The following is a 55,169-nucleotide window of genomic DNA, read 5'->3' on the forward strand; positions in this document are numbered from 1 at the left end:
TGTGATCTGCGGATAACGGAAGCCGTACCGCCGTCCGGGCGTCCGCCGCCTGGTTGGGAGCCGGGCATTCGGGGGATCGGAAGAGCATGCGGCGCGGCGAGGTGACCTCCGGGAGCACGGCCACCCGTCCGGCCTGCCGATCGCTGGGGCGACGATGATGGCGAAGGCGCGTCGCCTGCTCGGCGGCGTTCCCGGCGGCGCGGACGCGAAGTGGCCGGTGCCGCTGGCCTCGGCGTCGGCACGGTGGCTGCTGGCGGTCGCCGTGCTCGGCTCGGGCATCGCGTTCCTGGACGGCACCGTGGTCAACGTGGCGCTGCCGACGATCGGCCGGGACCTCGGCGGCGGGCTCAGGGAGCAGCAGTGGGTGCTGGACGGCTACCTGCTGACGTTGAGCGCCCTGCTGCTGGCGGGCGGCGCCGCGGGGGACCGTTACGGGCGGCGGCTGGTGTTCGTCGCCGGGCTCGTGGTGTTCACCCTCGCCTCGCTGGCCTGCGGGCTCGCGCCGAACGGCGGCGCGCTGATCATCGCCCGGCTGGTGCAGGGCGTCGGCGCCGCCGCGCTCGTACCGGGCAGCCTCGCGTTGATCGACGCCGGGATCCGCGGTGAGGACCGGGGCCGGGCGGTCGGGCTGTGGGCGGGCATGTCCGGGGTGACCTCGGCGCTCGGCCCGTTCGTCGGGGGCTGGCTGGTGGACGCGGCGTCCTGGCGGTGGGTGTTCTGGATCAACGTGCCGCTGGCCGCGGCGGCCGTCCTCATGGCCCTGCGCCACCTGCCCGAGAGCCGCGACCCCTCCGCCCGCGAGCATGGTCGCTTCGACGCGGCCGGCGCGGTCCTGGTCACGCTCGGCCTCGCCGGAGTGATCTACGCGCTCATCGAGGGACCCGGCCACGGGTGGCGGCCGTTCACGATCGCCGCCGCCGTCCTGGGCCTGCTGGCCCTGGTGGCGTTCCCGCTGGCCGAGGCGCGGGTGAGGGCACCGCTGCTGCCGCCCGAGCTGTTCCGCTCCCGGCAGTTCACCGGCGCGAACCTCGCCACCCTGGCGGTGTACGCGGCGCTCGGCGGGGCGCTGTTCCTCCTCACCCTGCAACTACAGCAGAGCCTGGGCTACTCGGCGCTGGTGGCGGGGCTGGCCACGCTGCCGATCACCGTCATCATGCTGCTCGCCTCCCCGCGCATGGGCGCGGTGGCACAGCACACGGGTCCCCGGCTGCCGATGACCGTCGGCCCGTTGGTGGCCGCCGCCGGGCTGGCGTTGATGGCCCGCATCACCCCCGGCGCCGCGTACCCGAGCGTGGTGCTCCCCGCGGTGGTCGTCTTCGGAGCCGGGCTGGCGCTCACGGTGACGCCCCTGACCACCACGGTGCTCGCCGCGGTCACCGAACGGCACGTCGGCGTCGCCTCCGGCGCCAACAACGCCATCTCCCGGATGGCCGGGCTCCTGGCGGTCGCCGTGCTGCCGTTCGCCGCGGGGATCAAGGCCGGTCCCGAGGAGGCCCTCGGCCCCGGCTTCTCCCGCGCCATGCTCATCACCGCGGCGGTATGCGCCGCCGGAGGCGTCATCGCCCTCCTCACCGTCCGCAACGCCACCACCGTACGCACCCATCCCGTACCGAGCGTCAACCACGCGTGCCAGCACCCCTGCACCCGAGTCCCCGACGAACCCGCAACAGACCAACCCTCGACCTGACCCACTCTGCCGGGCCGTATTGGGACTGGGCAGAGGCTTCCGCTGAAGGAAGGATCAGGTCATGTGGTGGCTCATCCCGGTCGGGTTCGTGGCGATTCTGCTGGCCTACGGTGTTGTCGTGGACGTGCGGGCCAGACGGCGCGGCCGCCGCATCCGCATCAAGGGGAACACGGTGCCCAAGGAGGCGCGCCAGGACGTGCGTGCGTGGCTACGGGGCTCGTTCGGGCACAGCGGAGAGGGCGTGTCCTGGATGAGGTCCTCCCGCCGCCGCAAGGGCGCCCCCTGAGCGGGCCGGTCACCGTTCCCGGATCTCGTAGGTCAGGTGGGTCGCCCGCTCCGTCGGTTCCGAGCGCACCTGCCGCAGGGCGAAGCGGCGCGCGTCCACACCCTCGAACAACCTGACTCCGGAGCCGAACAGCACGGGTGAGAGGGCGATCGAGAACTCGTCGACCAGACCGGCGTTCACGTACTGAAGGATCGTCTCGCCGCCGCCCGCGATGCGGACGTCCCGGTCCCCGGCCGCCTGACGGGCCAGGCCGAGCGCGGTCTCGATGCCGTCGTTCACGAAGTGGAAGGTGGTCCCGCCCGGCCGTTCCCATGGGTCACGCTTCTCGTGCGTCACGACGAAGACCGGCGTGTGGAACGGCGCCTCCTCCGGCCACGCCCGCTCGCCCGCGTCGAACATGCGCTTGCCCATCACGCTCGCACCGGTACGCTCGAACGTCTCCCGCGCGATGTCGTTGTCGCGCCCTTCCTCACCGCCCTCGCCGAGCTTGAGATTCTCCCGGAAGAACCGCTGGGGGAAGATCCACGCCTGTAGTTCCATCCATTGCCGGCCCATCAGCTCCTCGGCGGATTCGGGCGCGATGAACCCGTCCAGCGACATCGACACGCTGAAGAACACCTTTCCGGCCATCGGACCTCATCCCCCGTTCCGGATGACCTCGGCGACGTAGGCGGCCAGCTTGCCCAGCGTCTGCCGTCCGCCCTCGACCGCGTGGTACTTCTCGACCGCCTCGTCCCGCAGCTCCTTGGTGGGGAACACCGTGCGCATCACGATCCGGGTCGCCGGGCCGTCGGGCTCGAACGTCAGGACCGACTCGAAGGCGTTCGGGTCGCCGCGGGACTCGCCGTGCAGCAGCGCGATCCGCTCCGGAGGGGCGATCTCGGTCCAGGAGATCCACTCCTGGTAGTCCGTCCCGTCCGGTCCGCGCATCACGAAGTCCCACTCCCCGCCGACGCGGAACTCGAACGCCCGCGTGCTGGTGGTGAACCCCTCCGGCCCCCACCACCGCGACAGGTGCCGGACGTCGGTGAACGCCTCGAACACCAGCTCCCGCGGGGCGTCGATGACCCGGGAGATCACGATCTCCCGATCCGTAGCCGCGTCCTGTCCTGTCGATGCCATAGGTCACTCCCCCTGTCTTCCCTGTTTGAGGTCCTGCACGTACGCGTCCAACCGGTCGAAGCTCTCGTTCCAGAACCGCTCGAACCCGCCGGTCCACTCGTGGACCGGCCGCAACCCGCGGGCGTCGAGGCCGTACAGGCGCTGCTTGCCCACCTTGCGGTCCCGTACCAGCCCGACCTCCCGAAGCACCCTCAGGTGCTTGGACACCCCCGGCTGGGCCATACCCAGCTCCCGGGCCAGCTCGGTCACCGGCCGCTCACCCTCCCGCAGCAGCACCAGGATCCGGCGCCGCTGCGGCTCGGCGATCGCGTTGAAGACATCCGACGTCGTCGCTGCTCGTGCCACGCGCGCCATCATATGCCCATATAGGCATACGTCAAACCTGGGTGCCTGTCAGGATCCGCTGTGTTGATGCTGTTCGGGCAGGTGGCTTCGCGGGTGTACCCACAGCAGGATGTTGTCCGGTCGCCCGCCCTTCGCCTCCCACTCGCGGTGGAAGAACGCCAGGATCTCCCGGTCCGAATAGCGCAGGCTGAAGTGGGTCAGGACGAACAGGGTCTCTGGATGAGCCTCGATCACGGGCCTGAGCCGGCTCCACACCGTGTGCCCGATCCGGTTCGCGCGGTCCAGCTCGGCGTCGTCCAGGAAGGTGCACTCGGTGATGACGACCGGATAGCCGAAAAGCCATGGATTGCGGTCGAACACATTGACATGCGTGTCGCCGAGGAACGCGAACAGCGGCCGGTCGACCGGCCGGTCGACCTCGACGCCGTCCTCCCGCCGCCGGGCCATGATCCGGCCGAATTCCGCGCCCCGTCCCTCTTCGGCGAGGGACCGTCGTAACTCCTCGAATTCCGGGAGCAGCGCCTTGCGCCGCTCCGAGAACGCGTAGCCCACACAGGGCACCTTGTGTTCACACTCCACCACCCGGACGTGGTGTCCGCGGCGCCCGAAGACGAACTCATCGCCCTGCCGCACACCATGCAGGCGGTGACCCGCCGCCAACGCCGGGTCGAATCCCGGCCCATGGTTCAGTTCGGCGGACGCACGCAGGTAGGACTCCGCGTAAGGCACCGCCTCGGCGGGCAGGTAGATGTCCGTGCCGGACGCCTTGGACGCCAGGAAATCGAGGTCCTTGGAGTGATCGTGGTGGGTGTGGGTCAGGAAGACCGTGTCCACCTGCCGCCCTTCACAAAGTCCCGCGTCAAGGCTGCACCGCAGCTCGGGAATGTGAAAGAAGGTCTTGTCGTTCGCGCGCGAGTAGCCGATGAGCGTCAGCTCGGCACCGGGGATCCGCCATGTCTTCCACTGCCGGAAGGGATGCCCCCGCTCCAGCAACTCGGGGTGCTCAGACCGTTGCCGCCGCGTCATCGAAGGGCGCCCTTCCTTGAGCGGTCATGGACGCCGCTCACCTGCCGTGATCCAAGACCCTAGTGGCCGGCCCGGCCCCGGGCGTACCGAATTCCACGCGGCCCTCATCGGTTGCCCGTCTCTACCAAATACCACTCAAAGGTGGTCTTGCCGTGTCGGGGCGCGCTTCGTCGGAGTCGACGAGTTCCCGGCCGACCTGGGGACGAAGCCGTGTTTGGGAACGTAGACCCACCGGCCGTGATCCCAGGGCATCGCCGTCCTGCCTCCGGCCGAGGCGGTCGGGGACGCGGGGGGTTCGCTGACGCATTCCTGGTGCGGAGGAACTGGGCTGGGCGCCGGATGCGCCGTTCGGCTCGCGGGTCGCGCAGCGGTCTCCGTGGCCGACGTGCCGGCGATCATCAAAGGGGGCCGTTAGGCATGGATGTTCCCGGACAGGGCGCGGGAAAGGCTGGGCTAATCTTGACGCACCGGCTCGCGTGACGTTCGGCCCGAGCAGCCGATGAGGACAGAGGAATCATGCAGGAAACCCCACGCAAAGTGTCACTGACCGGCATAAAGCCCACCGGTGAGCCCCATTTGGGCAACCTGGTCGGCGCGATCCGGCCGGCGCTCGAGCTCGCCGAGCGGTACGACGCGATGTACTTCATCGCCGACTATCACGCGTTGACGACCATTCGCGATCCGGAACTGCTGCGCCACTACTCGCGCTCGGTCGCCGCGACCTGGATCGCGGCGGGTCTCGACACCGACCGTGTCACCATGTACCGGCAGTCCGAAGTGCCGGAGACCTTCGAGCTGGCCTGGGCTTTGTCGTGCGTGTCGGCGAAGGGGCTGATGAACCGGGCGCACGCGTACAAGGCGGCCCGCGACAAGAACGCGGAAGCGGGCAAGGCCGATCTCGACGCCGGCATCAATATGGGCCTGTACAACTATCCCGTGCTGATGGCCGCCGATATTCTGCTCATGGACGCGGACGTGGTTCCGGTCGGCAAGGACCAGGCACAACATGTCGAGTATGCGGCCGACATCGCCGGTTCGTTCAACCACCTGTTCGGCCGGGGCTACAAACTGAGAATTCCTGAGCTGGTCCTGCCGGAGGCACAGGCGGGCAAGACGCTGCCCGGACTGGACGGCCGGAAGATGAGCAAGAGCTATGCGAACACGATTCCGTTGTTCGTCAAGGAATCGCGGCTGAAGAAGCTGGTGCGGCGTATCGCCACCGACAGCACCCCGGTCGAGGCGCCCAAGGACCCGGATGCCTCGCATGCGTTCCAGATCTTCGAGCAGTTCGCCACGGAGGCCGAGGCGGCCGCCGTCCGCAAGCGGCTCGAGGCGGGCGGCATGGGCTGGGGCGAGCTGAAGGACCGGCTGTTCGAGGTGCTGAACGAGCTGCTCACCCCGCTGCGTGCCCGTTACGACGAGCTGATGGAACCGGACAGCGAGCTGGACGCACTCCTCGCCGCCGGCGCCGAACGGGCGCGGGCACGGGCGCGCGTGGTCCTGTCCAACGTGCGTACTGCCATCGGCATCGACTGAACGCGACTGAGGGAAGTACGTCGGCACCATCGCGACAGGGGATGACCGTCGCCGCTCGCGACGGACGCCGACTGCCGCTAGCCCGGCTCGCCCTCGACGTGCTGGGGCGTGCCGGCGGCACCGACGAGGTCCAGCGCAACATTCTCGCTGAACGCGCCCTGGGCCTGCCCCGGGGACCCCGCCCGATCGGGGCGTCCAGGTTGATCCGAGCTCGCCCGGACACAGCGGCATCACACGCTCGTGCGCGTGGTACGGCAATGCCACGGCACTTGAGCTGCCGACTCGGGACGGTCATCCCGGGCTGGCAATACACCGATAGAGATCGAGTCCGCCGCTGTTCACGGGATCGGCCGGCTCGCGCCATGCGTCCCGGCTGAGCGGCAGCTCGTACCTGTTTGGGTTCTTGGTCCTGGGCGGATTGATCGCGAGTACCGGCGGGCAGCGTCACAGCCATCGGCCGACCGTGACGCCGTAGGTCAGACACCGCGACAAGGTTAGGGAACCCCACAACACGTTGTTGATGCCCGGGCTCTGAAGTAATATCAATGGACCAACCATTGGGAGGTCCGTCATGGTCGAGGGTTCCGCCACCCGCCACCGGTTGTTGTCCGACGTTCTGGTCGTTGACCTGTCCCGGGCGCTGGCAGGGCCGCATGCGACGATGATGTTGGCGGACCTCGGTGCTCAGGTCATCAAGGTGGAGCAGCCGGGTTCCGGTGACGACTCGCGCGGTTGGGGGCCGCCGTTCGTGGGGCCCGCCGATGCTCCGCTGGCGACTTACTTCTTGGCTTGTAATCGCAACAAGCGATCCATGGTGCTCGACCTGAAGCGGCGTGAGGACGTTGAGACGCTGCTCGCGCTCGTCGACCGGGCCGATGTGCTGGTGGAGAACTTCCGGTCAGGGGTCCTCGATCGGCTCGGGCTGGCGATACCGGTCCTCCGTCGTCGGAATCCCCGTCTCGTCGTGCTCTCGATGACCGGCTTCGGGCATGACGGCCCCATGGCGGAGCGGCCCGGCTATGACCAGATCGTGCAGGGCGAGTCTGGTCTGATGTCCCTCACAGGCGCCGGTCCCGGCGAACCGCTCAAGGCCGGGATCCCGATATCGGACCTGTTCACTGGGATGTACGGTGCGTTCGGCGTCGTCGCCGCTCTCCACGAGCGTGACCGAACCGGTCAAGGCACGGTGGTGCGTACATCCCTCCTGGCGGCGTCGATCGGAGCGCACACCTTCCAGGGCAGCCGATGGACGGTCGGGCGCGAGGTTCCGGCTCCGACGGGTAACCATCATGCCGCGATCGCACCGTACGGGATGTTCCGCTGTGGGGACGGACACGTCCAGATCGCCGTCGCCACCGAAGCGCAGTGGAGAGCCTTCGCCGCCGCGATCGGCCTGGATGCCTCCGATGAACGGTGGCGGACCAACGGTGATCGGCTGACCCATCGCGACGAACTGGTGGCGGTGATCGAGGAAGCCTTCGCGGGGCGGTCGCGGACGGAACTGCTCAAAACGCTGAACGACCTCGGCATTCCGGCGGGCCAGGTCGCCACTCTCGACGAGGTCTACGCCTCCGAGGTCGTCCGGTCACAGGGTCTGCTCATCGAGGTGGAACATCCTGTACTGGGTCGTCTTGAACTGCCTGGCCCCCCATTGCGGTTCGATGACAGGGACGGTGACCCGCACGAGCCGCCGCCGCTGCTGGGCGAGCACACCGAGGAGATACGCGCATGGATCGGCCGCGGGACATGAAGGTCGCGGTCGTGACCGGTGCGGGGCGGGGGATAGGCCAGGCCACGGCGGTGCGCCTCGCCGAGGACGGGTACATGGTCATCGCCGCCGACCGGGTCGCGACCATGGCGCGCCGGACCGAGGAGATGATCTCCGGAGGCGCCTGCCGCGCCGCCGAGCTCGACGTGACGGACCGGGACGCCGTCAACACGTTGGTCCGCCGGGTGGTCGAGGAGTTGGGCGGCGTGCACGTGGTCGTCAACAACGCGATGTGGTTCCGGTACGTTCCGCTGGCCGACGTCACGGCCAAGGACACCGACCGCATGCTCGAGGTCGGTGTGAAGGGCCCACTGTGGATGGCGCAGGCGGTCGCCGGGCCGATGCGGGCCGGAGGCGGCGGGGCCATCGTGAACATTGCCTCTGTGGCGGCCATGCTGGGGACGCCGAATGCCGCCGTGTACTCCGCTGTGAAGGGTGCTGTGGTCGGCATGACACGTCAGCTCGCCACCGACCTCGGGCCCGCGGGCATCAGGGTGAACGCGATCGCGCCGGGAACCATCGAGACGCCGGGATCGGTGGCGGCGATGACGGACGCGGCGCGGGCTTACCGGCGTCAGCGGTCGCCGCTGGGGCGGTTGGGCACTCCGCAGGACGTTGCGGAGGCGGTCGCCTACCTCGCCTCCGACCGGGCCGCTTTCGTCACCGGCCAGCTTCTGGTGGTCGACGGCGGCATCACCGCGGCGATGTGACCCGCCGCCGGCCGGGCCAGCCCGACCACCGGCGGCGCGTTGCCGAGGTCAGGCCCTGGTGGGCAGCGGGGCGGACGTGGCTATGGCCGCGCGATGGCGCATCAGTTGGGCGGCGGCGTTGTAGCCGACCGCGCCGATGACGGTGCCGGACCGTCCGTACAGGACGACGAAGGAGTCCCCGTCGAGCGAGCCGTGCACGACGTGTGACTCGTCGGCGAGCTCAGGGTGACCGAGGGACTGGATGCGGCGGCCGTGCTGGTCCGACCAGAAGTAGGGGACGCCCCCTGTCGGGGAGGGCGCCGGTTCCAGCCCGAGTACGTGGGCGGCGGCGATCCGTGCCTGCTCTCGGGCGCTGGTCCAGTGCTCGTGCCTGATGTGACGGCCCAGCTTTGGGTCGTGCCAGGACGCCACATCCCCGATGGCGTAGACGCCTGGCAGGCCGGTGGCTCCGGTGGCGTCGCAGCGGACGCCGTTGCCGATGTCCAGGCCCGAGTCCGCCAGCCACTCGGTGTTGGGGATCGCGCCCAGGCCGACCACGACCAGGTCGCCGTCCACCTGGCGGCCGTCAGCGAGGATGATGCGTTCACGGTCGCCGGCCCATTCGATACCCTCCACCGGTGTTCCGCACAGAACGCGGATGCCCGCCTCGACGTGGGCCCGCAGGATGGCGGCCGCGGCGTCTTCTCCCGCGAGCTGGGCGAGGGGAAGCGGAGCCGCCTCGACCAGGGTGACCTTCAACCCGAGCTCGCGCAGCGACGCGGCGACCTCACCGCCGATGAAGCCGGCGCCGACGACCACCACGGCGGTACCGGGGGTCAGCCGCCTCTGTAACCTGCGCGCGTCGTCCAGCCCGCGCAGAGTCACCACCGTGTCCCGCGCGGCACCACCGGGAAAGGGACGGGCGCGGGCCCCCGTCGCGATGATCACGGCGTCGGGGGACAGGATCCGGCCGTCGGCCAGCTTGACCCGCCGCCCGTCCAGCCGCACGGCCGGTGTCCCGAGCCGCAACGTGATTCCCTGCCTGTCATAGTGCTCCCGCTCGCGCAAGTAGACACTGCCCGGTTCGATCGTCCCGGTGAGCAGCCCCTTGGAAAGAGGAGGCCGGTCGTAAGGCAGGTGCGGTTCGTCACCCACCAGGAGGATGTCGCCGGTGTGTCCCAGGCGGCGCAGCTCGTCCGCCGCCGCGACCCCGGCCACCGAGGCGCCGATCACCGCTATCTCCCCATGCATCGGGCTCGGCATCGGCTACTCCTGCTCCGCGATGGTGATCGCGGAGGTCGGGCAGGCGGCGGCCGCCGCGCGGGCCTGGTCGCGCAGCTCTCCGTCCGGATGTTCCACCAGGACGGTCGCGATGTTGTCCGAGGCCAGGTCGAAGATCTCTGCGGCCACGCTCAGGCAGGCCGCGTAGCCGCAGCACTTGTCCTCGTCTATGGTCACGCGCACAGGGCCTCCCCTCAGCCGACTCAGATGATGATCGACAGCACGCCGCCGCTGTCCCGGAGCGTTTCGTGGTCCAGCACGGTCTGCTTCAGCACGATCCGGAAGCCGTCGTTCTCACGCCGCAGCCGGTAGGTGAGGCGCGCGGCGTAGGTGGTGGTTCCGGACACCCGTGAGCGGTAGACGATCGCGTTGCAGTGGGCGAGGATCTCGCCGTCGTCCGCCGCCGCGACCCGCACGTTCCCGATGACCCGCCGCGTCCGGGAGCGCGGGTTCTCGATGTGGGCCCATGTGCTCAGCAGGCGCTGGACGCGTCCGCGAACACCTTCCTTGGTGTCGCTGATGAGGGCGAGGTCCAGATCGGGGTCCCCGAGCGGGTTGTCGGTGGCGGGCACGTGGTAGCGGCCGTCCTCGGTGAACAGGTCCCGCCACTCCTCCAGCCGCCACTCGTCCAGCAGATCGGCCTCATAGAAGAGGAAGTCCTCGATATCGGCCCTGCTCACGGTCGGGTTCGGCGCGCTCATCAGTATTCGACCATCCCCTCGACGAGGTCGCTCCAGCGGCGCCAGAACGTGCGCATCTGGAGTTCGTCCCAATTGCGCGGCTCAGGAAAGTCCATTCCGCGGGAGACATCGGACCAGCCCTCACCGGGATCCGAGGCGTAGCCTCGATGGCAGGACTCAAGCGCCTCGTTGTCATCGGGCGTTGCCAGGCCGGCCGGGCCCAGGAACGACAGAAACGACTCGTTGCGGACCCGCCGCGCCGCCGGGCTCTCTTCCGGGGGCGCGAGCGACCAGGCGTTCACATGCAACAGCCCCGGGGTCAGCGGATAGAAGGTCCGGATGATCACGGCCATGATGTTGTTGACCACCAGGTTGGGAAAGATGTGCATGTTGAAGTCGAGATTGGCGATCTCGGCGGCGCGTTCCTCGCCGTGCACCTCGACCAGGCGCCGGTAGGACTCCTCGATGATCGGCTTGGTGTCGGCCCCCATCGACGGCTTCCACCGGGCGATGGGCCGCCCCCACGGTGCCTCCTTCACGGTCACGGCGTGTCCGTTGCCGAGGTCGTAGGCGTGCGACTGCTTCCAGTCGGTCGAGGTGTTGCCCGCGATCTCGTCGCCGCGGGCGCGCTGCACGTCCAGGTAGGTCTTGTGGACGGGAATCGCGTGGTAGCCGTCGAAGCTGTTCTCGACCAGCAGCTTCCAGTTGGCCTTGATCGAGTACTCGTGCGCGCCCGGGGTGACGACCATCCCCGTGGCCGACTGGTCCGCGGTGAGGTCCAGGTAGTACTTGGCGCCGGCGAGGTACTCGTCGAGCGGCTCGGCGTCGGCGTGCACGTTCATGAAGCAGAAGCCGCGGTAGGACTCGACGCGCGCGGGGCCGCGCAGCCGGTGCGCCTCCCGGTCGAAGCCCTCGGGATAGCCCTCCTCGTCCGGCATGGCCACGAGCCGTCCGTCGGTCGAGAACGACCACGAATGGTAGAAGCAGCGGAACCGGCGGGTGTTTCCGCGGCGCTCCCGGCACACCTCCGCGCCCCGGTGCGTGCACGCGTTGTACAGGACGTGGACGTGCCCTTCCTTGTCCCGGGTGAACAACACCGGGCGTCCGGCGACGGTCCTGGCGACGAAGTCGTTGGGGTTAGGGATCTCCGACTCGTGCCCGACATAGATCCAGCACCGGTTGAAGATCGCTTCGCGTTCGCGGGCGAGCACGGCGTCGTCGACGAAGACCGAGCGTTGCACGAGAAACGCGTTGGGGTCGCGTTCGTCGCGGATGTACCGGGTGCGGCGCGGGGGTATCCGCTGAGTCTCCGGGAGACGGACCGTCATCCCACCCTCCTCCGTGGATATCATTGGTTGGACCATTGTCAGTAGGGGGTGAGTGATTGTCAAGCGCCCTCACCCCCACCCTTGACGATGATCTGGTCCCATGTATCAATGGTTCAACATTAGCTGGGCGCCATCGAGCGGGGTGAAAGGGGGCCGGCCATGACCTTGTCCACCGGTGGAGGACCACTTGCGGGAGTCCGGGTCATCGACTTCTCGATCATGATCGCGGGCCCGTACTGCACCCGGCTGCTCGCCGACATGGGGGCCGAGGTCATCAAGATCGAGCCCCCAGAGGGCGATCCGATGCGGTCGCGGGCTCCGCTGCGGGACGGGTACAGCGCCTACTTCGGCCACCTCAACACCGGGAAGCGCAGCGTCCGGCTCGACCTGCGCACGGAGCCGGGGCTGCGCGCGGCCCACGATCTGGTGGCCGCCGCGGACGTGGTCGTGGAGAACTTCCGGCCCGGGGTGATGGCCCGGTACGGCTTGGACGAGAAGTCCTGCCGCGCCCGAGACCCGAGGCTGGTGTACTGCTCGGTGTCCGGCTACGGGCAGTCGGGGCCATCGGCGGAGCTGCCCGCTTTCGCGCAGATCGTCCATGCCATGTCCGGCTATGACATGGCCAACTTCCGCTACCAGAAGGATGCGGTCGGCCCCGCGAGCTGCGGGATCTTCATCGCCGACATCCTCGGCGCCGCGCTGGCCTATGGCGCGGTCGTCACCGGCCTGGTCGCCCGCGAGCGGACCGGGCTGGGCGAGGGCCTGGACGTGTCGCTGCTGGAGGCGATGCTGTCGATGCTCGTCTTCGAGATACAGGCCGCGCAGGTCGCCGACAGGCCCAAGAAGACCGTGTACCGGCCGGTGCGCGCCAAGGACGGGTTCCTGATGATCTCACCGGTCACCGAGCGGAACTTCCGCGCGCTGGCCGCCGGGATGGACCGGCCCGGCCTCCTCACCGACGCGCGGTTCGCCCACATCGCCGACCGCGAGCGCAACTGGGACGAGCTGTACGACGAGATCGAGGGGTGGGCCGCTCACCGCACCGCCGACCAGGTGGAGGAGCGCATGTCCGCCGCGGGCGTCCCGTGCGGCCGGTATCGGGAGGTCGCCGAGGTGTTCGAGGACCCGCAGACGGTGAGCCGCGGCACCCTGAGAAAGATCCGGGACGGTGCCGGAGAATATCTGGCCACCGCGCCGCCGTTCATGGTCGCGTCCCGGCCACGCGCGGCGATGCCCGACACGGTCGCGGAGCTCGGTGCGGACACCGCGTTCGTGTTGCGCGAGGTCGCAGGCTACGGCGAGGCCGAGATCTCCGCGGTGTCATGAAGGCGACGCGAGATCGAGGCGCCGTCGTCCTGCCGTTCCCAGACCGGCGGTGCGTGGATCCGTCGCTGTTCGTCCCGGCCCATCCGGTGCGGCTGCTCGATGACGTGATCGCCCAGCTCCGCGCCGCGATGGTCGATGGAAGGCTGCCGCCGGGCAGCCGGCTCCCCGATGAGGCGGAGCTGGCCAGGCAGTTCATGGTGGACAAGGGCATCGTCAGGGACGCGCTGCGCGCCGTCCGCCGTGCGGGCCTGGTGCGGGCGCGCGCCGACGAGACGGGAGGCATCTTCTATATCGTCATCGTCCCGGCCGGATGGTGACGACGACCTTCCCGGGTGGGCGCTCGCCGCGCAGCAGGTCCTGTGCGGTGAGGGCCTGGTCCATCGGAAACGTGCGAGCGATCACCGGACGGATCCTCCCCGCCCGGACCGCGTCCCCCAGAGCCGTCCAGGCGTCGGCCGCGATCTTCGCGCACTCGGCTCTGCTACGGGTCCGGAACGTGACGCCGATGAGCCGCAACCGGTTCTTGGCCAGCAGATTGAGATCGAGCTCGGTGGCCCGCCCGCCCAGCCTTCCGACGCTCACCAGCCTGCCTTCGGGAGTGAGACACGCCATCAGCTCGGCGAAGGCGGGCCCCCCGACGTGGTCGATCACGACATCGGCGGCGGGCGGCTTGCCGCTCGTCAGGACCTTGTCCGCGCCTTGATCGAGGACGGTGGCACGGCTCGCCTCCGAGCGGACGGTCGCGAGCACCCGGCCCGCGCCGAGCGCCTTGGCGATCTGGACGCCCATGAGGCCGACGCCCGACGAGGCCCCGCTGATCAGCACCGTCTCGCCGGGACGCAGACCGGCGGCATTGACCAGGGCGTCGTACTCGGTCATGAGCCCGAGCGGCGTGGCCCCGGCGGCGACCCAGCCGAGCTCGTCCGGGATGGGCATGGCGAGCCGATGGTCCAGCAAGGCGAGCTCGGCACAGCCGCCTGCGCAGATCCCCATCACCCGGTCGCCCGGTGCGAACCCGGTGACCCCCGCGCCGACGGCCACCACTTCGCCCGCCGCCTCCATCCCCGCCACCGGGGTCTCGCCCTGGGGGAACGCCGCCTGTTGGTAGGTGCCCTCGCGCTGGAGCAGGTCGGCCCGGTTGATCCCGCTGGTGACCACTGAGACGAGGAGCTCCCCTTTGCCTGGGACGGGGTCGGGGAGTTCGCGTTGGACGAGGGTCTGCCGGTTCACGTCGATCGCGACTGCGCGCATGAGCCTGCTCCTTCACCGGTCCCGGACGACAGGACCGAGATTAGCAATGGTTCTAACTTTGAGACGCAGACGCAACCGCTGGATGTGAGGACGCTTACGCCGCCCCGTGACTGCGTGGCAACGATTCATTGGAAGAATGGTTCATGCATAGAGAGTCGATGGGGCAAGGGAGCGCCGTGGGAGCGGTGGACGAGCGGAAGGGCGGGGCCCTTTTCGGACCCGCACGGCCGAAGCGTGCCGTGGACCAGATCGTCGACCAGATCGAGGGTTTGCTGCGGGCGGGCGTGTTGCGCCCGGGTGACCGGCTGCCCTCCGAACGGGTGCTGGCCGAGCAGTTCGACGTGAGCCGCAACACCGTCCGCGAGGCCCTGCGGATTCTTGAGTTCACCGGCGTGCTGGTCCTGCGGCGGGGCTCCTCCGGGGGCGCCTTCATCGCCCGCGACGGCCAGGACTCGGTGGTCGCGGGTATGGTCCGGGCCCTCGGCGCCGGTGCGTTCGGCCGCGCGGACCTGGCGCGAGCCCAGGACATGATCGCTGCGATCGATACGGCCAACCCGGTGCTCCGCGTCTTCTCGCGGGCCCTTGAGGAGCTCGGCGAGACCACCGGGAGGAGCGGGGCGCGGCCTGGCCGCGGGGCCGCCTGACCAAAGCCTTCTCGACAGGGGCGTACCGGAATCCGGTGCGCCCCTGTGTCATGCCTGCTTCCAGATCATTGACAGGTAAAGGGTTCTACTTAACAATGGTCCAACCAAAGGAGGTATGCATGAGTGCAGGGAGCCCGTGGCAGGATCTGCGGGGCGTGGCGTTCCGGCAGCGCTGGGTGGACGCGGGGGGCGTGGCCACGCGCGTGCTGGAGGCGGGGGCCGACGACGCGCCCGCGCTGGTCTTCATCCATGGCACTGGGGGTCATGCCGAGGCATACACCCGGAACCTGGGCCCGCACGCCGAGCACTTCCGGACCTACTGCATCGACATGGTGGGGCACGGTTTCAGCGACAAGCCCGAACAGACCTATGGGTTCCTGGACTACGTCGCGCACCTGCGGGACTTCCTGGACGCCGAGAACATCGACAAGGTCTCCTTCAGCGGCGAGTCGATGGGCGCGGGCATCGCGGCGTGGTTCGCCCTCACCTACCCCGACCGGGTCGACCGGCTGTGCCTGAACACCGGCGCCGCGCTGTACCTGGCCCCCGAGGTGATCGAACGGCTGACGCGGCTGTCGATGGAGGCCGTCCAGAACCCCACGCGCGAGAGCGTCCGGCGCCGGCTGGAGTTCCTTTTCCACGACCCGTCCCAGGTGACCGACGACCTGGTCGAGACCAGGCTGGCCATCTACCGGCAGCCCGAGTTCGCCAAGGCGATGCCGGCCATCCTCGCCCGGCACACCGACCCCGAGACGCAGCGCACCAACGTGATCACCGAGGAGCAGTGGCGGTCTTTGCGGACCCCCACCCTCGTCCTGTGGACCACCCACGACCCGACGGCGCCGGTCGAGGCGGGACGCCAGGTGGCCGACTGGATCCCCGAGTCGCGCTTCGAGGTGATGGAGAACTGCGGTCACTGGCCACAGTTCGAGGACGCCCCGACCTTCAACCGCATCCATCTCGACTTCATGCTCGGCCGATGACGGAACGGTTCCGCAGCCGGGTGGCGGTGGTGACCGGCGCGGCCGGTGGGATCGGCACCGGCATCGTCCGCGCACTCGCCGCCGAGGGAGCGCACGTCGTGGCGACCGATCGCGTGGCCGGCCTGGACGAGCATGTCGCCCGAGAGATCGGCGCGGACGCCCCCGAGTGGACGGCCGTCTCCGCCGACCTGGCGGTGGAGGGCGGCGCCGACCGGGTGACGGATGTCGCCGTCGAACGCTTCGGGCGGCTGGACATTCTGGTCAACAACGCCGGCGGCGGCATCATCCGTCCCTTCCTCGACCACACCGTCGAGACGATGCGGGAGACGGTGGACCGCAATCTCTGGACGACCGTGTTCTGCTGTCGCGCCGCCCTGCCGCACATGCGGGACGCGGGCTACGGGCGGATCGTCAACGTCGGCGCCGACTCCGTGCGCAACGGCCTGTTCGAGCACGCCATGTACAACGCCGCCAAGGGCGGGGTGCACGGGCTCACCACCGGCCTGGCCCGCGAGTTCGCCCCCTATGGCATCACCGTCAACACGGTCGCGCCGACCGGGACCGACACGCCCACGGTGCTGTCCCGCCCACCGGACGCGGTCGAGCGGTACCGCAAGACCGTCGGGCTCATCCCGATCGGGCGGTTCGCCACCGTCGACGAGGTCGCCTCGGCCGTGGCCTACCTGGCGTCCGCCGAGGCCGGGTTCATCACCGGCCAGGTGATCAGCGTCAACGGCGGCACGTCGATGCTCTGACACGAACAGGGAGAACGACACATGGCAGATCTCATCCCCTGGCGTCTCGGCTACGTCGCCCTCGACGTGACCGACCTGGACGAGGCGGTGCGGTTCTGGACGGTGATCGGAGGGCTCGCCGTCAGCGAGCGCTCGGAGGACACCGTCCACCTGCGCGCCGGAACCGACCATCACTGGATCGTCCTGCACCGCTCCGGCAGGGCGGGGATCCGGCGGCTCGCCTTCGAACTGGCGGCGTACGAGGACCTGGAGCGCTACGCCGAGCGGCTGGACGAGGAGAAGATCGAGTTCACCCGGCACGAGGGTGAGCGGAGCGGGCCGGCGCTGCGCCTGCGCGACCCTTCGGGCTATGAGATCGAGCTGGTGACCGGGCTCGGGCACATCCCGAACCCGCCGGTCGGCGGGTGGTTCTCCCCGAAGGAGCTACTGCACGCGGTGGTCGCCGTCACCGACCTGGAGGCGTCGTTCGACTTCTACACCCGGGTCCTCGGCTTCAAGGAGTCCGACCGTGTGATCGGGCGGACGGTGTTCCTGCGCGGCGGCATCGGCTACCACCACGCGCTCGTCCTGGGTGGCGGGCGTGGCGAGCCGCATCTGGACCATGTCTGCTTCCTCATGCCGGACCTCGACGACCTCATGCGCGCCCGGGCGTCCCTGATGGAGAACGGCGGGGAGCTCGACCGTGACCTGCTCCGGCATCCCACCTCGGGCTCGATGGGCTTCTATGTCAAGGCCGTCCCCTCCCCATCGACGCTGGAGATGTGCGTCGACCATGCGCGCATCACCGATCCGGACCACCGTCCGCGCGCTCTGACACCAGGTCGGTGGACGTCGAACGTGTGGGTGCCTCCTAGGCGGAAGGCATGATCGACGTCCACACCCACATGCTTCCCGAGGCGGTTCCCGATGCGCCTTCGGACGCCGCGGAGCGTGCGGGTTGGCCCGTGGTGGAGCGCGAGGGCGAGCGGCGCCGTGTCATGCAGGCCGGGACGGTCGTCCGGGTGCTGACCCCGCCGGCCTGGGACGTTTCGGCGCGGCTGGCGGAGATGGACGCGGTCGGCGTCGATGTGCAGGTGCTGATGCCGATCCCGTTCACGTTCCTCTACGACACCGACGCGAAGATCACCGGTGCGCTGGCGCGGGCGCAGAACGACGCGCTCGCCGCCATCCGGGCCGCTCATCCGGGCCGTTTCGCCGCGCTCGGCACGGTTCCGCTCCAGAACCCGGCCCTCGCGGTCGCGGAGCTGCGCCGGATCGTGGGTGAGCTGGGCCTGGCCGGGGTGGAGATCGGCACGCATGTGCGCGATGTGCCGCTGCACGACCCGCGGTTCGAGCCGTTCTTCGCCGCCGCCGAGGAGCTGTCCGCGGCGGTCTTCATCCATCCGGGGCGAACGCTCGAACCCACCCGCACCGCTCACAACGGTCTCGCCTTCGGCCTGGCCAGGCCCGTCGAGACGGCCCTGGCGGCGGGCTCCCTGGTACACGGCGGCGTGCTCACCCGGCATCCCGGGCTGCGGATCTGCCTGGCCCACGGCGGCGGCTGCACGCCCATGCTCGCCGGTCGCTGGCAGCAAGGCTGGGAACTGCTGCCCCGGCCCGAGGCGCTGGCCGACATCGCGCCCCGGGACCTGCTCGCGCGGCTGTGGGTGGACACCCTCACCTATGACCCCGACGCCCTCGCCCTGGCGGCCCGCGTCTTCGGCACAGGCCGCCTGGTGCTGGGCAGCGACTACCCGTTCACCGTCGCCGAGCGCCCTCTCGGCGCCGCGGTGGCCAAGGCGGTCGCCTCCGATTCGCTGCCCGGCCTGGGGCCGGGCTGGGCCGACGACCTTGCCGACAATGCTCGCCGGTTCCTCGCCGGTACCCCGACCCTGACGAAAGCGGGACACCCATGATTCTCGACGACGACCACCAGGCGTTCCGGGAAGCCGTCGCCGCCATGGCCGCCGACCATGTGGCGCCCATCGCCGATGAGCTGGACAAGACCGACCGGTTCCCCAAGCAGCTCATCGACGTGTTCGCCGGAATGGGGCTGGTTCAGCTTGCGGTGCCGGAGGAGTACGGCGGCCCAGGCGCCGACCTGCTGTCGCACTGCATCGCCCGGGAGGAGGTGGCCGCGGCCGGATCGATGGCGCTGGCGCAGCTCGCCGGGCAGAACAGCATCGTGGTGCGCGCGCTGATGGACTCGGGAAGCGACGAGCTGAAGCAGCGGTTCCTGCCTCTGCTGGCCGAGGGCACCCGGATCACCTGTATCGCCATCACCGAGCCCGAGGCCGGTTCCGACCCCGCGTTGATGCGCACCCGGGCCCGCCGCGACGGCTCGTCCTGGGTCATCAACGGCCGCAAGTCGTTCATCACGTGGGGCAGCCTCGCCGAATACGCGGTGGTCTTCGCGCGCACCAACGACACGCCGCGTTCCCGCGGCATCAGCGCCTTCCTCGTCGAGACCGCCACCCCTGGCTGGGTCGTGGACCGGCACAACGACAAGATGGGCCAGCACGGGGTACCCAACAACGAGATCCTCCTGGAGGACCTGCGTGTCCCTGCCGAGAACATGATCGGCGAGGAGGGGCAGGGCTTCCGGGCGGCGATGGAGGCGCTGCACCAGAACCGCCCGACCGTCGCCGGGATCGCGGTCGGCGGGGCCCGGAGCGCGTTCGACTACGCGCGGGCGTATGCGCGGGAGCGCTCACAGGGCGGACGTCCCATCCTCGAATACCAGGGCCTGCGCTGGAAGTTCGCCGACATGGCCACCCAGATCGAGGCGGCCCGGAACCTGGTGTGGAGCTGCGCGCGGGCCTACGACACCGGCGCGCCCGCGTCCGAGCGCGTCAAGCTGTCCTCGATGGCAAAGCTGTTCGCGGGGGAAATGGTGCAGTACGTCACCTCCACCGCCCTGCAGATCCTCGGCGGCCACGGCTACATGAAGGACCATCCGGTCGAGCGGTTCATGCGGGACGGCCGGCTCATCGGGATCTACGAGGGCACCAGCGAGATCCAGCGCAACATCGTGGCCCGTGAGGTCCTGCGCTAGCCGGTCCGCCGGGGGGTGGGACGGGGCTGTACCATTGGCAATACCATTGCAACACGACACGGGGCTTCCGGGCCGACGGCGCCTCAGGAGGATCGATTATGTCACCGGCACAGCGGCCGGACGCTCCGCGCCTCTTCCGTCCCGCCCGCCCGCGCCGCGCCTTCGACGAGATCATCGGCCAGGTGCGCGCGCTGATCGAGAACGGGGGGCTGCGGCCGGGCGACCGGCTGCCGTCGGAGCGGGCGCTGGCCGAGCAGTTCGCGGTGAGCCGCAACACCGTCCGCGAGGCGCTGCGGATGCTGGAAATCTCCGGGCTGATCCAGCTCAAGCGGGGCGCCAGCGGCGGGGCGTTCATCTCACAGGCCGACAGCTCGGCGGTGACCAGCAGCCTCACCGACGCGATCCGCCTCACCGACTTCTCCCTGGCCGACGTCACCGACGCCACCCAGCGGATCTGCAGCGTGGTGACGCGGGCCGCCTGCGAGACCATCACCGACGACGACCTCGCCGCGCTCGAGGCCAACCTGCGTGAAGTCGAGCGCCTCACCGAGGCGGCCGAGTGGGAGCGCAAGGCCCAGGCCAATCTGGAGTTCCAGCGGCTGCTGGCCCAGGCGACCGGTAACCCGATCCTGGTCATCATCGTCGACGCGCTGATCGGTGTGCTGAGCGAGGTGGTGCGGCGGGTCGGGCCGCGCCGCGACGACTTCACGCTGCGCTCCCGGCGGCGGCTGATGAAGCACCTGCGGGACCGGAACGCCGACGGCGCCGTCGCCGAGATCGAGAGCTACCAGCGGCGGCTGCACGACCTGTGGCTGAACGACGTGGCGGAACCGCCCGCATCCGATTCCGCTGGGAGGTGAGGACCCCGCGCCCGGTGCGCGGTCAACGACGACCGAAGGGAGACTCGAGGTGTCCGGTGACCCCCCGTTCCGTCCTGCCCGCCCGCGCCGCGCCTTCGATGAGATCATCGCGCAGATCCGCGAGCTGCTGCAACGGGGCACCCTCAAGCCCGGCGACAAGCTGCCCTCCGAGCGGGAGCTGGCCGAGCAGTTCGCGGTGAGCCGCAACACCGTCCGCGAGGCGCTGCGGATGCTGGAGATCTCCGGGCTCATCACGCTGAAGAAGGGCTCGTCCGGCGGTGCGTTCATCGCCCGCGCCGATCCCGCCGTCGTCGCGCGCAGCCTGTCCGACACCCTGCACCTGACCGACTTCTCCCTCGCGGACGTCACCGAGGTCAGGCTGTGGATCGAGGCCGTCGTGGTGCGGGTGGCGTGCGAGCGCATGACCGACGACCGGCTCGCGGCACTGGAGGACAACGTCCGGCAGGCCGCGGCGCTCACCGACGCGCGCGACTGGGACCGCAAGGCCCTGGTGCACATCGAGTTCCACAACCTGCTCGCCGACGCGACCGGCAACCCGCTCATGTCGATCGTGATGCGCTCGCTGATGGACATGCTGAAGGACGTCGTCCTGGCGGTCGGGCCGTCCCGGAATGACTACCTCGTCAAGTCCCGCGAGCGACTGCTGGACAGGCTCCGCGAGCGCGACGCCGACGGCGCCGTCGCCGAAATGGAGAGTTACTTGAAGAGGCTGCACGAGATGTGGCTGACCGGCGCCTACCCGGGGTCGCGCAGCGGCGAGGCGGCCACCCGGTGAGCTCCCCGCATACCATCACGCGCTTGGACGCGGGCGTGCTCACCCTGACCTTCGACCGCCAGTCGGAGCTCAACGCGCTCACCGACGAGATGTACCGGGCCGTGGACGACGCCTGCGAGCTCGCCGACTCCTCGGACGAGGTGCGGGTCCTGGTGCTGCGCGGTGCCGGTGACCGGGCGTTCGCCAGCGGTACCGAGATCTCCCGCTTCGAGGGGTTCACCGGCGAGGACGGGGTCGAGTACGAGGCCGGGATCACCCGGACGGTCCACCGGCTGGAATCCGTGCGGGTCCCCTCGGTGGCCGTGGTGCGGGGGTTCTGTCTCGGCGGCGGGCTCGCGCTGGCCGCGGCCTGCGACCTGCGCATCGCGACGCCGTGCGCGCGCTTCGGCGTGCCCATCGCCCGGACCCTCGGCAATTGCCTCTCTCCGGACACCCAGGCGCTGCTCCTGCATCACTTCGGCCCGGCGCGCTGCCTGGACATGCTGCTCAACGCGCGCATGCTGTCCGGAACCGAGGCCGAGGCGGCGGGTTTCGTCCGGCTGGTCGACGAGACGGACGTGGAGGCCGAGGTCGAGCGGACCACCGGTCGTCTGCTCGGCCATGCCCCGCTGACCATGTGGGCGGCCAAAGAGGTGCAGCGCCGCCTGCGCCATTCGAACGTTCCCGACGGACGCGACATCATCGCCACCGTCTACGGCAGCCGCGACTTCCAGGCGGGCGTCGAGGCTTTCCTGGCGGGCACCCGTCCACGGTGGACGGGCGGCTGATGTGGGAGGGGCGGTGACCGGCAGCCCGCTGCGCTACCTCAAGAGGCTGCACGGGCTTCCGGCCCAGTGACGCGCCTCCGTGACCACGACGACGGGATCAGCGGGGCGGTGCCAGGCCGGCCAGCCATGAGACCCAGGTGGCCTCGTCGGCGGGGCCGGGCGGCAGGATCGTGATGATGGGCGTGTCCACGCCGTTGCTCCGGTACTCGTCAACGCGGTCCCGGATCTCTTTGAGCGAACCCCAGAGGACCAGTTCGTCCACCACCTCGTCGTCGATGGCCTCCAGCGCCCCGCGTCGGTCTCCCGCCGCCCACCGTTCACCCATCGCGGCCAATCGGGGGCCGCGCCCGAGCCATTCCTGGAACGCGGCGTATCCGGGCACCGTGAGGTAGGCCGCGACCTGGCGGCGGGCGAGAGCGCGTGCCATGTCCGCGTCCTCGGTCGGGACGACGTAGACGCGGGCCAGCAGCTCGACCTCAGGTCCCGCCGACGCCCGCACCTGAACGACGTCTGGGGCGGACACCCAGTTGGTGATGGCGCCCTCGCTCTCCTCTGCCGCCAGCCGCAGCATCCGCGGTCGCAGGGCGGCGACCGCCAGGGGCGGAGGCGTCTCCGGAGGCGTGTCCAGCCTGAAACCGCGGATGGCGAACGTGGTGTACTCCTCGTTCACGCGTTCCCCGCGTAGTGCCTTCCGGAGAAAGCGCACCATGTCCCGCGTGCTCGCCAGGGGCGCCGCCATGGAGCCGGCGTTCCAGTCCTCGACGATGGTTCGTGACGACGCCCCGATGCCCATGACGAACCGGCCGGGGGCCAGGTTCGCCAGCGTGCCGGCCTGCATGGCCAGCAGGCCGGGCCCGCGTGTGTAGATCGGGGCGATGGCCGTGCCGAGGCGCAGCCCCGGTGCCCACTGGGAGATGATCGCGAGCGGCGTGAACGCATCGTGTCCGGACGCCTCCCCCGACCAGGCGTCGGTATAGCCGAGATCGGCCAGCCGCTCGACGACCGCCCGCTGCGCGCCCAAGGCGATTCCCCTGAGCGGCACCGTGATTCCCCAACGCATCGGCTGTGCACCTCCGTCCGGAGCCGCCATCCCGATCGACTCAAAGGTTGGACCAATATTGCCTGTGCATGTCACCTGGATGTTGACACGGGACAGCGGCCATCGATATCAAAGGTTGAACCTAAGGAGGTCGAGTGTCAATGCCGGTCAACATCGCGGTGGTGGGCCAGGAACAGCAACCCCCGACGACCAGAACCTGGGATTCCACGCGGGCCATCCTGTACGCGCTCGGAGTGGGGGCCGGCAGGCCCGACCCGTTGGACGAACTGGTCTTCACGGCGGAGGACGGTGTCGGCGGGCCGCAACTGGTACTGCCGACCTTCGTCACGGTCCTGGTTCCGTGGCGGCTCGGCGGCGATCTCGGCGACTTCGACCGCGGCAAGGTTGTACACGCGGAGGAGGAGATCGAGCTGCACGCCCCGATCCCGGTGGCGGGCGAGGCGATCGCGGAGTCGCGGGTCACGGGGATGTACGACAAGCGCTCGGGCGCGCTGATCGTGATCGAGTCCAAGCTCGGGATGTCGGACGGGCGGCCGCTGGCGACCGTCCGATCCGGGCTGTTCGTCCGTGGCGAAGGCGGGTTCGGCGGCGAACCGGGGCCGCCGTCGCCCGCGTGGAAGAAGCCCGACCGTCCGGCCGATCTGACGGTGGAGTACGGTACCCACCCCGAACAGGCTCTGCTGTACCGGCTCAGCGGCGACCGCAACCCCCTGCACGCCGATCCGGCGTTCGCCCGCCGCGCCGGCTTCGACCGCCCCATCCTGCACGGCCTGTGCAGCTACGGCATCACCGGGCGGGCGCTGCTGCGCGGTCTGACCGGCGGTGACCCGTCAAGGCTCGGCTCGATGTCCGGCCGGATGAGCGCCCCGGTGACTCCGGGTGACACGCTCACCGTCGCCGTGTGGCGCGAGGAGCCCGGCCGTGCGCTCTTTCAGACTCTGCGCTCGGACGGAACCGTCGTGATCGATCGTGGCCGGGCCACCTATGCCGAGGGGAGCTGACATGGCCGATCGCAGTCCGGTGATCGTAGGGATCGGCCTGTCCGACCACCCGAAGGCACCGCAGATGGACGCCCGCCAGCACCACGCGCAGGCGATGCGCCGGGCCCTCACCGACGCCGGCCTGTCGATCAAGGACGTCGACGGCTACTGCAACGCCGACCAGAAGCTGCCCGACATCGCCGAATACCTCGGCATCCGGCACCGCTTCATCGACGGCACCTCGCTGGGCGGGTCCTCCTTCGAGTTCTTCGTCCAGCACGCCGCTGCCGCGATCCAAGCGGGCCACGCCGACACCGTGCTGGTCACCTACGGGTCCGACCAGCTCTCCCGGCGGGGCCGGACGCTGGGCACGGGCGGCACCGATCTCGGCGAGCCGTCCACCTGGGCCCAGTACGAGGCGCCCTACGGCACCCCGCTCGTCGGTGCCTACGCGATGGCGGCGCGGCGGCACATGCACGAGTACGGGACCACCTCCGAACAACTGGCCGAGATCGCCGTCGGCGTCCGGGAGTTCGCCGCGTTCAACCCGAATGCCCAGTACCGGGACCCGCTCACGGTGGACGACGTGCTCTCCTCTAGGATGATCGCCGATCCGCTGCACAAGCTGGACTGCTGCGTGATCAGCGACGGCGGTGCCGCGTTCGTCATGACCACCGCCGAACGCGCCCGCGACCTGCGCAGGCCGCCGGTGTACGTGCTCGGCGCCGCGGCCGCGCAGACCCATTGGAACATCGGGCAGATGCCCGACTTCACCACGACCGCCGCCGCGCTGGCCGGCCCCGAGGCGTTCGCGCAGGCAGGGCTGACCCCGGCGGACATTGACATGATCATGCTTTACGACAGCTTCACCATCACCTGCCTGCTGTTGCTGGAAGGTCTCGGCTTCGTCAAACGGGGTGAGGGCGGGCCGTTCGTCGCCGAAGGCCACCTGCGCATGGGCGGCGATCTACCCATGAACACCGACGGCGGCGGGCTGTCGGCGCTTCATCCCGGGATGCGCGGGGCCTTCCTCATCGTCGAGGCCGTCCGCCAGTTGCGCGGGGACGCGGGAGAGGTCCAGGTGCCGGACTGCCAGGTCGCGCTCGCCGCCGGATCCGGCGGGTGGCTGTCGACCATGGGCGTGACGATCCTCGGAAGGGAGCCCAGGGGATGAGCGAGGTCATCGACGCCGTGGAGGACGGGCGGCCGGTTCCGGTGCCCGACCACGTCTCGGCTCCCTACTTCTCCGCCTGCGCCCGGGGCGAGCTGTGGATCCAGCGCTGTCCCGACTGCGGCTACCGGCAGCACTATCCCCGTCCGCTGTGCGTGGAATGCGGGGCCGAGCCCGAGTGGGAGACCACGAGAGGATTGGGCACCGTCCACACCTTCACCGTCGTCCGGCAGATGGGCGTCGAGCCCTTCCGGTCCCGGCTTCCCTACGTGGTCGCGATGATCGAGCTGGACGAGGGCCCGCTCATGATGGGCGACGTCACCGATATCGACGTGGACGAGGTTCGGATTGGCCAGCGGGTCGAGGTGTACATGCTGCGCACAGGAAAGGACGTGGCGGTGCCGCACTGGCGGCCCGTCCGCGGCGACGCGAGGGGCGGTGGAGCATGAGTGACGAGCACGAGCAACTGCGTGCCTCGGTGCGGGGACTGCTGTCGTCGGCGGCGCCCCTGGAACAGGTGCGGCAGCCCGAGCCGGATCGATGGGCCGGTGCGTGGCGGCGCCTGTGCACCGAACTCGACGTCGTCGGGCTGACCCTCCCCGTGAAGTTCGGGGGAGCCGGTTTCGGTGTTCAGGAGGCCGTCATCGTGGCCGAGGAGACCGGCAGGACGCTGTACGGCGGCCCCTACCTGGCCTCCTGGCTGGCCGCCGAGATGATCGTCGCCGCCGGTGACGAGACCGCCGCGAACGACCTGCTACCGGGGATCATGAAGGGCTCCACCATTGTCGCGACGGCCCTCGACGCCTCCGGCGAGGGCCTGACCGCCACGGCCGGGGCCGCGGGCACCTGGACTTTGACGGGCCGCACCCGGGTGCTCGACTCCGGTGTGGCCGATCTGTTCATCGTCACGGCCGTAACGACCGGCGGCGACATGGCCCCCGCCGTCTTCGCTGTGAAGCCCGGCCCCGGGATGCGGCGCGTCGAGCTGGAGGCGCTCGATCTCAGCCGGGGCCTGAGCGAGCTGCGGTTCGACGGCGTGTCCGCGCGCCTCATCGGTGGGACGGGCGAACGGCTGCGCGGGGTGGCCCGCCTGGCGGTGCTCGGCGTGGCGGCCGAGGCGCTCGGCGGGGCTCGTGCTTGCGTGGAGATGGCCGCCTCCTACGCCAGGGAACGGGTGCAGTTCGGACGTCCGATCGGATCGTTCCAGGCGGTCAAGCACCGTATCGCCGACCTGCTGGTCGACGTGGAGACCGCCGCCGCCACCGTCGCCGAGGCCGCCACCGTGGTCGCCGGGGAGACGGCGGTCGGCCCCGCCGGTCAGGAACTGGCGGTCTCCGTCGCCAAGCTCGCCGCCACCGGCGCGTTCCTCCGGGCGGCCGAGGGGACGATCCAGGTCCACGGCGGTATCGGATTCACCTGGGAGCACGACGCCCACCTGTATTACCGCCGCGCCGCGACCTCCGCGCAGCTCTTCGGCACACCGGACGAGCATCGCCGGCGGGTTTCGGTGCTGGCCGCCGATCCCGGCCTCGGAGCATCCAGCCGCTGGAGTGGGGCGGACGGGGGTGAGCACGAGGAACTGCCCGCATACCAGGCACGAGCCCGTGCCTGGCTGACCGAGACAACGCGCAGGCTCAGCCCGCCCGCCGACCGTGGTGACGCCGACTACGGATCGGACCCGGAGGCGACCCGGCGGGCCAAGGCATACCAGCGAGCGCTGGCGGATGCCGGTTACGCCGGGATCTCCTGGCCGCGCGAGTACGGCGGCGCCGGGCTGGACGCGGTGCACGAGCGGATGTTCGCCGCCGAGGTCCAGCGGTCGGGGGCGGGCAGCGAGCGCCTTTTCATGGTGGGCCTGGGAATGTGCGGGCCGACACTGCTGGCCCTGGGCGACGAGGAACAGAAACGGCGCTACCTGCCGCCGATGCTGCGCGGTGAGGAGATCTGGTGCCAGCTCTTCTCCGAGCCGGGTGCCGGGTCGGATCTCGCCGGGCTCTCCACCCGAGCCCGACGGGACGGTGACGGCTGGGTGCTGGACGGCCAGAAGGTGTGGACCTCGCACGCGCGTGTCTGCGACTTCGGGCTGGCCCTCGCCCGCACCGACCCCGACGTGCCCAAGCACCGCGGAATCACGATGTTCATCGTCGATATGAACGACCCTGGGGTGACCGTCCGCCCGCTGCGGCAGATCACCGGGGAGTCGGAGTTCAACGAGGTCTTCCTCGACGGGGTCCGCGTCCGCGACGCCGACATCGTCGGCGGCCTCGGCGGCGGGTGGCGTGCCGCGCGGACCATGTTGATGAACGAGCGAAGCTCGATCGGTATGCACGCCGACTCCCGGTTCGACTTCGCTCGGCTGACCCAGCTGGCGGCTCGGATGGGGCATGGCGACGATCCGGTGTGGCGGGACCGGCTGGCCGACGTCTACGTGCGCGAACGCGGCCTCTACCTGCTTGCCGAACGCATCCGTCTCCAGGCCGCCGCCGGAGCCGATCCCGGTCCCATCGGATCGATCGCCAAGCTGCGCAAGGCGGAACTGACCAAGATCGGCGGCCACTACGCGCTCCGGCTCGCCGGGCCGGGCGCCGTCGCCTGGACGGCCGGGGACGAGACCGCCGGCCTCGTCGTGGATCGTTTCCTGCGCATGCAGCAGTCCTCGATCGCCGGGGGCACCGACGACATCCAGCGCAACATCATCGGCGAGCGACTGCTGGGCCTGCCACGCGATCCGCGGCCGGAGGAACACCATGGGTGACGGCGATTTGGGTGACGGCGACATCCTGGTGACCGAGGCGGAGGGGACGGACGGCGGCGTCGCCCTCGTCACCCTGAACCGTCCCGGCGAGCTGAACACGCTGACACAGGACATGACCGTCGGGCTATGGGAGACCCTGGTGCGACTGGACGGTGATCCGGAGGTCCGCGCCATCGTCGTCACCGGCGCGGGACGGGCCTTCTGCGGGGGCGCCGCCTTGGACAGACCGGGAGCGTTCACCAAGGAACCGGTCGTCTACCGGCATCGTCCCTGGGAACTGCGCACGCCCATCATCGCCGCCATCAACGGTCCGGCCGTGGCCTTCTGGTCAAGACGCTGATCCTCGGCGCGCTGGCGCCGGACGTGCCCGCGCTGACCCGGCTGACCGGGGGGCGGCTGGCGGCGCTGAACCACGGCACGATCCGCTCGCGGGCGGTCTCGCCCTCCAGCGTCGTGGTGTCCCGGCTCCAGGAGCTGATCGCGGCCGGGTTCGGCGAGATCCGCGCCGACGGCGACCTGGATCCGGTGTTCACGCTGCACCTGTCGGACCTGGACGTCGAGCCGCTGCTGGAAAGGGTCGGCGAGGTCGACAACGTGGGCGCCCGGCGGCGCTGGGTCAAGCTGCGGCTCTGGGAACAGCTCAAGGTGACCGAGTCCGGCGCCCTCCACGACGAGCGCGTCGTGATCTGGAAGGGCACCAGGCGGACGGCCGAGTTCGTGTTCGGCAAGGTTTGGGACGACTCCGAGCTCTACACCGACACCTTCAAGCCCTCGGTGGAGGGACGGATCCGGTTCGTCCTCGACTACCCGTTCGACATCCCCAACCAGCACCCGTCGGACAGCGCCGCGCGGGTCGACGAGCTGCGGCGCGACGGGCTCGCCGCCGACACCCTGGTGTGGCTGCCCGACCATCTGTCGGTGACCAAGGCCAAGCAGCTCGGCCGGCTCCTGAAGATCCAGTACCTGCTGGAGCGGGACCGGCTGGACGACTACGCCGGAAACCTGGCGTCCGACCAGCGCATGCGCATCCGCAACCAGCTCAAGGCCCAGGCCGACAACCTCACCTCGCAGCTCACCACCGTGCTGCAGCAGCTCTACGGCATCGCGCACGGCGACGAGGCCAACCGGAGCGCCGAAGTCCCCGATGGCAGGCACGTGCTGTCGCTGCGGCCCGGCTTCGAGCCGCGCCGCCTGCACGCCGCCGCCGGGTTCGAGTACAACATGCTCGATCTGGCCGGGAAGCTGCTCGACGACATCTACCCCAAGCACCCCGACCTCGACCTGCAGAAGACCGGCAAGGCCGTCACCGGCGCCGAGCTGCGTAACGCGCTCAGGGTCCTCACCGACGCGCAGGTCGAGGGCGGCGGCCGGACCGTGGTGGACCGCAGGCAGCTCGCGCCGCTCAAGCGGATCGTCCACCCGCTCGAACTCGGCGAGGTCCACGACGGCCCGGTGACGGTCTCGCCCGAATGGCAGCGGCGCATTGAACGGCTCGCCGCCCGTCACGGCAGAACCGGCGACTACCAGGCGGAGGAGATCCGCGGGTGGATCGAGGAGTACGGCTGGACCGGCCTCGACCGGCCCGTCGCCAACCTGATCATCGCCGTGTACGGGCTGCTGTCCGACCGGGTGTGGGTGTACAACGGCGCTGTGGAACCGGCGCCCGACCTGGAGCGGATCGGGCCGGGCTGGGCACTGCGCGACCAGCCCAAACCGTCGGCCGCCGAGTTCGCCGCCGCGCGCCTGCGCGCGCAGCGGATCTTCGGCGTCACCGTCCCCGACACGCTGACCACCCGCACCGTCGCCGAGCTGGCCAGGCGCGTCCGGGACAAGGTCACCGAGCTGTCGGACGCCGTCACCGGTGTCGAGCGCGCCCTGAAGGAACGGGCGGACATCCTGCGGATCGGTGACGAGAACGTCGATCGGCGACGGTCCGCCCGGCATGCCGCCGACCTGCTCGCCCGGCTTCACCGTGGCAGGGACGAGGGTGACACGCCGCTGCTGCGGGAACTCGTGGCGGTCTCCTACGACGTGGACGACGAGGTCATCGGTGCCGCCGTGGCGTCGGCTCCGGCGCAGTTGGAAGCACTGGACAGGGCGGCGCCATGGCGGCTGCTCGAGGCCGTTCCCGACCTGGCGCGCCGCGACGACGACATCGGGAGCCGTGCGCGCGGGTTGCTCGGTGAGCTCGCCGAAGCCGCCTCCGCCCACGAGCGCACCACGGCGCTCGCTCCCGTGCTCCGGGACGTCGAAGAGGCGGCGTCCGCGCTGGTCACCGAGATGGCCCGGATCGACGTTCCCGGGCGTGACCCGGAGCCCGGCCCCGGTCGCGAACCCGTGCCCGGCCCGCGCCCGCAGCCCGGCCCGACCCCGCCGGGCGCCGGGGGTGTCCCGGGCCACGACCGTCCAGCCACCCCCTCGACGCGGCGGCGCCGGCGGGTGGCGGCGTCCAGGATCGCCACCGACCTCCATGACGAGGTCGCGGCGCTGGAACGCGAGATCCGCGCGTTCGCCCAGGCCAACCCCGGCACGGCCATCGAGATCGAGTGGCGCGTCACCGGCGAGGAACCGGGCTCTTCCCCTGAGGGACCTCTCCGCTCCGCTGACGCTCCGCTCCCGGATCCGGGCAGTTCTCCTGTGAGGGAGCGGTGAGCACGCCGCCGCCGGTGGACCGGCGAGCCCTGGAGGCGATGCTCGAGCTGGAGCTGACCGCCCGCGCGGCCGAGGGCGGTCCCGGCGGGCCGCGCCTGGTCCTGGTGCACGGGCGGTACCGGCCGGGAGCGTCGACCGAGTTCACCGTCAGCGTCGGCGACAGGCAGCAGCGGGTCAAGGTGAGCGACCAGCCGTCGGTGCTGGGGGTCATCGACGCCTGGGAGCGGCACCGCCGCGAGGCCGCGGCCGACGGCACCGGCCCCCTGCTCGTGATCACTACTGGGGTGGACGGCCGGGAGCTGGGAGCCGACCTGCGCGGGCACGCGCTGGCGCGGCGTCCGCTCACCCTGGACCGGGCGGAGATCGTCAAGCAGCGCTTCGGCGCCGCGCGGCTGGACCCGCGCGTCCGCGTCGAAGGATGGCTGGTGGACGCGCTGCTGGACGCCGAACCGGCGAGCGGCTGGCGCACCCACCCCGCCGCCGCGGCGTGGCGGCGCAGTGGAGGCGCGCTGCTGACGTTCGACGCCGCGCTGCACGCCCTGGTCGAGGCGCGTCTGGAGATCACCACCGGCCGGACGGGCATGGCGGGCGACCTGGACGCCGACACCCTGCTGGCCTGGTCGCGGCTGCCCGGCGCGGCCGATCGGTTCGCGGCGCTGCCGCGCGAGGAGCGCGACGGCATGACGGCCTGGCTGGGCCGGACGTCCGGCCCGGCCATCGCCGTCCTGCTCGGCCTCGCCGGAGCGGGACGTGGCCAGGAGGCCATGGCCCTCGGCGTGGTCGCCGGAGCACTGACGGACCCCGCCGCGCCCGCCGCGGCGGGGGTCGCGGCCGGGCGGCTGTTCGCCGACGTCCCCGCCGGGATCGAGGACCTGACCGCGTTCGCGTCCGCGGTGCACGGCACCCTCGCCCGCTGGATCGCCGAGGCCGAGTCGGGACGCGGCGCCGAGGGCGAGGCCCGCGACCGCGTGGAGGCGGTCCTGCGCCAGGCCGACCGCATGGCCGCGGAGGCGGGCGTGGCGCCGGGCGGAGCCACACCGATCGACAACGCCTTCCTTCCCTCGGCGCTGCGCGCCCGCGTCCAGGAGTTCGCCGCGACGCTGGCGGGTCGTGTCCAGGATGCCGAAGCGGCCCTGTCCCGGGTCCTGGCCCACCGCCTCAGCGGATTGCGCGCCGAGAGCGTCGAGGTGGCGAGAATGGCGCTGCGCGTCCGGCGCTGGCTGGAGCGGGAGGAGTCCGCGGGCGACCCCGCGATCGGTTCCGTCGCCGAGGGCGTGGCCCGGCACCTTGCCGACTGGGCTTGGACGGACCGGGCGCTCACCGTGCTGTGGGGCGGCTCGGCCGACGCGGACGGACCCACCGGGCACGCCTACCGCCGCCTGTACGAGCGGGCACGAGCGCGGCGTGCGCGGATCGATCGGGCGTTCGCCGACCGGCTCGCGACCTGGGTGCCGGGCGCGGCCGCCCCCGCTCCCGGAGGCGCGTTGCTGGTCGAGTCGGTGCTCGCCGAGATCGCCGCCCCGGTCGCCGCCTCGTCCGGCACCGCGCCGCTGATCATCGTGCTGGACGGGATGAGCGGCGCCGTCGCCGTCCAGTTCGGCGAGGAACTGGCCCGCGGCGGCCGGTGGACCGAGGTCACCGCCACGCCCGGTCGGCGCGCCGCCGCCGTATCCATGATCCCGTCGCTGACCCGCATCAGCCGGGCCTCGCTGCTGTCCGGTGAGGCGACCGCGGGCGGGCAGAACGTGGAGAGCGCCGGATTCGAGCGGTTCTGGAAGCGGCACCGCCGCACCGGCGTGCTGTTCCACAAGTCCCGCGTGCCCGGCCCGGCCGGCCGGCGGCTGTCGGAGGACCTCGCCGACGCCCTCGCCGGTGACCAGGTCGTCGGCGTGGTCCTCAACACCATCGACGACGCCCTCGACCACGGACAGGAGGGCGACCGGGCGGGCTGGCGGCTCGAGGACGTCAGCTACCTGCCCGAACTGCTCAAGGCCGCCATCGACTACGGCCGTCCGGTGATCCTGGTCGCCGACCACGGCCACGTCCTCGAACGCGGCGAATCCCCCGCCGAACCACCGGCCGCCGCCATTGCGGACGCCGGGGCCGCCCGGTGGCGCACCGGTACGCGGAGGGCAGGCGAGGTCGAACTGTCCGGCCCGCGCGTCCTCGAAGGCAGGAAACGTGTCGTCGTGCCATGGCGCGAGAACATTCGGTACACGCCGCGCAAGGCCGGATACCACGGCGGTGCCTCCCTCGCCGAGATGGCGGTTCCTGTGCTGGTGCTGCTTCCCGAACCCGCCGCCCTTCCGAAGGGCTGGGCGGTCCTGCCACCGGAGCAGGTCGTCCCCGCGTGGTGGACGGGACGTGCGGCACCCGAGCGGACCGCGCCGGAGGCGGCCGAGGAGACAGGGCGGCAGGAGACAGGGCGGCAGGAGGCGAGGCGGCTCGAAACGGCGCCACCACGTCGGCCTACGCGCGAGACCGCGGAGCCGCCCGCGGCCGAGGCGCTCTTCCCGGTCGGCGAGGCCGTACCGCGGCCGACACCTCCCGAGCCCGAACCGGAACGCACGACGCTCGGCGTCGCGGTGACCCGGTCGGCCGTCTACGCGGAGCAGAAGCGCTATCTGCGCAAGGCGCCCGATGCCCGGCAGGTGGCGGCCGTGATCGACGCGCTCGTGGCGGCCGGGGACCGGCTCTCGACCTCCGCCGTCACGGTGGCGGCAGCGGCGGCGGGCGGGCGCCGGCCGCGCAGCCCCGAACTGTTCGTCACCGCGCTGCAACGGCTCCTCAACGTCGAGGGCTACGCGGTGCTCGACCTCATCGACTCCGGCCGTACCGTCCAGCTCAACGTCGGGATGCTGCGCGACCAGTTCGGAGTGACGCCATAGTGAGCGAGACGGGTGTGGTCAGCGCCGCGCGCCGGCGCGAGGTCATCGACGCGCTGCGGCGCGGCACAGTGCCGCAGGCCGGCCTGGACCTGCTCGCCGTGGGCCTTGACCGGTTCGCCGGGTCCCTGGACGACGAGCTGGCGACCGTCGCCAAAGGGGGAGCGGCGTTCCACGCGATCCGCGGCGACTACGGGGCGGGCAAGACCTTCTTCGCCCGCTGGCTGGGGGAACGCGCCAAGCGCGCGGGCCTGGCCGTCACCGAGATCCAGATCTCCGACACCGAGACGCCGCTGCACCGGCTGGAGACGGTCTACCGCCGTCTCACCGAACGGCTCACCATCGCCACCCACCCGGCCAGTGCCCTGCGCCCCGTCATCGACCTGTGGTTCTACACCCTGGAGGAGGAGATCCTCGACACCGGCGAGATCGCCGACGACGACGCCGAGGGCCTGGCCCGGGCGGTCGAGGAACTGATGGAGGAACGGCTCGCCGTCGTCGCTCGGGCGACCCCCGCGTTCGCCGCCGCGCTGCGCGGCTACCGGCGCGCGCGCTCGGCGGGGGACACCGCCACCGCCGAAGCGCTCATCGCCTGGATCGGCGGGCAGAAGTCCGTCGCCGCCTCGGCCCGGCGGGCCGCCGGGGTACGCGGCGACCTGGACCACTTCGCCGCGCTCGGCTTCCTCCAGGGCCTGCTCACCGTGCTCCGCGACGGTGGCCACCCGGGGCTGCTGGTCGTCCTCGACGAGATCGAGACCTTGCAGCGGGTGCGCGGCGACGTCCGCGAGCGCGGGCTGAACGCGCTCCGGCAACTGCTCGACGAGATCGACGGCGGACGCTTCCCCGGCCTTTTCCTTGTGATCACGGGAACTCCGGCGTTCTTCGACGGGCAGCAGGGCGCCCAGCGGCTGCCCCCGCTCGCACAGCGCCTCGCCACCGACTTCACCACCGACCCGCGGTTCGACTCGCCGCGCGCGGTCCAGCTCCGGCTCACCGGCTTCGACCTGCCGCGGCTCGGCGAGCTCGGGCGCCGTGTCCGCGATCTGTACGCGTCCGCGTCCCGCCACCCCGGCCGGATCACCTCCACGGTGGACGACGCCTACATCGCGGAGCTCGCCACCGCCGTGACCGGCGGGCTCGGCGGGCAGGTCGGTGTCGCGCCGCGCGTGTTCCTGCGCAAGCTGGTCGCCGACGTCCTGGACAGGGTCGAGCAGTTCGACGACTTCGACCCGCGCCGGGACTACGCGCTCACGATCTCGGCGAACGAGCTCAACGAGCCCGAGCGCAGCGCCGCCGCGGCGAGCGCGGGAGACGTCGATCTGGACCTGCCGTGACCGGAGACGGCCTCAGCCGGTTGTCGCCGGTCCTCGTCCACCACATCGTCAACACGCTGGGCTGGCGCACGCTGCGGCCGCTGCAGAGCGAGGCCATCGGCCCGCTGCTGGACGGCTCGGACGCGATCCTGCTGGCGCCCACCGCCGGAGGCAAGACCGAGGCGGCGGTCTTCCCCCTCCTGTCGGCCATGGAGCAGCAGGGCTGGACCGGCCTGTCGGTCGTGTACGTATGCCCCTTGAAGGCGCTGCTCAACAACCTGCTGCCGAGGCTGGAAAGCTATGCCGCCTGGATCGGCCGCACGGTCGCGCTGTGGCACGGAGATGTCCCCGATTCCGAGCGGCGGCGCATCCTGCAAGATCCCCCCGACATCGTGCTCACCACCCCTGAGTCGCTCGAAGCGATGCTGGTGAGCGTCAAGGTGGATCAGCGGCGGTTCTTCGCCGACCTGCGTGCCGTCGTGGTCGACGAGGTCCATGCCTTCGCCGGTGACGACCGGGGCTGGCACCTTTTGGCCGTCCTCGAACGCCTCAGCCGCATCACCGGCGGGCCCATCCAGCGGATCGGATTGTCGGCGACCGTCGGCAATCCCGCCGAACTCCTGCACTGGCTCCAGGGCTCCGGCCGCGGTGCCCGTCCCAGCTCGGTCGTAGCCCCAGGGCTGGAAAAGGGAAGCACCGCCGAAGGAGTCGTCGAGCTGGACCACGTGGGCTCGGTCGCGAACGCCGCCAAGGTGATCGCCGCCTTGCACCGCGGCGAGAAACGGCTGGTCTTCTGCGATTCACGGGCGCTCGTGGAGGAACTGGGCGCGGCGCTGCGAGCACGTGGCGTGACCACGTTTCTCTCCCACGCGTCCCTCTCCCTCGACGAGCGGCGGCGGGCCGAGCAGGCGTTCGCCGAGGCCCGCGACTGTGTCATCGTCGCGACCAGCACCCTCGAACTCGGCATCGACGTCGGCGACCTGGACCGCGTCATCCAGATCAACGCGCCCGGCACCGTCGCCTCGTTCCTGCAACGGCTCGGGCGCACCGGCCGCCGTCCCGGAACGTCCCGGAACTGCCTGTTCCTGGCCCTCGACCATGCGACGCTGGTCGACGCGGCCGCCCTGCTGCTGCTCTGGCGGCGCGGCTTCGTCGAACCGGTACAGGCTCCGCCCGAACCCCGGCACATCGTCGCCCAGCAATTCATGGCGCTCTGCCTCCAGGAACACAAGATCGGGCGCAGACTGTGGCCGGAGGCGTGGAACGGGCTTCCACCCTTCGACGCGAGCGCCGCGCCCATCGTCCGCCATCTCCTCGACCATGGCTTCGTCGAACGGGATGGCGAGTTCTTGTTCATCGGTCCCGCCGCCGAGGAGCGCTTCGGCCGCCGCCACTTCATGGACATGACCGCCGTCTTCACCGCTCCGCCGGAGTTCACCGTCCTCTCGGGGCGCAAGGAGATCGGCAAGATCGATGCGATGGTGCTCACCGAGAAGGTCGACGGCCCGAGGGTGCTGCTGCTGGCCGGGCGGAGCTGGCGGGTCACCTGGATCGACTGGAAGCGCCGGCGGTGCTTCGTCGAGCCGTCCGATCTTCCCGGGCGGGCACGCTGGTTCGCAGCCGCCGTCGGCGGGGCGGGCTTCGCGCTGGTCCGCGCCCGCCGCTCCGTCCTTCTGGGAGAGGACCCTCAGGTCGCGCTGACCGACCGCGCCGTTCGGGCGCTCGCGCAAGTGCGCGACCACGACATCGGCACCGTTCACCCCGGTGGGCTCGTCATCCGCCGCAATGGCGAGGATGTGCGCTGGTGGACATGGGCGGGCTACCGGGCGAATGCCGTGCTGGCCGCGACTCTGGCCGGGATCGTCGACGAGAAGCAGCGCTACCAGGACGAGTGGATCCGGCTTCGCTCTGATCTGACTCCGGCCATGTGGAAAGCGGGTACGGCCGACGCCCCCGAACGTCTCTGCCTACCCGATGTCGACGACCGGGCTCTGCGCGGTTTGAAGTTCAACGAGGCCCTACCCGAACGTCTGGCGATGGCGTCGCTGGCCGCGCGTTTCGCGGATCTCGACAACGCGGCAGCGGTACTCCGCGAACCGGTACGGTTCCACGCCTGAGCGCAACCGCCTTCCGCTCCCTGTTCCGCCCAGCGGTCCCAGGCAGTCGGCCGTACGCCAAACGTGAATCTGACCACTGTGCGCAGGGCTTGATCAGCGGTTGGCGTCGGCCGGAGGCGACAATCGCACGTACAGCGCCGTCGGCTGAAGCGTGCGAGTTGACTCGGCGGATCTGTCAGGGTGAGTACGCGGCCGCGAACGTCGGCATGCTGGTGGCGGGCCGGGCTGCCCGAACCGGAGTATGACCGTGTGGTATCCCGACCCTTCGACCGGTCGCTTGAAACGAGCACGCCTTGGAGGTGCGGTAGGCTGATGATTCTTAATGCCTTTTACAAGGGGACATGGCATTACGCTGAGACTTGGCAGGAAATGTCAGAGTTGATTGCGGACACCATGGAGAATCTTCGACACGAGATCATCGATCCGACATATGATCCCGGGGAAGAGGCTTGTTTTTCGTTCTCCGAGAGGCGCCTCAGTCATTCGAACGCTGTGGCCGGAAGCTATCTCCGTTTTGCCGTGAATGTCACGACCGGTTATGGTGGGCTTATCTGGAATCTCGATCAAATCGTCCCTGGAAAGCCAGAAGATCGCATCTGGATATCCGACAACCCGGAGCCGCCGGATTTCGACCCCCGGGTCGTTTCGGATCCCGGATATCCGTTGTTTCACGATCCTCGTAGCACAGTTCCCCTCGCCCACGTTCGCTCCGCACTAGAGGAATTCTGTCATGTTGGAACCGGCGATCGACCCAATTGTATTCGCTGGGTTAGAGGCGAGTTGAATGGGCAGCGATACGATGGAAAACCTGAATCCGATGCGTTTCATAGCCCTTACGACCCCTGGGCGTGATGATTAGTCCACGGCATGTACGGAGGCGTTATAACGGCTAATCATTAACCTGAGAAAGTGCGTTGATTCGAAAGGATGGGGCTTGCTGAAAGCCGTAAGGGTGGCCATCCTTTTGCGGTACGGCTTCTCGCCCGAGGCTAGCCTTGTGCGGAACCGGACGCGATGGTCGCGGCGGCCTTGCGGGTGACTGGCCGCAGCGCCGGTGGGTCGCATTATTGCCAATCAATGCGCGTCTTTCCGGCGTCAATAAGTATAAGGTGCGGTCCGTCCGCGCAGCCAAAGGGGGGAGCTGACGGGTCCGAATCTCGTAGATCGCGACAAGCCCGGGTCGAAGATCCACTTGCTCACCGACAAGGCCGGTCTGCTCATCTCTGTCGGAGTCTCGGCGGCCAACACCCACGACAAGCCGTCCGGCGAAGCTACACGCCGACAAGGGTTACGACTACGCCGACCTGCGTGCATGGCTGCGCGGCCGCGGCATCGAGACCTCCAGTTGGCTCGGCCGGCACCGCTGGGTGGTCGAGCGCGTACGGTGTTGTGGACGAACCACCGCCGCCGGTTGTACCGCCGTTACGGGCGCACGCCCGAACACTTCCTGGCCTTCGTCGGCATCGCCGCCGCCTCAACCGCCTGGTAATCGATGACTTCGCGGCCGCTGTCGTGCAGCGGATTTTCGCCGAGTATCTTGGGTTGGACGGCTACCGCGAACGAGGCTGTTTCGCGATCGCCGAGGGCTTGACCAGAGACGGCGTTCCCAGCCCGTCCGCGCACGACCCCGCCCGCAACCGCCACCGGTGCGGGGTCGCCTGGTCCAAGAACGCCGTCCGTGCGATCTTGATGAACCCGCGTTACACCGGCTACCAGGTATGGAACAAGCAGCGCAAGGACGAGGTGCTGCTGGATGTGGAGGACGTCGCGCTCGGGCCCACCACCACACCACCACACAGCGTTGGAACCCGCGCGACCAGTGGGTCTTCTCAGAAAAGATCTCATGTGGTGAGTTGGGCGGGTTTCTTGTAGCAGGTGATGGTGGCGGCGAGGGCAAGGAAGGCGGTGAACAGGTGGCCGTGGCGTTCGTAGCGGATGGTCAGCCGTCGGTAGCCCAGCAGCCAGGCCAGGGTTCGTTCGATCACCCAGCAGTGGCGGCCCAGCCGTTCGCCGGATTCGATCCCGGGACGGGCGATGCGCGGGATGATTCCTCGCCCGCGCGGCCAGGCCAGATGCCCGGCGGAGTGATAGGCCTTGCCGACGCGGGCCTTGACTGGACGCCGACGGCGCGGTCCGCGCCGGGACCGGATCGCTGGCAGCGCCATCAGCAGCGGCTTGAACGCCTTGCTGTCATGGAGGCCGACGGCCGAGACCGCCACCACCGGTGGCAGCCCGGCCGCATCGGATAACACGTGGAGTGTGCTGCCTTTCCTGTCCCGATCGACCGGATCGGGACCGGTCGGCGTGCCCCCTCTTTTCGCGCGGACGGCGGTGGCGTCCACGATCGCCGCCGCCCAGTCGATCTGCCCGCGCGCACCCAGCTCATCCAGCACCGCATGGTGCAGCCGGGGTCACAACCCCGCCACCGTCCAGGCGGTGAAGCGGCGATGCGCGGTGGGTACGCCCACCCCGCACTCGCCCGGCAGATGCCGCCACGCACATCCGCTGGTCAGCACGTACACGATCGCGGTGAACACCGCTCGATCCTCCACCGGCAAGATCATCGGACCGGGCTATTCACGCTGCGGCAAGCTTCGACACCTCGCCTTCTACCGGAGGCTCCACGCTCTTTCAGGTGAAACCCGCTATCTCCCCGCTCATGCCGTTCACAACGCCCGACGACATCATCGTCCGGTTCAAGTTGCTGAGATCACCTGACTGGCGCCTCTACTGAGGAATGTGTTGGCTGTCAGCACCGACAAGGCGTATAGGCGCCTTGCGATCGAAGCCCTGGAGGCATGGGGAGAGAAGGTGGACTGCCTCAGGGTGGCTGCTGGTCTCGTCGACGATGACGAGTGGGACGGTACCTGGGAGCCGAGTAGGAGCCCTGACGACGAGCCGCCATTCTGAATGCGCAATTGAAACTCGACCATCAGCAAACGCGCCCGCATTGGGTTGCCGGCATTTGACCGGGGGTGGTGTGGTCCTGGTCGGGGTGCTGGTCGGTGGGCGGGTACTGCGCGGCGAGGACCCCGGCGGCATAGGGGCGCAGGGCGGGCTGGATGAGGATCGCGATCGGTCCGGGAGATGGCAGACCGCGATCTTGTGCGTAGTCGCGGACGGTGAACGCGGCTGCGGAGGTGTGGGCGGTGGTGAGGGCGGCCAGCAGCAGCGGCAGCCCTGGGTGGGGGTGAAGCGGCCGACTCCGCCGCCCGCGCCCGGGAGAAGATCAGGGAGTGCGCGATCAAGCTCGACCGGCACTGCGCCGCGCTGGAGGCTGGTGGTGACGCTGCGGCCGTCGCCAGGTGGATCGCCGAGACCGAGGCCGCGCAGGCGGAGGCTGAACGGGAACTCCGCGAGGCGAAGGGACACGAGAACCCGGTTTTCGGCGACGAGGAGATTGCCGCGCTCGTGCGGAAGGTGGACGACCTGCGCATCCCGGGCGCCGATCAGACGCCGGTCTCGGGTTGAAGATGACCTTTTGCCCCGGACGTGAAGAAGTCCGGGCCGAAATCTCGTTCAACCCGGACCATGTTGGTTACCGTGGGGTAACTGGTGGTGTCCGAGGGGGGACTTGAACCCCCATGCCCCGTGAAGGGCACTAGCACCTCAAGCTAGCGCGTCTGCCTATTCCGCCACCCGGACAGGCCGTAGGCGTGCTACGGCGGGTTCACCTTACCAAAGGTCCAGAGTCGCGGCGACGTCGAAGGCGGGGCACGATGGTCGGGTACGCACTGCCGGCGCGAAGGTGGGCACAGTGGATGAGGTCGTCCAGCTTTGTCAGGAGTTGATCCGGATCGACACCAGCAACCCGGGTGATCATTCGGGGCCCGGGGAGCGGGTGGCGGCGGAGTATGTGGCGGAGAAGCTGGCGGAGGTGGGGCTGGAGGCGCAGGTCTTCGAGTCGCATCCCAAGCGGACCAGCCTTGTTGCGCGGATCGAGGGGGAGGATCCGTCGAGGGACGCGTTGCTGTTGCATGGACACTTGGACGTGGTGCCCGCGCGTAAGGAGGACTGGACGCGGGACCCGTTCGGTGGGGAGATCGCGGACGGGTGCGTCTGGGGGCGCGGGGCCGTGGACATGAAGGACATGGACGCGATGATCCTGGCCGTGGTGCGGCGGCGGCTGCGTGAGGGGCGGAAGCCTCCGCGGGACGTGGTGCTGGCCTTCCTGGCTGATGAGGAGGCTGGGGGGAAGTGGGGCGCCCAGTGGCTCGTCAGGGAGCATCCTGAGTTGTTCGAGGGGTGTACTGAGGCCGTGGGGGAGGTCGGAGGGTTCAGCCTGACGGTTCCGGGGGACCGGCGGATGTACCTGATCGAGACGGCCGAGAAGGGCATCGCCTGGATGCATCTGAAGGCCAGGGGGACGGCCGGGCACGGGTCGATGGTGCACCCGGACAACGCGGTCACGGCGTTGGCGGCGGCGGTGGGGCGGTTGGGGTCGCACGAGTTCCCCATACGGCTGACCAAGACGGTGCGGACCTTCCTGGAGAGGGCGTGCCGGGCGTACGGGGTGGAGTTCGACCCGGACGATCCGGAGAGGTGCCTCAAGGAGTTCGGTCCGCTCGCGCGGATGGTCGGGGCGACGCTGCGGAACACGCTGAATCCGACGCGGCTGGACGCCGGGTACAAGACGAACGTCATTCCGCAGGAGGCGGAGGCGCAGGTCGACGGCCGGTTCCTTCCCGGGCACGAGGAGGAGTTCTTCGCGGCCGTGGACGAGTTGCTCGGACCGGACGTCGAGCGCGATTTCATCTATCACGACCAGGCCGTCGAGACCGAGTACGAGGGCGCCCTGGTCGCGGCCATGGAGGCGGCTCTGACCTCGCATGACGCGGGTGCGCTGCCCGTCCCGTACTGCCTGAGCGGCGGGACGGACGCCAAAGCCTTCGCCAAGCTCGGGATGCGCTGTTTCGGGTTCGCGCCGCTGAAACTACCGCCAGAATTGGATTTTTCCGGAATGTTCCATGGCGTGGACGAGCGCGTGCCCGTCGACGGCCTTCGCTTCGGCGTTCAGGTGCTCGATCATTTCCTCGATCTCGCCTGAGAATTCGCGGAAAGCCTCCCGATGTTGCCTTGAGTGGTGGTATCGTTACCGAACGTAAGGACGGCCTTGGCGGTCCGACGGCCATCGCGAGTGCCGGCGCACTGCTCGATGCGGGAAGGACTCTCTGCGTCCGGTCGCATCGGGTCGTCGCCATCCCCTCCTCCATCGGCCACCGTGGCCGGTGTGCTCCGCGTCGCCGGGTCACCGGGTCGGGTCACCGGTGAGGTGCCGGGCGGCGCGTCGTTCGCTCACGCCGGCGCGCCGTCCTCCGCCGAGGGTGGACGGCTGCGCCTTTTGTCGCTCGTATCCCTTGTGGCCTGAGATGTGTAAGTGGCGTTTGGTGCGGCGGTTGACCGAACCGATGGCTTAGAGGGTTTGGGATGGGGTTAGGGGATGGCGTTGTCGGTTACGAGGCGTTATAGGGTGCCGGCATGCCGCTCCGGTCGTGGACGGTGCGCGGAATCGGCGGAAGGCTCAGAAGGTGCGGACCTGCCGGATGATCTTGCGGCGGAGTTGGATTCGGCGGCTGCCGTCTGGGTAGAGGCGCAACCGGTCGAGTTCCCACCCGCCGTGTTCGGCGTGCTCGGTGAGGACCCGCCGGGCGGTGTCACGGGTGGTGCCGCGCGGCAGTCGCAGGACTCGGTAGGTGTACTCCACCATCGCGGACCATTATGACCCGGCCGCGCCTCTAGGGGGAGTCTGGAGCCGGTCTTGGTCCGCACCCGTGGTGGCGACGTGTCATCCTGTCTGGGGTTCGCGGCGGCGGGAGACGCGGCCCGTACTCCCGGCGAAGCGGGCGCCGACCGGCAGGCGGCGGTGGGAACTCTCGGGCATGAAAACGTCGTCGAGAAGCGTTAGCTAGCCCGTGCGATGGAAGACCAGACAGCGAGGTTGGAGCGACTGTGCCAGCCAAGAACGGCACTGCTAAGCGTGGTCAGGGCGGGAACGGCCGTGGTAACGGCACCCGCCTGGTGATCGTTGAGTCGCCCGCGAAGGCGAAGACGATCGCCGGATATCTGGGCGGCGGCTATATCGTCGAGTCCAGTATCGGCCACATCCGGGACCTGCCCAGGGCCTCGGAGGTGCCGGCCAAGTACAAGGGCGAGCCTTGGGCCAAGCTCGGCGTGAACATCGAGCGCGGCTTCGAGCCGCTCTATGTCGTCAACGCCGACAAGAGGCAGCAGGTCCAGAAACTCAAGAAGCTGCTGGCGGAGGCGGACGAACTCTATCTCGCGACGGACGAGGACCGCGAGGGCGAGGCGATCGCCTGGCATCTCAAGGAGGTGCTCAAGCCCCCGGCGAGCGTGCCCGTGCACCGGATGGTGTTCAACGAGATCACCGCGGACGCCATCCGCGCCGCCGCGGCCAACCCGCGCGACCTCGACATGGAGCTGGTGAACGCCCAGGAGACCCGCCGGATCCTGGACCGCCTGTACGGGTACGAGGTCAGCCCCGTGCTGTGGAAGAAGGTCATGCCGGGGCTGTCGGCGGGCCGCGTCCAGTCGGTGGCGACCCGGCTCGTGGTCGAGCGGGAACGGGAGCGGATCGCGTTCGTCCCGGCGCACTACTGGGACATCCAGGGCGAGTTCGAGACCGGCAAGGACGTGGAGGGCGAGCCCCCGACGTTCAAGGCCGGGCTGATCTCGGTGGACGGCAGGCGCGTCGCCCAGGGCCGCGACTTCGCGTCCGACGGCACCCTGAGGACACGGGACGTGCTCCATCTCGACGAGGACGCCGCGACGGCCCTGGCGGGACGGCTCACCGGGCGCCCGTTCGAGGTCAAGTCGGTCGAGCGCAAGCCGTACACCAGGAAGCCCTATCCGCCGTTCCGCACCACGACCCTCCAGCAGGAGGCCAGCCGCAAGCTGAACTTTTCCGCGAAGTACACGATGTCGGTGGCGCAGAGGCTGTACGAGAACGGCTTCATCACCTATATGCGGACCGACTCGATCACGCTGTCGGACACGGCGGTCACGGCGGCGCGGCGGCAGGCCACGACGCTGTTCGGGGCACAGTACGTCCCGGACAAGCCGCGGGTGTACTCCAGCAAGGTCAAGAACGCTCAGGAGGCGCACGAGGCGATCCGCCCGGCGGGCGAGGTGTTCCGGACGCCCGCGGAGACGGGCCTGTCCGGCGACGAGTTCCGGCTGTACGAGCTGATCTGGAAGCGGACGATCGCCAGCCAGATGAAGAACGCCGAGGGCCAGTCGGTGTCGGTGCGGGTCACCGGCACCTCGACGGCGAACGAGGTCGCCGAGTTCGGCGCCACCGGCAAGACGATCACCTTCCACGGGTTCCTGAAGGCGTATGTGGAGAGCGCCGACGACCCGTCCACCGACACCGACGACCAGGAGCGGCGGCTGCCGGCGCTGACCGAGGGCGACGCGCTGGCGGCGCGGTCGGTGCGCGCGGAGGGCCACTCGACCAGGCCGCCGGCCCGCTACACCGAGGCGAGCCTGGTCAAGGAGCTGGAGGACCGGGAGATCGGCCGGCCGTCCACCTACGCCTCGATCATCGGGACGATCATCGACCGCGGGTACGTGTTCAAGAAGGGCACGGCGCTGGTGCCCTCCTTCCTCGCGTTCGCCGTGATCAACCTGCTGGAGCAGCACTTCGGCAACCTGGTCGACTACGACTTCACCGCGCACATGGAGGACGGCCTCGACGAGATCGCGCGTGGCGAGGCCGAGCGGGTGCGCTGGCTGGAGCGGTTCTACTTCGGCGACGAGAACGGCGGCGAGGGCCTGAAGGAGCTGGTCGGCGACATCGGCGACATCGACGCCAAGGGGATCAGCTCGTTCCCGATCGCGGGCACCGACATCATGGTGCGGGTCGGCCGGTACGGGCCGTACCTGGACCGGGACGGCGAACGGGTCAACATTCCCGAGGACATGGCGCCCGACGAGCTGGACGCGGCCAAGGCCGAGGAGCTGTTCGCGCAGCCCAGCGGTGACCGGGAGCTGGGCGTCGACCCGGAGACCGGGCACAGGATCGTGGCCAAGTCGGGGCGGTTCGGCCCGTATGTGACCGAGATCCTGCCCGAGGCCGAGACCGCCCCGGAGCAGAAGGCCGACGGCAAGGCGGCGCCGAAGAAGCGGGCGAAGAAGGACGCGCCCAAGCCGCGCACCGCGTCGCTGTTCAAGTCGATGTCGCTGGACACGGTGACCCTGGAGGACGCGCTCAAGCTGCTGTCGCTGCCGCGGACGCTGGGCGAGCTGGACGGCGAGCCGGTGACGGCGCAGAACGGGCGGTTCGGCCCGTACCTCAAGAAGGGCAACGACAGCCGGTCGCTCGGCTCGGAAGAGGAGCTGTTCACCGTCACGCTGGAGCAGGCCAAGGAGCTGTTCGCACAGCCCAAGCAGCGCGGGCGCAGGGCGGCCGCGGCGCCGCCGCTGCGCGAGCTCGGCGACGACCCGGTCAGCGGCAGGCCCGTGGTGGTGAAGGAGGGCCGGTTCGGCCCGTACGTCACCGACGGCGAGACCAACGCCAGCCTGCGCAAGGGCGACGAGGTCGAGTCGGTCACCATCCAGCGCGCCGCCGAGCTGCTGGCGGAGCGGCGTGAGAAGGTGGCCGCGGGCGGAGGGAAGAAGAAGGCGTCGCCGCGCCGGCGGGCCTCGGCCAAGTCCGGTTCCTAGGACGGTCCGGAACGGTTCTGGGATGGTCTGCGTTCGTTCCGGAACGGTCCGCGTTCGTTCCGGGACGGTTCGCGGTCACGGAGGACGGGGAAAATCCGGCCTCGCGACATCGGCGCCGATACCCTGACCGACATGAACAGAACGGGCACCACCGGGCCGTCGCGGTCCGCCGAGCCGCGGCCGGCCGCTTCGGCGATCGGGCCGTTCCGACGGCTGTGCGTCGCCGTCTCGCTGTCGAGCCTCGGCTTCTGGCTGAGCCTTCCCGCCCTGACGGCGCTGGCGGGGACGCTCACCCGCGACCAGGACCTGTCGGCGCGCGCCCAGGCGATCGCCGGGGTCCTGGTCCTGCTGGTGCTGCCGGCGCTGCTGCTGGCTCCGGTGGCCGGGGCCGTGACGTCCCGCCTGGACCGGCGGATCACCCTGGTCGCGGCGGACGTGCTGCGGTTCGCGGTGGTGGTGTCGGTGCCGCTGGTGGACGCGGTGCCCTGGACGATGGCCGCGGCGTTCCTGGTGGCCTTCGCGGCGCTGCCGTGGATCTTCGTGGTGGACGCGTCGCTGCCCGTCCTGGTCCCCGAGGAGGGCCGGGAGGAGGCACGCCGTTCGGTGCTGCGCGCCGGGTATGGCATGGCGCCCGTTGCCGCGGTCTTTTTCGCGGTGCTGGCCCTGATCGCGGACGCGGCGTTCGGTGTGGCCGAGCGCGCCGACCTTCCGCTGTACGTGACCGCGGTCGTGTTCCTCGCCGCCGCGGCGACCACGTTCACCGCCAGCGAGGTCTTCTCCGGCGCCACGACGACGCCGCCCCCGTCCCCGTCTCCGCTGAAGCTCCTCTTCCAGGGGCAGCGGCTCCAGAGCCACTCCGCCCAGGGGCAGGCTCGTAACGGGCAGAGCCAGCGTGGGCGGCGTGCAGCCAAGCGTGGGCATCCGGAGGGCACGCCCGTGGCCGGAGCGCACGCCGCAGGCCCAGCGCACGATGGCGCTGTGAGCGGGCTTACCCTGGCGGCGACCGTCGTCGCGTTGGTCGTCGCCGCCCTGATCGCCGTCGCGCGCCTGCACGCGCGCGACCTCGGCGGCGGGGACGCCGGGTACGGATCGCTGCTCGCGGGCCTGGCGACCGGCCTGGCCTTCGGCCTGTTCCTCGGCCCCCGCATGCTGGACCCGTTCAGCCGGCGCCGCCTGCTGGGCCTCGCGGCGATCGCCTCGGCGCTGACGCTCGTCCCGATCGCGCTCGTCCAGAACCTGGTCGTGGTGGTGTTCCTGGCCGCGTTCGCCGGGATGGCGGCCGGTGTCGCCTGGGCGCTCGGCACCCGTCTTCCCGACGACGTCCTCCGCGCGTTCGCCTACCTGCGGGCGGTCGCGCTGCTCACCGCGCTGGTGGTGTTCGCGGCCGTCCCGCCGCTGGCCGGGCTGATCGGCGACCACCGGCTGGAGCTCGGCGGCGCGACCTACGACGCCTCAGGGACCGGCCTGGCGCTGCTGGTCGTGGCGGTGCTGTCGGCGCCCGCCGGGGTGGTCGCGTACAGGCGGCTGGACGACCGGCGCGGCATCCCGCTGCGTCCCGACCTGGCCGCGGCGCTGCGCGGGTACGTCTACACCCCGCCCGAGGAGGCGGCGCAGGGTCCGACGGTGATCCGTGACCGTGGCGTGTTCATCGCGTTCGAGGGCGGCGAGGGCGCGGGCAAGACCACCCAGGCCCGGCTGGCCGCGATCTGGCTGCGCGACCACGGGTACGACGTGGTCTCCACGCACGAGCCCGGCGCCACCAAGATCGGGATGCGGCTGCGCGCCATGCTGCTCGACAAGGAGACCACCGGGCTGTCCGCGCGGGCCGAGACGCTGCTGTACGCGGCCGACCGCGCCGACCACGTCGCCAACGTCATCCGTCCCGCGCTGGAGCGCGGCGCGATCGTGGTCAGCGACCGGTACGTCGACTCCTCCCTGGCCTACCAGGGCTTCGGACGCCGGCAGGAGGTCTCGGCCATCGCCCGGGTGAACGCGTGGGCCATCGGCGGGCTCGTCCCGGACCTGACGATCCTGCTGGAGGTCCCGACCGAGACGGGCCTCGGGCGGCTGGCGTCCCCGGCGGACCGGATCGAGGGCGAGTCCTACGAGTTCCACGAGCGGGTCAGGGAGGGCTTCCGCGCCCTCGCCGAGGCCGATCCCGACCGCTACCTGATCGTGGACGCGAGCCGTCCCCAGGCCGAGATCGCCCGCGAGATCCAGTACCGGATCCGCGAGATCCTGCCCGACCCCATCCCGGCCGGCACCGAGGACGTCACCAGCACCTTCCCCGCGATCACCGACGCCTGACCCGCCTCACGCCCGCCGGCTCCCGGCTCGTTCGCGGCTCGTTCGCGTGTGGTCCCGCGGGCACCCGGCAGGCCGTAGCCTGGTGCCCATGAGCGTGTGGGATGACCTGGTGGGGCAGGGACCGGTCGTCGAGCAGCTACGCTCCGCCGTGGAGTCGGACGGGAAGATGGCGCACGCCTGGCTGTTCACGGGTCCGCCCGGATCGGGGCGTTCCACCGCCGCCAGGGCGTTCGCGGCGGCGTTGCAGTGCTCGGAGAGCCCGCGTGGATGCGGCCATTGCGCGCCCTGCCACCAGGTGCTTCAGGGCACCCACGCCGACCTTGAGGTGGTGCGGCCCGCGGGGCTGTCGTACGGGGTGCGCGAGACCAGGGAGTTGGTGCTGCGGGCCTCGTCGTCCCCGAGCGGCGGGCGCTGGCAGATCGTCCTGTTCGAGGACGCCGAACGCGCCACCGAGGCCGCCGCCAACGCGCTGCTGAAGGCGATCGAGGAGCCTCCGCCGCGCACGGTGTGGCTGCTGTGCACGCCGTCGCCCGAGGACCTGCTGGTGACCATCCGTTCGCGCTGCCGCCTGGTGACGTTGCGCACCCCGCCGGTCTCGGCGGTCGCGGACGTGCTCGTCCAGCGGGACGGCGTCGACCGGGAGACCGCGGACGTGGTCGCCCGGGCGGCGCAGGGGCACCTGGGCCGGGCCCGGCGGCTGGCCACCGATCCGGAGGCGCGGCGGCGCCGCGCGGAGGTGCTGGCGGTGCCGCGGCGGCTGACGTCCGTGGGTCCCGCCGTCGCCGCGGCCGAGACCCTGGTGAAGGCCGCCGAGGCGGAGGCCAGGGCGATGAGCGAGGAGCTGAACGAAAGCGAGACCAGCGCTCTGCGGCAGGCGCTCGGGGAGAGCGCGAAGGGCCGGATGCCGCGTGGCACGGCCGGTGCGCTGAAGGAGCTTGAGGACCGCCAGAAGTCCCGGGCGACCCGGGTCAAGCGCGACTCGCTCGATCGCGCCCTGCTCGACCTGGCCTCCTACTATCGGGACGTGCTGGCGTTGCAGCTCGGGGCCGGCACGGAGCTGGTGAACACCGACCTCGCGCCCGAGCTCCGTACCGCCGCGTCCCAAGGCACCCCTGAGGCGACGCTCCGGCGCCTTGACGCGATCATGGAGTGCCGGGAGCGCCTGGACGCCAACGTGAACCCGCAACTGGCGGTGGAGGCCCTCACACTGGCGCTCCGAACCCGCACCACCTGACCCGGACCACCTGACCTCGCCGCCTCGCGCGCCGCCCGGCTCCTGCCTGGCGGCTAAGGGGAGATTGCCAACAAATCTCCTGTCTTTTTGTGATTTATCCGTACAGATGCCTCAATCTACTCTCGCGTAGCGTCTCCTGGTCGAGTCCACGAAACGGGCTCATCCCCCCATACAGGAGGTGCTTAGTTGCGGCGCGTAGTGATCACAGCCGCGGCCGCGGTCGCCGTCGTCACCACGACGGCCCTTGCGGTTCCTGCGTCCGCACTACCGGGCCGCCCCCAGGAACAGGGCGCGGCCAAGGAATACGTCGTCCTCTACAAGGACGGTGCTTCCCTCGATCAGGCCCGCGCGGCCGTGAAGGCGGCGGGCGGCACCATCGTCCGTGAGAACACCGATGTGGGCGTAGCGACCGTGAAGTCGTCCAACGCCCGGTTCGCCGCGCTGGCCGCCGAACAGGGCGCGCTGGACGGTGCCGCCGCCAACCGGGTCATCGGCCGGGCCCCCAAGACCCCGTCCGCGCCGATGGGCGCGAACGTGGAGAAGTGGGCCGGCGTCGTCGGCGTCACCAAGGTGGCGAAGCCGGGCAAGGGCGAGGAGCCGCTGGCCGGCATCCAGTGGGACATGAAGCAGATCCACGCGACCGCCGGTGGCTCGTACAAGGCCGAGCCGGGCGACCGCCGCGTGCTGGTCGGCGTTCTGGACACCGGGATCGACGGGGACCACCCCGACATCAAGCCCAACTTCAACGCCAAGCTGAGCCGGAACTTCACCGTCGACATCCCCGCCGACGCCAACGGCGTGGAGGTCGACGGGCCCTGTGAGGCCGAGCCCGACAAGTCCTGCAACGACCCGGCGGACGTGGACGAGAACGAGCACGGCACGCACGTGGCCTCGACCATCGCCTCGCCGCGCAACGGCCTGGGCATGGCCGGTGTCGCCCCGAACGTGTCGCTGGTCAACCTTCGGGTGGGCCAGGACTCGGGCTACTTCTTCCTGCAGCCCACCGTTGACGGCCTGACCTACGCGGCCAAGAACGGCATCGATGTGGTGAACATGTCGTACTACATCGACCCCTGGCTGTGGAACTGCGCGGCCAACCCGGCGGACTCGCCCGAGGACCAGGCCGAGCAGCGCACCATCATCAAGGCCACGCAGCGCGCGCTCGACTTCGCCCACGCGCACGGAGTCACGCTGATCGCGGCGGCGGGCAACGAGCTGGTCGACTACACCAAGACCAACACCGACGCCACCAGCCCGGACTTCGCGTCCGAGCCCGGCGAGCAGCCGTACGAGCGGACCGTCCCCGCCGACTGCATCTCGATGCCGTCCGAGGGCAAGCACGTGATCCCGATCTCCGCGACCGGGATCAGCACCCGCAAGTCGTTCTACTCCAGCTACGGCAACGGATACATCGCGGTGGCCGCGCCCGGTGGCGACAAGGTCGACACGCCCGACGGCAAGCCGGACGACGCGCGCGGCATCTGGGCGGCCTACCCCGAGTCGATCGCCCGGGAGCGCGGCGAGCTCAACCCGGACGGCACGCCCAACACCACCCGGGTGATCCGTGACTGCAAGGGCCGCACCTGCGCGTACTACCAGTCGATCCAGGGCACCTCGATGGCGTCCCCGCACGCGGTGGGCGTCGCCGCCCTGATCATCAGCAAGTACGGCAGGCCGGACCGCCGCAACGGCGGCCTGACGCTGTCGCCGAAGGTCGTGGAGTCCGTCCTGCGCGGCACCGCCACCCCGAAGGCATGCCCCAAGCCCGGCACCGTCACCTACGAGTGGTTCCGGCTTGAGGACGGGGAGTGGGTCAAGTCCACCTCCACGCAGACCTGCGAGGGGACGAAGACCCGCAACGGCTTCTTCGGCAACGGAATCATCGACGCTCTGAGGGCCGTCTCGAAGTAAGCCCTATTAGAAGAAGTAGGCCCTATCAGCCGACGCGGCCAGGGGACCCCTGGGCCGGGACGCTCCGACAGGTTCCGGCCCAGGGGTTCGTCATGTCGTCGGGTGGCCGGGCGGCGCAGGGGCATGACACGGCCTCGGGCAGGATGGAAGGCATGCCGTACCGAGTCACGTTCGTCTGCACGGGCAACATCTGCCGCTCCCCGATGGCCGAATGGGTCCTCCGCCACCACGTGGAGGAGGAGGGACTGGACGTCGAGGTGGACAGCTCCGGCACCGATAGCTGGCACGTGGGGGACGCCGCCGACCCCCGTACGGTCGAGGCCCTGCGACGCGCCGGGTACCGGTCGGCGCACATCGCCCGGCAGTTCGAGCCCGGCTGGTTCGCCAAGTACGACCTCATCGTGGCGCTGGACGAGGGGCACGCACAGGCGTTGCGCGCGATGGCCCCGGACGCGGCGTCCCGGGAGAGGATCCGGTTGCTGCGCGAGTTCGACCCCGCGGCGGACGGCGATCTGGACGTACCCGACCCCTACTACGGCCATCCTTCCGACTTCGACCACGTTCTCGAACTCGTCGAGGCCGCGATGCCGGGCCTCCTGGACGAGATCCGCGCGGCCACGTACGAGGATGCCTGACCCGCTCCCGCGCGGGCCGGTGAGGCATGGCTACGGCTAGGGGTACGGACATGCGTGTGGGACGTGAGGCGATCGCGAGGCTGCTCGGCGGCGGCGTGCGGGTCGAGTCGATCACCGACCTCGGGACGAGCCACTCCTGGACGCTGCATCGCGCCTCGCTCTCCGATGGGCGCGAGGTGTTCGTGAAGGCCGCTCCCGACCAGCCCGGCGTGTTCGCCGCCGAGGCGGCGGGCCTGCGCTGGCTGGCCGACGGTGCCGCGTCCTCCGGGTCCTCCGGGTCCGGGTCGCCGCCCGTCCCGGAGGTCCTGGCCGAGGACGACCGGATGCTGATCCTGCCGTGGCTGCCGCAGGGGACGGCCACCGCGTCCGCCGCCGAACGGTTCGGGCGTGAGCTGGCGGCCATGCACTCCGCCGCGCCGCCCGCCGCGTACGGTGCCCCCTGGAAGGGCTTCATCGCCGATCTGCCGCTCGACAACACCCCGACCCGGGGTGACTGGCCGGGCTGGTACGCCGAGCGCCGTCTGGAGCCGTTCCTGCACCGCGCCGCCGTCCATCTCGGGACGGGCGACCGCCGGCTGATCGAGCGCGTCATCGAGGAGATCGACGCCCTGGCGGGGCCGCCCGAACCCCCGTCCCGCATCCACGGAGACCTCTGGTCGGGCAACGTCCTGTGGACGCGCGAAGGCCGCGCCATGGTCATCGACCCCGCGGCGCACGGCGGGCACCGCGAGACCGACCTCGCCATGCTCGCCCTGTTCGGCGCGCCCCATCTGGATCGCGTCCTCGCCGCCTACGACGAGACGTCCCCGCTGGCGGACGGCTGGCGCGACCGTATGCCGCTCCACCAGTTGCACCCGCTGCTCGTCCATGTCGCGCTGTTCGGCGCCGCCTACCGGTCCCAGACGGTGGACGCCGCCGGGGCCGCCCTGGCGGCGTTGCGCTGACCAGGCAAGACGCGACCCGAAGGCGTGTCCGGCCGCTGACGCGGCGGTGCCGCTTCGCCCTTCTTGGCTCCCGCGGACCGGAAGATGAGGTAGAAACGACGGGTCGAAGAATGGGGCGAGAACGGAAGGCTGGTGCGGCTCTACCCCTATGGACCACAAGCAGGAGGATCCGGACCGCCTTTCGGTGGTCGCCTGGATCCGGTCTGGCTGGAAGGGCATCGTCCCGATCGGTGTCGCGGCGGCCGTCGCGCTGGTGATCGGCGGTGGCGTGGACTTCGCCCACTCCTACGGCGACCCGCGCGACCGTGAGGAGGAGCGTTCCGCCAAGCCCGCCGCGGACCAGGATCGTGCCGCGCCGCGGTATGTGGTCGGGGTACGGGGTTCCGGTGAGGCGCTTGTCGTCCGCGACGTCCATTCGGGACGCGACGTCGGCCTTCCCGTGGCGGCCCCGACGGACAAGCGGTTCCAGCGGGTCGCGTCGGTGGACGACCGCTCGTTCGTGGTCGCGGTCGATCCGGAGGGCGGGGCCGCTCGGGCGACCGGTGAGGCGGCCCGGGTGACCTTCCAGCGGCTGCGGCTGGGGAAGGACGGCGGGGTCGAGGAGCTCGTCCCGCTGGCCCGCGCCGCCATCCCAGGGGCCTCCGCGCCCTGGTCCGACCTGGCCGTCGCCCCGGACGGCGACTCGATCGCGTACGTGACCTACCGTCCCGGAGCGCGCCCCCGCCTCGACGTCGTGTCCGCACGGACGGGCCAGCGCAAGACCTGGGCGTCCAAGACGCCTGGACGTGTCGGCAGCCTTTCCTGGTCCGGTTCCACACTGTCGTTCGTGTGGAGCCCGACGCGGAAGGTCGGCGGCAAGACCGTCCGCCAGTTCCGCACCCTCGACACGTCCACGGCCGCCCCCGGGAACCTGCAAGCGAGCAAGGCGCTGTTCAAGCTCCCCGAGGGCAGCGCCGGAACCGCCGTGATGAACCGCGACGGCCGCACCGTCGTGCTGGGACTCGCACAGGGCGGGCAGCTCTCGCTCCAGGCGTACGCGCTGCCGGCCGGCCGTCCCGGGAAGGTGCTGTGGAAGCGGAAGGCGGCCGGAGGCACGGTGTCCCGCCTGGACGCCGACCACACGGGGGACCACCTGCTGATAACGACGCAAGACGGCACCCTCTACCCCGAAGGCGCCGATCCCGTCCCCGCGAAGGACCTCCTTGACGCCACCTGGTGAGCGCGTTCTCGGCGGGTGCTGATCCCGCCTGGTCTTCGACCTGGTGTTCCGGTCGATTCGCCCACAGCCCGTGGGAACCGCATATGGTGTCCAGAAACCGGGCGAACGGAGCGAAACCGTGGGCATGGTGATGGCCGTCAGTTTCACCCGCTACGGACGCCTGTACTACCTCGACCCCGGCCCGTACTCGCCGAAGGTGGGCGACAAGGTGCTGGTCCCCACGGACGCGGGCCCCGAGGTCGCCGAGTGCGTGTGGGCACCGCAGTGGGTCTCGGACGACATCGAGGGGCTGCCGGTGTGCGAGGGCCCCGCCGGCGAGGAGCACCTGACCCGGGACGAGCGCAACCGGCGGCGGCGCGCCGAGGGGCGGAGCATCGCCAAACGGCTGATCCGCAAGCACGAGCTGCCGATGAAGGTCATCGGCGTGGACTATCTCGACGCCGACAACATCTTCAAGATCTACTTCACCGCGCCGCATCGGGTGGACTTCCGCGCCCTCGTCCGCGACCTGGCCCGCAACATCAAGGCGCGTGTGGAACTGCGCCAGGTCGGCCCTCGCGACGAAGCGCGGTTGCAGGGCGGCATCGGCCCGTGTGGACGCGACCTGTGCTGCGCCACCTTCCTCAAGGATTTCGAGCCGGTCTCGGTGCGGATGGCCAAGGAGCAGGACCTTCCGGTCAACCCGCTGAGGATCGCCGGTGCCTGTGGCCGCCTGATGTGCTGCCTGAAGTACGAGCACCCGCTCTACATCGAGGCGCACGAGAGAATGCCCGCCCTGGGCACCCGAGTGGACACCCCCAACGGCCCGGGGCAGGTGGTCGGCCGCAACGTCCCCGCGGACACGGTGACCGTCCGCCTGAACTCAGGGGGCCGCTGCGCGTGCCCGTCGGCTTCTGTGTGCTCCCCGCGCCGGCAACACGATGCGATGCACAACAGCGACGCAGACGGCGGCGCCCAGAGCCAGCCGTAGGACGGCGCAGGGTGGCGCGTGGCGGCGCAGATAGGCCATCGCGCGCTAGGACTGCACTGAATAACTGCGGTTGTCCCGGTCGAGCTAACGCTCGACTGGGATACTGGTGTGGTGCAGGGTGTGAGCAAGGGCGAGCCAGAGTTGCTGGACGCGGCGGCGCTGGTGGGGCA

Annotated in this window: 49 protein-coding genes, 1 tRNA gene and 1 pseudogene (1 of these 51 cut by a window edge); 36 read left to right on the forward strand and 15 right to left on the reverse strand. The window is 70.3% G+C overall.

Going from position 1 to position 55,169, the window contains the following annotated elements; all coding sequences use genetic code 11:
- Window positions 1-68, reverse strand: a pseudogene (locus tag QSK21_RS36195) (hypothetical protein); its annotated part reaches 217 nt to the left of the window's first position; the annotation flags it as partial.
- 86 nt (window positions 69-154) lie between these two features.
- Here QSK21_RS36195 and QSK21_RS27750 point away from each other — a divergent pair.
- Together QSK21_RS27750 and QSK21_RS27755 are read left to right on the forward strand one after the other, a co-directional pair.
- Window positions 155-1,687 carry an MFS transporter gene (locus QSK21_RS27750; protein WP_285700190.1) on the forward strand — a complete coding sequence of 511 codons (1,533 nt, stop codon included), beginning with the start codon at window positions 155-157 and terminating at the stop codon, window positions 1,685-1,687.
- 61 nt (window positions 1,688-1,748) lie between these two features.
- Entirely contained in the window at window positions 1,749-1,973 is a 225-nt protein-coding gene (locus tag QSK21_RS27755) for a hypothetical protein (protein WP_285700191.1), read from the forward strand.
- Window positions 1,974-1,982: 9 nt separating this feature from the next.
- On the opposite strand, the gene QSK21_RS27760 is transcribed toward QSK21_RS27755, so the two are convergent.
- Genes QSK21_RS27760 through QSK21_RS27775 form a run of 4 tightly spaced genes read right to left on the reverse strand, consistent with a single transcriptional unit; the run spans window position 1,983 to window position 4,466 of the window.
- Entirely contained in the window at window positions 1,983-2,603 is a 621-nt protein-coding gene (locus tag QSK21_RS27760) for a dihydrofolate reductase family protein (RefSeq protein ID WP_285700194.1), read from the reverse strand.
- Window positions 2,604-2,609: 6 nt separating this feature from the next.
- Entirely contained in the window at window positions 2,610-3,095 is a 486-nt protein-coding gene (locus QSK21_RS27765; RefSeq protein WP_285700196.1) for an SRPBCC family protein, read from the reverse strand.
- Between the two features lie 3 nt (window positions 3,096-3,098).
- Window positions 3,099-3,440, reverse strand: a complete 342-nt coding sequence (locus QSK21_RS27770; RefSeq protein ID WP_285700197.1) for an ArsR/SmtB family transcription factor — start codon at window positions 3,438-3,440, stop codon at window positions 3,099-3,101.
- Window positions 3,441-3,488: 48 nt separating this feature from the next.
- Complete coding sequence (locus QSK21_RS27775) at window positions 3,489-4,466, reverse strand: MBL fold metallo-hydrolase (RefSeq protein ID WP_285700199.1); 978 nt, start codon at window positions 4,464-4,466, stop codon at window positions 3,489-3,491.
- Window positions 4,467-4,982: 516 nt separating this feature from the next.
- On the opposite strand from QSK21_RS27775, the gene QSK21_RS27780 reads away from it, so the two are divergent.
- The 3 genes from QSK21_RS27780 (at window position 4,983) to QSK21_RS27790 (ending at window position 8,480) form a co-directional block, all read left to right on the forward strand.
- Entirely contained in the window at window positions 4,983-6,002 is a 1,020-nt protein-coding gene (locus tag QSK21_RS27780; RefSeq protein ID WP_285700201.1) for a tryptophan--tRNA ligase, read from the forward strand.
- 571 nt (window positions 6,003-6,573) lie between these two features.
- On the forward strand, window positions 6,574-7,752 hold the full coding sequence (locus QSK21_RS27785; RefSeq protein ID WP_285700202.1) for a CaiB/BaiF CoA transferase family protein: 1,179 nt from the start codon (window positions 6,574-6,576) through the stop codon (window positions 7,750-7,752).
- Window positions 7,749-8,480: an SDR family NAD(P)-dependent oxidoreductase gene (locus QSK21_RS27790; RefSeq protein WP_285700250.1), complete on the forward strand. Its 732-nt coding sequence runs from the start codon at window positions 7,749-7,751 to the stop codon at window positions 8,478-8,480. Before QSK21_RS27785 ends, QSK21_RS27790 begins: the two co-directional genes overlap by 4 nt.
- Before the next feature lie 48 nt (window positions 8,481-8,528).
- Here the strand turns inward: QSK21_RS27790 and QSK21_RS27795 are convergent, their stop codons facing one another.
- From QSK21_RS27795 to QSK21_RS27810, 4 genes are read right to left on the reverse strand one after another with little or no spacing between them, the layout of a single operon-like run.
- On the reverse strand, window positions 8,529-9,722 hold the full coding sequence (locus QSK21_RS27795; protein ID WP_285700206.1) for an NAD(P)/FAD-dependent oxidoreductase: 1,194 nt from the start codon (window positions 9,720-9,722) through the stop codon (window positions 8,529-8,531).
- Between the two features lie 3 nt (window positions 9,723-9,725).
- Window positions 9,726-9,923 carry a ferredoxin gene (locus tag QSK21_RS27800; RefSeq protein WP_285700208.1) on the reverse strand — a complete coding sequence of 66 codons (198 nt, stop codon included), beginning with the start codon at window positions 9,921-9,923 and terminating at the stop codon, window positions 9,726-9,728.
- 20 nt (window positions 9,924-9,943) lie between these two features.
- The gene (locus QSK21_RS27805) at window positions 9,944-10,441 is read right to left on the reverse strand and encodes an aromatic-ring-hydroxylating dioxygenase subunit beta (RefSeq protein WP_285700209.1); all 498 of its coding nucleotides are present in this window, start codon (window positions 10,439-10,441) and stop codon (window positions 9,944-9,946) included.
- On the reverse strand, window positions 10,441-11,748 hold the full coding sequence (locus tag QSK21_RS27810) for an aromatic ring-hydroxylating oxygenase subunit alpha (protein ID WP_285700210.1): 1,308 nt from the start codon (window positions 11,746-11,748) through the stop codon (window positions 10,441-10,443). Before QSK21_RS27810 ends, QSK21_RS27805 begins: the two co-directional genes overlap by 1 nt.
- Before the next feature lie 159 nt (window positions 11,749-11,907).
- Between QSK21_RS27810 and QSK21_RS27815 the strand changes: the two genes are divergently transcribed.
- Window positions 11,908-13,074: a CaiB/BaiF CoA transferase family protein gene (locus tag QSK21_RS27815; RefSeq protein ID WP_285700211.1), complete on the forward strand. Its 1,167-nt coding sequence runs from the start codon at window positions 11,908-11,910 to the stop codon at window positions 13,072-13,074.
- On the forward strand, window positions 13,071-13,391 hold the full coding sequence (locus QSK21_RS27820; protein ID WP_285700212.1) for a FadR/GntR family transcriptional regulator: 321 nt from the start codon (window positions 13,071-13,073) through the stop codon (window positions 13,389-13,391). The genes QSK21_RS27815 and QSK21_RS27820 overlap by 4 nt, the downstream gene beginning before the upstream one ends.
- Here the strand turns inward: QSK21_RS27820 and QSK21_RS27825 are convergent.
- Window positions 13,369-14,325: a zinc-binding dehydrogenase gene (locus QSK21_RS27825; protein WP_285700213.1), complete on the reverse strand. Its 957-nt coding sequence runs from the start codon at window positions 14,323-14,325 to the stop codon at window positions 13,369-13,371. The two genes, QSK21_RS27820 and QSK21_RS27825, sit on opposite strands and share 23 nt — an antisense overlap.
- 176 nt (window positions 14,326-14,501) lie before the next feature.
- Here QSK21_RS27825 and QSK21_RS27830 point away from each other — a divergent pair, with 176 nt between their 5' ends.
- The 9 genes from QSK21_RS27830 (at window position 14,502) to QSK21_RS27870 (ending at window position 22,164) form a co-directional block, all read left to right on the forward strand.
- Entirely contained in the window at window positions 14,502-14,969 is a 468-nt protein-coding gene (locus QSK21_RS27830) for a FadR/GntR family transcriptional regulator (RefSeq protein ID WP_285700214.1), read from the forward strand.
- Window positions 14,970-15,088: 119 nt separating this feature from the next.
- Complete coding sequence (locus QSK21_RS27835; RefSeq protein WP_285700215.1) at window positions 15,089-15,952, forward strand: alpha/beta fold hydrolase; 864 nt, start codon at window positions 15,089-15,091, stop codon at window positions 15,950-15,952.
- A complete protein-coding gene (locus QSK21_RS27840) occupies window positions 15,949-16,707 on the forward strand; it encodes an SDR family oxidoreductase (RefSeq protein ID WP_285700216.1) in 759 nt (252 codons plus the stop codon). Before QSK21_RS27835 ends, QSK21_RS27840 begins: the two co-directional genes overlap by 4 nt.
- 21 nt (window positions 16,708-16,728) lie before the next feature.
- Window positions 16,729-17,574, forward strand: coding sequence for a VOC family protein (locus QSK21_RS27845; RefSeq protein WP_285700217.1), 846 nt, complete (start codon window positions 16,729-16,731; stop codon window positions 17,572-17,574).
- Window positions 17,571-18,602: an amidohydrolase family protein gene (locus QSK21_RS27850; RefSeq protein ID WP_285700218.1), complete on the forward strand. Its 1,032-nt coding sequence runs from the start codon at window positions 17,571-17,573 to the stop codon at window positions 18,600-18,602. Before QSK21_RS27845 ends, QSK21_RS27850 begins: the two co-directional genes overlap by 4 nt.
- Window positions 18,599-19,741, forward strand: a complete 1,143-nt coding sequence (locus tag QSK21_RS27855) for an acyl-CoA dehydrogenase family protein (protein WP_285700219.1) — start codon at window positions 18,599-18,601, stop codon at window positions 19,739-19,741. The genes QSK21_RS27850 and QSK21_RS27855 overlap by 4 nt, the downstream gene beginning before the upstream one ends.
- A 98-nt stretch (window positions 19,742-19,839) precedes the next feature.
- Window positions 19,840-20,601, forward strand: coding sequence for a FadR/GntR family transcriptional regulator (locus QSK21_RS27860; protein ID WP_285700220.1), 762 nt, complete (start codon window positions 19,840-19,842; stop codon window positions 20,599-20,601).
- A 49-nt stretch (window positions 20,602-20,650) separates the two neighbouring features.
- Window positions 20,651-21,397: a FadR/GntR family transcriptional regulator gene (locus QSK21_RS27865; RefSeq protein ID WP_285700222.1), complete on the forward strand. Its 747-nt coding sequence runs from the start codon at window positions 20,651-20,653 to the stop codon at window positions 21,395-21,397.
- 23 nt (window positions 21,398-21,420) lie between these two features.
- Window positions 21,421-22,164, forward strand: a complete 744-nt coding sequence (locus tag QSK21_RS27870) for an enoyl-CoA hydratase (protein WP_285700223.1) — start codon at window positions 21,421-21,423, stop codon at window positions 22,162-22,164.
- 97 nt (window positions 22,165-22,261) lie between these two features.
- Here QSK21_RS27870 and QSK21_RS27875 read toward each other — a convergent pair whose 3' ends face one another.
- A complete protein-coding gene (locus QSK21_RS27875; protein WP_285700224.1) occupies window positions 22,262-23,224 on the reverse strand; it encodes an LLM class F420-dependent oxidoreductase in 963 nt (320 codons plus the stop codon).
- Window positions 23,225-23,364: 140 nt separating this feature from the next.
- Here QSK21_RS27875 and QSK21_RS27880 point away from each other — a divergent pair, with 140 nt between their 5' ends.
- The 11 genes from QSK21_RS27880 (at window position 23,365) to QSK21_RS27935 (ending at window position 38,969) form a co-directional block, all read left to right on the forward strand.
- Window positions 23,365-24,225, forward strand: coding sequence for a MaoC/PaaZ C-terminal domain-containing protein (locus QSK21_RS27880; RefSeq protein WP_285700225.1), 861 nt, complete (start codon window positions 23,365-23,367; stop codon window positions 24,223-24,225).
- A 1-nt stretch (window position 24,226) separates the two neighbouring features.
- Window positions 24,227-25,378, forward strand: a complete 1,152-nt coding sequence (locus QSK21_RS27885) for an acetyl-CoA acetyltransferase (RefSeq protein WP_285700227.1) — start codon at window positions 24,227-24,229, stop codon at window positions 25,376-25,378.
- Complete coding sequence (locus tag QSK21_RS27890) at window positions 25,375-25,824, forward strand: Zn-ribbon domain-containing OB-fold protein (RefSeq protein WP_285700228.1); 450 nt, start codon at window positions 25,375-25,377, stop codon at window positions 25,822-25,824. The genes QSK21_RS27885 and QSK21_RS27890 overlap by 4 nt, the downstream gene beginning before the upstream one ends.
- A complete protein-coding gene (locus QSK21_RS27895) occupies window positions 25,821-28,130 on the forward strand; it encodes an acyl-CoA dehydrogenase family protein (RefSeq protein WP_285700229.1) in 2,310 nt (769 codons plus the stop codon). The genes QSK21_RS27890 and QSK21_RS27895 overlap by 4 nt, the downstream gene beginning before the upstream one ends.
- Window positions 28,123-28,470 carry an enoyl-CoA hydratase-related protein gene (locus QSK21_RS27900; protein WP_285700230.1) on the forward strand — a complete coding sequence of 116 codons (348 nt, stop codon included), beginning with the start codon at window positions 28,123-28,125 and terminating at the stop codon, window positions 28,468-28,470. Before QSK21_RS27895 ends, QSK21_RS27900 begins: the two co-directional genes overlap by 8 nt.
- The gene (locus QSK21_RS27905) at window positions 28,470-30,782 is read left to right on the forward strand and encodes a BREX-2 system ATPase PglY family protein (protein ID WP_502871605.1); all 2,313 of its coding nucleotides are present in this window, start codon (window positions 28,470-28,472) and stop codon (window positions 30,780-30,782) included. The genes QSK21_RS27900 and QSK21_RS27905 overlap by 1 nt, the downstream gene beginning before the upstream one ends.
- The gene (pglZ, locus tag QSK21_RS27910) at window positions 30,779-33,670 is read left to right on the forward strand and encodes a BREX-2 system phosphatase PglZ (protein WP_285700233.1); all 2,892 of its coding nucleotides are present in this window, start codon (window positions 30,779-30,781) and stop codon (window positions 33,668-33,670) included. The genes QSK21_RS27905 and pglZ overlap by 4 nt, the downstream gene beginning before the upstream one ends.
- The gene (gene brxD, locus QSK21_RS27915) at window positions 33,670-35,001 is read left to right on the forward strand and encodes a BREX system ATP-binding protein BrxD (RefSeq protein ID WP_285700234.1); all 1,332 of its coding nucleotides are present in this window, start codon (window positions 33,670-33,672) and stop codon (window positions 34,999-35,001) included. The genes pglZ and brxD overlap by 1 nt, the downstream gene beginning before the upstream one ends.
- Entirely contained in the window at window positions 34,998-37,097 is a 2,100-nt protein-coding gene (locus QSK21_RS27920) for a DEAD/DEAH box helicase (RefSeq protein WP_285700235.1), read from the forward strand. Before brxD ends, QSK21_RS27920 begins: the two co-directional genes overlap by 4 nt.
- A 393-nt stretch (window positions 37,098-37,490) precedes the next feature.
- Window positions 37,491-37,949: an Imm1 family immunity protein gene (locus tag QSK21_RS36200; protein WP_352231334.1), complete on the forward strand. Its 459-nt coding sequence runs from the start codon at window positions 37,491-37,493 to the stop codon at window positions 37,947-37,949.
- A 537-nt stretch (window positions 37,950-38,486) separates the two neighbouring features.
- The gene (locus QSK21_RS27935) at window positions 38,487-38,969 is read left to right on the forward strand and encodes a recombinase family protein (RefSeq protein ID WP_502871603.1); all 483 of its coding nucleotides are present in this window, start codon (window positions 38,487-38,489) and stop codon (window positions 38,967-38,969) included.
- Here QSK21_RS27935 and QSK21_RS27940 read toward each other — a convergent pair.
- The 3 genes from QSK21_RS27940 to QSK21_RS27950 all read right to left on the reverse strand — a co-directional run bounded on the left by QSK21_RS27940 (window position 38,939) and on the right by QSK21_RS27950 (window position 40,742).
- Window positions 38,939-39,490: a transposase gene (locus QSK21_RS27940; protein WP_285700239.1), complete on the reverse strand. Its 552-nt coding sequence runs from the start codon at window positions 39,488-39,490 to the stop codon at window positions 38,939-38,941. The genes QSK21_RS27935 and QSK21_RS27940 overlap by 31 nt on opposite strands.
- A gap of 18 nt (window positions 39,491-39,508) precedes the next feature.
- On the reverse strand, window positions 39,509-39,649 hold the full coding sequence (locus QSK21_RS27945) for a transposase (protein WP_285700240.1): 141 nt from the start codon (window positions 39,647-39,649) through the stop codon (window positions 39,509-39,511).
- A 1,004-nt stretch (window positions 39,650-40,653) separates the two neighbouring features.
- A tRNA-Leu gene (locus tag QSK21_RS27950) sits at window positions 40,654-40,742 on the reverse strand.
- 103 nt (window positions 40,743-40,845) lie between these two features.
- Between QSK21_RS27950 and QSK21_RS27955 the strand changes: the two genes are divergently transcribed.
- Window positions 40,846-42,144: a M20/M25/M40 family metallo-hydrolase gene (locus QSK21_RS27955; RefSeq protein ID WP_285700241.1), complete on the forward strand. Its 1,299-nt coding sequence runs from the start codon at window positions 40,846-40,848 to the stop codon at window positions 42,142-42,144.
- Between the two features lie 474 nt (window positions 42,145-42,618).
- Here QSK21_RS27955 and QSK21_RS27960 read toward each other — a convergent pair whose 3' ends face one another.
- Window positions 42,619-42,804 (reverse strand): DUF5703 family protein, encoded by a 186-nt coding sequence (locus QSK21_RS27960; RefSeq protein WP_285700242.1) that lies wholly within the window; start codon window positions 42,802-42,804, stop codon window positions 42,619-42,621.
- Between the two features lie 242 nt (window positions 42,805-43,046).
- On the opposite strand from QSK21_RS27960, the gene topA reads away from it, so the two are divergent.
- From topA to QSK21_RS28000, 8 genes are all read left to right on the forward strand, one after another.
- Window positions 43,047-45,779, forward strand: coding sequence for a type I DNA topoisomerase (topA, locus tag QSK21_RS27965; protein ID WP_502871604.1), 2,733 nt, complete (start codon window positions 43,047-43,049; stop codon window positions 45,777-45,779).
- Window positions 45,780-45,911: 132 nt separating this feature from the next.
- Complete coding sequence (tmk, locus tag QSK21_RS27970; protein ID WP_285700244.1) at window positions 45,912-48,086, forward strand: dTMP kinase; 2,175 nt, start codon at window positions 45,912-45,914, stop codon at window positions 48,084-48,086.
- Window positions 48,087-48,174: 88 nt separating this feature from the next.
- The gene (locus tag QSK21_RS27975; protein ID WP_285700245.1) at window positions 48,175-49,320 is read left to right on the forward strand and encodes a DNA polymerase III subunit delta'; all 1,146 of its coding nucleotides are present in this window, start codon (window positions 48,175-48,177) and stop codon (window positions 49,318-49,320) included.
- Between the two features lie 186 nt (window positions 49,321-49,506).
- A complete protein-coding gene (locus QSK21_RS27980) occupies window positions 49,507-51,231 on the forward strand; it encodes a S8 family peptidase (protein WP_285700246.1) in 1,725 nt (574 codons plus the stop codon).
- Between the two features lie 152 nt (window positions 51,232-51,383).
- Window positions 51,384-51,866: a low molecular weight protein-tyrosine-phosphatase gene (locus tag QSK21_RS27985; RefSeq protein ID WP_285700247.1), complete on the forward strand. Its 483-nt coding sequence runs from the start codon at window positions 51,384-51,386 to the stop codon at window positions 51,864-51,866.
- 50 nt (window positions 51,867-51,916) lie between these two features.
- Window positions 51,917-52,810, forward strand: coding sequence for a fructosamine kinase family protein (locus QSK21_RS27990; protein ID WP_285700248.1), 894 nt, complete (start codon window positions 51,917-51,919; stop codon window positions 52,808-52,810).
- Between the two features lie 148 nt (window positions 52,811-52,958).
- A complete protein-coding gene (locus tag QSK21_RS27995; RefSeq protein ID WP_285700249.1) occupies window positions 52,959-54,029 on the forward strand; it encodes a hypothetical protein in 1,071 nt (356 codons plus the stop codon).
- 124 nt (window positions 54,030-54,153) lie between these two features.
- Entirely contained in the window at window positions 54,154-54,999 is an 846-nt protein-coding gene (locus tag QSK21_RS28000; protein WP_285700252.1) for a PSP1 domain-containing protein, read from the forward strand.
- Window positions 55,000-55,169: the final 170 nt, after the last annotated feature.

The sequence above is a fragment of the Actinomadura sp. NBRC 104412 genome (assembly GCF_030269515.1).
Classification (GTDB): Bacteria; Actinomycetota; Actinomycetes; order Streptosporangiales; family Streptosporangiaceae; genus Spirillospora.

What these genes read in the sequence shown, in the direction of transcription:
- QSK21_RS27820 (WP_285700212.1), top strand. Translation starts at nt 13,071, where the DNA reads ATGAAGGCGACGCGAGATCGAGGCGCCGTCGTCCTGCCGTTCCCAGAC.
- QSK21_RS27985 (WP_285700247.1), top strand. Translation starts at nt 51,384, where the DNA reads ATGCCGTACCGAGTCACGTTCGTCTGCACGGGCAACATCTGCCGCTCC.
- QSK21_RS27760 (WP_285700194.1), bottom strand. Translation starts at nt 2,603, where the DNA reads ATGGCCGGAAAGGTGTTCTTCAGCGTGTCGATGTCGCTGGACGGGTTC.
- QSK21_RS27880 (WP_285700225.1), top strand. Translation starts at nt 23,365, where the DNA reads ATGCCGGTCAACATCGCGGTGGTGGGCCAGGAACAGCAACCCCCGACG.
- QSK21_RS27825 (WP_285700213.1), bottom strand. Translation starts at nt 14,325, where the DNA reads ATGCGCGCAGTCGCGATCGACGTGAACCGGCAGACCCTCGTCCAACGC.
- QSK21_RS27795 (WP_285700206.1), bottom strand. Translation starts at nt 9,722, where the DNA reads ATGCCGAGCCCGATGCATGGGGAGATAGCGGTGATCGGCGCCTCGGTG.
- QSK21_RS27750 (WP_285700190.1), top strand. Translation starts at nt 155, where the DNA reads ATGATGGCGAAGGCGCGTCGCCTGCTCGGCGGCGTTCCCGGCGGCGCG.
- QSK21_RS27780 (WP_285700201.1), top strand. Translation starts at nt 4,983, where the DNA reads ATGCAGGAAACCCCACGCAAAGTGTCACTGACCGGCATAAAGCCCACC.
- QSK21_RS27790 (WP_285700250.1), top strand. Translation starts at nt 7,749, where the DNA reads ATGAAGGTCGCGGTCGTGACCGGTGCGGGGCGGGGGATAGGCCAGGCC.
- tmk (WP_285700244.1), top strand. Translation starts at nt 45,912, where the DNA reads ATGAACAGAACGGGCACCACCGGGCCGTCGCGGTCCGCCGAGCCGCGG.
- QSK21_RS27835 (WP_285700215.1), top strand. Translation starts at nt 15,089, where the DNA reads ATGAGTGCAGGGAGCCCGTGGCAGGATCTGCGGGGCGTGGCGTTCCGG.
- QSK21_RS27815 (WP_285700211.1), top strand. Translation starts at nt 11,908, where the DNA reads ATGACCTTGTCCACCGGTGGAGGACCACTTGCGGGAGTCCGGGTCATC.
- QSK21_RS27960 (WP_285700242.1), bottom strand. Translation starts at nt 42,804, where the DNA reads ATGGTGGAGTACACCTACCGAGTCCTGCGACTGCCGCGCGGCACCACC.
- QSK21_RS27895 (WP_285700229.1), top strand. Translation starts at nt 25,821, where the DNA reads ATGAGTGACGAGCACGAGCAACTGCGTGCCTCGGTGCGGGGACTGCTG.
- QSK21_RS27765 (WP_285700196.1), bottom strand. Translation starts at nt 3,095, where the DNA reads ATGGCATCGACAGGACAGGACGCGGCTACGGATCGGGAGATCGTGATC.
- QSK21_RS27845 (WP_285700217.1), top strand. Translation starts at nt 16,729, where the DNA reads ATGGCAGATCTCATCCCCTGGCGTCTCGGCTACGTCGCCCTCGACGTG.
- QSK21_RS27990 (WP_285700248.1), top strand. Translation starts at nt 51,917, where the DNA reads ATGCGTGTGGGACGTGAGGCGATCGCGAGGCTGCTCGGCGGCGGCGTG.
- QSK21_RS27840 (WP_285700216.1), top strand. Translation starts at nt 15,949, where the DNA reads ATGACGGAACGGTTCCGCAGCCGGGTGGCGGTGGTGACCGGCGCGGCC.
- QSK21_RS27875 (WP_285700224.1), bottom strand. Translation starts at nt 23,224, where the DNA reads ATGCGTTGGGGAATCACGGTGCCGCTCAGGGGAATCGCCTTGGGCGCG.
- QSK21_RS27860 (WP_285700220.1), top strand. Translation starts at nt 19,840, where the DNA reads ATGTCACCGGCACAGCGGCCGGACGCTCCGCGCCTCTTCCGTCCCGCC.
- QSK21_RS27785 (WP_285700202.1), top strand. Translation starts at nt 6,574, where the DNA reads ATGGTCGAGGGTTCCGCCACCCGCCACCGGTTGTTGTCCGACGTTCTG.
- QSK21_RS27975 (WP_285700245.1), top strand. Translation starts at nt 48,175, where the DNA reads ATGAGCGTGTGGGATGACCTGGTGGGGCAGGGACCGGTCGTCGAGCAG.
- QSK21_RS27900 (WP_285700230.1), top strand. Translation starts at nt 28,123, where the DNA reads ATGGGTGACGGCGATTTGGGTGACGGCGACATCCTGGTGACCGAGGCG.
- QSK21_RS27890 (WP_285700228.1), top strand. Translation starts at nt 25,375, where the DNA reads ATGAGCGAGGTCATCGACGCCGTGGAGGACGGGCGGCCGGTTCCGGTG.
- QSK21_RS27885 (WP_285700227.1), top strand. Translation starts at nt 24,227, where the DNA reads ATGGCCGATCGCAGTCCGGTGATCGTAGGGATCGGCCTGTCCGACCAC.
- QSK21_RS27805 (WP_285700209.1), bottom strand. Translation starts at nt 10,441, where the DNA reads ATGAGCGCGCCGAACCCGACCGTGAGCAGGGCCGATATCGAGGACTTC.
- QSK21_RS36200 (WP_352231334.1), top strand. Translation starts at nt 37,491, where the DNA reads ATGGAGAATCTTCGACACGAGATCATCGATCCGACATATGATCCCGGG.
- QSK21_RS27810 (WP_285700210.1), bottom strand. Translation starts at nt 11,748, where the DNA reads ATGACGGTCCGTCTCCCGGAGACTCAGCGGATACCCCCGCGCCGCACC.
- QSK21_RS28000 (WP_285700252.1), top strand. Translation starts at nt 54,154, where the DNA reads ATGGTGATGGCCGTCAGTTTCACCCGCTACGGACGCCTGTACTACCTC.
- QSK21_RS27755 (WP_285700191.1), top strand. Translation starts at nt 1,749, where the DNA reads ATGTGGTGGCTCATCCCGGTCGGGTTCGTGGCGATTCTGCTGGCCTAC.
- QSK21_RS27775 (WP_285700199.1), bottom strand. Translation starts at nt 4,466, where the DNA reads ATGACGCGGCGGCAACGGTCTGAGCACCCCGAGTTGCTGGAGCGGGGG.
- QSK21_RS27855 (WP_285700219.1), top strand. Translation starts at nt 18,599, where the DNA reads ATGATTCTCGACGACGACCACCAGGCGTTCCGGGAAGCCGTCGCCGCC.
- QSK21_RS27995 (WP_285700249.1), top strand. Translation starts at nt 52,959, where the DNA reads ATGGACCACAAGCAGGAGGATCCGGACCGCCTTTCGGTGGTCGCCTGG.
- QSK21_RS27850 (WP_285700218.1), top strand. Translation starts at nt 17,571, where the DNA reads ATGATCGACGTCCACACCCACATGCTTCCCGAGGCGGTTCCCGATGCG.